This window comes from Paenibacillus sp. FSL H7-0331, from assembly GCF_001956045.1.
On sequence record NZ_MRTH01000001.1, the window covers coordinates 403,282 to 460,952 of the forward strand.

Consider the following 57,671-nt stretch of genomic DNA (forward strand, 5'->3'; position numbering starts at 1 on the left):
AACACCAGTTTATGAGATCGCCCAGCTGCACGGGGTCGGATGGGAACGAACAGTCAGCACGGACTACAACTGGGATGGGCTCAATCGCGGCGAAGAAGGGGCTTTTTTATTCCAATATACATTGTCTGGCTATGGCATGATGCATATAGAGGGGCAATCCTGCCTGCTCACTCCCGAAAAAGCATTTCTGGTATGGATTCCAAGCCAACATCGTTACTATTTCCCCCCGGAAAGTGATCACTGGGAGTATATGTTTATTATGATGCGGGGTGAGCGGCTTCGTCCCATCGTCGATGAGCTGATTTCCAAGCTCGGACATGTGTCCGACTTTTCCATAGATAGCCCTCCAATCCGGGCATTGAAAATGATATTCGAGAAAGCCAGACAGCGGCAAATTACAGATGGTTACCTAAACGCGCTATTTGCGTATCAATTTATTACTGAGCTTCACCGCAGCACGACCTTTGAAAAATCCATATCCGAGATCCCCGAAGCGATACAAAAAACCGTACATTTCATTGAGCTGCACTACGAGCAGCCCCTCAATCTGGACGAGATGGCCGAAAATGCGGGACTCTCCAAGTATCATTTTCTCAGACAATTCACGCGCTTTATCGGACTGACGCCACTGGAATATTTAAACAAGCTGCGCATCGAAAAGGCGGCCGAGCTGCTGCGAACGACCGAACAAACCCTGGACGAGGTTGCAAGTTCCGTCGGGTTTGCAGGGGGTAACTATTTCTCCAAGGTATTTCGGCATTGGGTAGGCATGTCACCAGGTAAATACCGTAACGAGCATGGCCTGGCTACAGACAATCTGTTTTTAAGATGAGGTGATGGTCAGCTCAGATGCATTCGTATACACTACCGTTTGATTACGTCCGTTATGCTTGGCTTGGTACAGCGCATCATCGGCGTTTTTAAATAATCTTTGTATGCTCAATACTTCGTTCGGATAGGACGCGATGCCAAGCGACAATGTAATTCTTTTCCCTGTCGGACAGTCCATACCTTCGATACAGGTTCGAATACGCTCAGCCAGCAAATAAGCCTGTTCTTCCGTGGCATCAGGCAGCAGCATGGTGAACTCCTCTCCGCCATACCGGCAGCAATAATCTTGCTCCCGCTTCTCGGACAACATGATGTCCGCTGTGAACTGGAGTACCTGGTCCCCCACCTGATGACCGTATGTATCATTGACCAATTTGAAATGATCCAGATCCAGCATGATTATACTGAAGCTTCTCGACTGCGCCTGCCACAGCCCAAGAATGGCATCCATAGTCCTTCTATTGGTCAGTCCTGTCAGCGGATCGGTTTGCGCTTCAAAAGAAAGCTCCTCGGTTCTTTTGTTCATGATATGAAAAGCCTTGGCAATGGCTGTATACAGTTCATTAGCTTCATAATTCCAGTGATCGATTTCAGGAATTTCCTTGCCCCTGCTGTCAACGTTATTCAGACTGGAGGCGATGTCCGCGAGCCTGCTCAGAGGTTGAGATAATTTATGTGACAGCCACAGCACCAAGGCAAGTACGATAATTAAAAAGGGTAACGAATACAAAGCCATCGATGTTATCAGTTTTTTTGTGCTTTGATCCACATATTGCTTAGGCGTCTGAGCCACAATGCCCCAGCCGGTTTCTGGGACGGTGGAATAACCGGCTAAATAACTAACACCCTTCGTATTGGTTACCTCGTCTTGACCGCTGCTTCCGGCTACAATTTTTTGTACGATAGGATTCGTATTCACATTTTCCCCAATACGTTCAGGGTCTGGATGATAGATGAGATTGCCTGCTGCATCGACGACATAATAATAGGAGCCGTTAGTGGCCGCCGATTGCTCACCCAGTATTTTTTTAAGCGAATTAGGCTCTTGCAGGTAAATGGTACCTGAGATAAATCCGTTGTAGCTTCCGTTTCCATCAAAAACGGGATGACTGACCAATAGGATCAGCCGGTTCGTTACTGCCTTGTACGGCTCTGACATTAAAGGTTTTTGCAATTCCAGCGCTTGTCTGGAAGCCTGTGATGTCAGCTTCTGTCCAATAATGTCCGAATTTCTTGGTGATATCGCACGTAACGACCCGGATTTATCTACCAACGCTACAGAATTAAACAAAGTATCGGTGCTCATTAAAAAATCCAGCTGCTCCTGGACTTCTTCATCCGAGCTGTGTTCTTTAGTAAAGTATTGTGCGGAAGCCCTCACGGTTTGTTTCATCGATAAAATAATCGTTTGGGCTGTTCGGCTCAGCTCGTCGGACCGTATTCGATTTAATTCCTGCGTCGTGCTGTATAAAGATGTTTTCTCAGCCTGGTAGCCTACGAACGAATTAATCAGCAGCGTCATGAGCACGGATAACAGGACCACACTGGATATGACAAATGAGATTTTAAACCCTTTTTTACTTGGCTTCATACTAGTTCCCCCATGGTCTAATTTCATAATGCAAGCATGTACTCACATCTGCGTTCACTCCTTTTTCTGAACATACATGCCTTGATGCTCCGACCATTCTACATACAGAGCATCCTGCAATCGTCCAATCCCGTTTTTCTTCAGCTCGTCCAGCAGCCACGGTTTCGTTCGACCCAATCTTGCTAATCGATCCGTTTGAATCCGTCCATTCTCGACAAGCACCATTGGAAGCGACATGGACTTCTCTGGAAGCTCCTGATCAGTCCTCGTGATACTGTCCACATCTGTTTTTTTCAAAACCGAGATATTCCCGTTCGTTTCAAATACAGCAAAAGCGACCTCACGTACTGTAAATATATTTTGCTCCCGCAGCAGCGTATGTAATTGGTCAAAATCAAGATTGTTGCGCTTCATCGCCCGAAAATCGATTTTTCCCTGGTTAATAATAATATCGGCGCGGCCATTCAAATATTTAGACAATCCTGGTATAAACTGCACCAGCTTTTCCAGAAACAATGACATCGCTGCCCACAGTATCAGCGCATAGAGCAGCTCACTTAGAGTAACGTCCTTGTCATAAAGCGTGTTGCCAACAATCTCGCTTAACATCAGAGAGGAGACAAAATCGAAGGCGGTCAGTTGTGAAATTTCTTTCTTGCCGAGCAGTTTTGTAATTAGCCACAGCCCAACCATGGCCGTAACCAGCTTAACCGTTATGTAATAGAAATTGTCCATCAGGAAACACCCTCTCTATGCATCTATACACATCTTACACCATCAGCAACACGGACGAAACCATCGGATGTCCATAGAGGGGTTCAAAAATATTTTATTATTGACAACATAAATGATAATGATTATCATTATTGATTATCTGATAACGTTTATCATTGTTGGTATTCGCTTAACATCAGTACGCAATTACACATAAAGGGAGCTGGGTATAGGAATGAGTAAAATTTTGATGGTCTTCACAAGCCTTACCGGAAATACACGGGATATGGCAGACGCCATTGCCGAGGGTATTAAATCCGAGCATGTAGAGCTGGATATAAAGGAAGTCATGTATGCATCAGGCGATGACCTGTTAAAATATGATGGTATCGCGCTGGGCGCCTACACTTGGGGAGACGGAGATTTGCCGGATGAGTTTCTCGATTTCTTTGATGAAATGTCGGAGGTGCAGCTGGATGGACAAAAAGCGATTGTGTTTGGCTCCTGCGATTCTTCTTATCCTGTATTTGGCGGGGCGGTCGATCAGCTCGTTGACAAGCTAAAGGAAATTGGTGCTGAGGTTGTAGAGGAAGGCTTGAAAATCGAAATGTCCCCCTCGCAGAGCGAGCTTAAACAATGCCAGGAATTCGGTGCCGCATTTGCTAAACGTTTAGTTGGTATCAAGCAGTAATCGACTGGGACCATCACGGTCCGTATCAATACCCATCGGAACCGTCTATGAGCTGCTATGCGTCCTCGTGAACCCGCCTGTCTCCGCAAGTTACCTTTAACAACATCAGGTCGGCGGGATCACGGGACCGCTATTCCACAAGTGTGACCTACTTGCGCAAGCACACTTTAAGTGACAATAACCGTAATGCCTTTGTCGCGAAGCTTATCGATTTCGGCGGCTGGTGTTTTCCCGTCCGTAATAACGGTATGGATCTGCTCCACAGTACAAATCCGAAAAAAAGCAACTTGATTGAATTTCGTATGATCGACCGCAACCACTACCTTTTGTGCATTCTCCATTACTTTTTTGACAACTCGGGCTTCTTCAATACTGGGAGTTGTCAAACCCTGTTCCAGGCTGAAGCCATTCACTCCGATAAAGGCCGTCTCGACATAAATGCCCTCCAACGACCTTTCCGCCATTTCTCCAACCAAGGCCAACGTATTCGGGCGAATATTGCCCCCTGTCAAAAATACACTCACCCCTGCCGCATGCATCAGCTCTGTCGCTATATTGACCGCATTCGTGACGATATTCAATCGTTGACGCTCCATAAGCAGCCGTGCCGTATGGCTTAATGTCGTTCCTGTCATGATCGCTACGGTCATTCCATCTGTAATGAGAGAAGCTGCAGCTTGAGCTATGGCTTGTTTTTCATCAATCCATTGATCCTCCTTCTCGGCAAAAGAAGGCTCGTACAGCAGCCGCTCTAGAAGAATCGCGCCGCCATGGCTTCTGGATAACAAGCCAGCCCGCTCCAGCCGCTCCAGATCCTTTCTCACGGTGACCTCCGATACCTTAAGAAGCGCGCTTAGCTGGGAGACCTCGGCGCTCTTGTTAGCTTTTAAATAATCCATGATCCGTTGATGCCGCTCCAGGCTTAACAATTTACGTGAATCTGCATGGGAAGCGTTAGTAGGGTCCTCACTCACACAGGCTCACTTCCCAAGGTCAGCAGTATTTTTCCTTTAACGGCACCTGGCTGCTTGTACAGCTCAAAGGCATCGTTGATTTGCTCCAGAGGCAATATTTTATCGATCATGTCCAGGAAATTGAATCTTTGCTTACTCAAAAAATGTGCTGTAAGCTCCCACTCATTCCCGGGAAACGGCGCACTGTAGGACATCCAGGAACCGGTTAAAGTAAATTCTTTTCGGTTCATCAGCTCAAACAGCTTGTAATCAAAGGTAAGCTCCTTGGTTGGGGTACCTACGAAGCAGACCTTTGCCTTATTCGCCGCCAGCTCAAAGCTAAGACGCATCGTCACATCCGATCCCGCTGTCTCCATCACGATACCGAAACCTTTGGCACCTACTATAGAAGTCGCCTGTTCCTTGAAGTCTTCGCTGCGTGTATCGATCACATAATCCGCACCCAGCTTGCGGGCAAGCTCCAGACGATCATGGTTGATATCGAATACCGTAACCGTTCGCGCTCCAAGCACCTTGGCCCACTGCAGGGTTAATAAGCCAATCGTGCCTCCGCCCAGAATGGCCACGTCCTCGCCGCCTTGAAAGCTGATATGACGCAGCGCATGGAGGGCAACAGCCGATGGCTCAAAGAAAGCCGCTTCCGCATAGCTGACCGTATCATCAATCCGAACCGCATTGATCTCAGGAATAATGACGTACTCGGCCCAGCTGCCGTTCACCCGTGAACCCACGAAGGAATAATATTGGCATTGGGCAAAGTCCCCTTTGAAGCAATCCACACATTGATGACAAGGGACCAACGGCGCTCCGGCAATCCGATCCCCGACACCGATCCGTGTTACACCTGTGCCGACCTTGGCAACGATCCCGGCGAATTCATGCCCGAGTACAATGGGATAATGATGCGCTTTGGTTCCCAGGACCCGGGGCACGTCGGAGCCGCAAATCCCTGTGGCCATTACTTTAACCAGAATTTCATGCGCCTGCGGCTGGGGAATGGCTATATCTTCAACACGAATATCATCTTGTCCATATAATACTGCTGCTTTCATGCGTCAAGACCTCGCTTTCATTTGTGGAAACCAATCCCTCAAGCTTGCATAAGCCGATAGGTACAGCTCGTAACCCTTTGTATACAGCTCCGCGTGTGCAGGATCAGGAGCATAAGCTCTTTGGAAACGGACCGTCCTTCGAACAGCCTCGGCAAAGTCCTTATACATACCTGTTCCAACCCCTGCCAGCATTGCGGCTCCGAGGGTGGTTGCCGTATCGGATGCTGCGATCCGCAGGGTTTTGCCTGTAATATCTGCTTTAATTTGTGACCATAGCTGACTATTCGCCGCACCGCCCATACTATACAGCTCACCGACACCTACCCCGCCATCGGCTGCCGTTACCAAATTGTGCTGCAGCGAATATGCACAGCCCTCCATAATGGCACGAGCCATATGACCACGCGTTGTTGCATAGGAAAGTCCCAGAAAAACACCCTTGGCATCGATATCCCAGATCGGGGAGCGCTCACCTGCCATATAGGGCAAGAAAATAAGGCCATCACTGCCCTCGCTAATTTGTGCCGCTTCCTCATTGATCTCTCTGAAGGGTTCGAACACAGGCTGGGGTACAGCGCTACCATTCTGCTCCGCTTCTGCAGCGTCTTCCAGCTTATCTGCTGTAACACCCTTCCCGAACAGCTCGCGTTGAAACCAGTTCAGGCTCCCGCCACCGACCGTACCGCCCTGCAGCAGCCATTTACCTGAAACGACATGGAAGCCCAGGATCAGCTTGTCATTCATGATAGGCTGGCTCATTACGATGCTCATTCCACCGGCCTGACCTCCCTGCTCCTGAGTTTCACCATCATGAATCGCGCCAACTCCCAAAGTGCCGCAGGCCGCATCCAAGCCTCCAGCAACAACCGGAGTCCCGATGAGCAGCCCGCTGCTCGCGGCAGCCTCCTCATTAACCGTCCCAACGATATCACTGCATCCGTACAGCTCAGGCAGCAAGTCCGGATCGATTCCCAGCTCACGACACAGCTCTATGTCCCAGGTTCCCGTTTGCATATCAAATGCATGAATACCATAACCCTGTGAAAGATCGTGCGAAACAATCCCGGTCAGCTTGAACACGATAAAGCTGTTGCACTGCAGCACCTTATGTGTCCTTGCGTACAGCTCAGGCTCATGCTCCTTCATCCAGAGGATTTTGCCAGTCGTATAAGAGGGTGACAGCGGATTGCCGGAAACTGCAAAAATTCGTTCCTCCCCTACGGAATGCTTCATCTGCTCACACTGACTGACTGCACGCCGGTCCATCCAGATCATACTGTTACGCAGCACCTGTCCAGTCACATCCACCGGAATCATCGACCAGCTTTGTCCGTCCACGCCGATACCTTTAACTTCATGCGGGTGGATAGCGGTTTGGGCAAACATTCGCTGCGTCCCGCGGCATACCGCCGCCCACCAATCGAGCGGATTCTGCTCCACACAATCCTTCGCCGGATACAACGTTTCATATTTTTCGGTGCATTGAAAGGCAACCTCGCCATCCGGTGTAAACGCAGCTATTTTACAGCCGGAGGTTCCAATATCGATACCAAGCAGATACTCGTTATGCATAAGGCAGTATCCCTTCCTTCTTTCTATAGCATTATGCGCGGCCTGCACTGCCGCAAAGATTGATTTTATCTATTGCCATACGCTTGACCGCTTCCTTGGCAGGTACCATATATTGACGTGGGTCCAGCTCCTCCGGATGCTCAGCAAAAAAGTGCTGAATGGCCAATGAAAATGCATTTTTTAATTCGGTAGCCACATTCATCTTGGCCATCCCCAATGCCACACATCGCTTGACCTGATCAGCAGGAATACCTGAGCCGCCATGCAGAACAAGAGGCACAGCGACTCGACTCGCGATTTGTTCAATACGCTTGAAATCTATATTCGGCTCTCCCTTGTAAATGCCATGTGCCGTACCGATGGCAGGAGCCAGTGTAGGAACACCGGTCAGCGCAAGGAATTGCTCACACTCCTCGGGAACCGCCAGCATTGCATCGGCATCACTCACAACAATATCGTCCTCAACACCGCCGATATTGCCCAATTCCGCTTCCACATTTACACCCCGTCGGCTTGCATAGGCGACGACTTCCTTCGTCCGCTCGACATTGTCCTCGAATTGCAGCTTGGAGGCATCGATCATGACGGAGGTATATCCAGCTTCTATACACTGTTGAATCAGCGTCAAATCCTGACAATGATCAAGATGAAGTGCAATCGGTACCGATGACCGGCGTGCCGCTACTTGAGCTGCTGCTACAATATAATCCATCCCCAAATGCTTTACGGTACCGACCGTGGTTTGAATAATAACCGGTGCCCTGCAGCTCTCGGCCGCTTCCACAACTGCCTGCAGCATTTCCAGTGTATGTACGTTAAAGGCGACGATTCCGTATCCTTGTGCTCTTGCTTCCACTAATAGCGGTGTAGATGAAACCAACCTTCGACTCATCATAAAGCCCTCTTTCGGTTTAAAGTGTGTTATTGTTTCGTTTTGTTATTTATATTTACGTTTTGCTTCGTTTATAAGTTATCATACTTATTTTCGCGGGTAACGTCAATCCCTGTTCGCTAACTCCCTAGCTCGTCAGAAATATTTTCCCCTGATTGCCTCCACCACTCTCTGCAGCTCTAACTGCTTCATGTATCGCTGTCAGATCGTAAAACAATTGTGGTTGCATCAGACTTAATCTCTTATCCTGAATGAGCGATATCAACTGGTTAAAGGTTTCATGCCAGGCTTGAACAGATACGCGCTGATTCCAATGACGCAAATGAAGCATTTTAATATGGACTTGAGCCTTGTTTGTGATCTCCGCCCAATTTACAGATGTTCCTGATAAAAGACCTATGGTTAATAATGAGCCATGAGGACGTACGCAATAAACTAATTCTGTACCAGGTAATCCCCCTACCGAATCAATTGCAGCATCGGCCCCCCGACCATTCGTCAATTCCATCACTGTTGGATGCAGTGGCATTTCTGATGTAGGGATAACATGGGAGGCACCCAGTCGAAGTAATTCTTGGGTATAGCTATGATTTCTCGTCACTGCAATCAATCGAAAACCTAAAATATTAGATAATTGGGCAAAGATGCGCCCCACCGAAGAGCCGCAAGCATTGACCAGTACAACATCGTCTGGCTGCAAATTCAAGATTTCCGTACAAGCAAGCCAGGCTGTTATCGGATTTATATATAATTGAGCTGCTATGTAATCTTCTATACCATCAGGTAATGGAACTACCCATTGTGCTGGCGCTTTAACAAATTGCTGCCAGGTGCCCTCCCCACGTAAAGGCAGTACACGTTTACCTATCAGCTCTTGAGAAACCGAAGGACCTACATCCTCCACAATGCCGATACCTTCATATCCAGGAATACACGGAAGTGAAATACGATGGGAATAGGCTCCCGTAATCGGGATCAGATCGGATGGGTTGATGGGTCGAACCCTCATTCGCACAAGAACTTCTCCACGATCAGGTCTCTCCACTTCTTTATTCTCAATCTTTAAAACATGCTGCGGATATCCGAACTCATACCATCTAATACATTTGTTTTCCACGATCATAGTCCTCCTGTCCTGTTAAATCATATCACAAACGGACAATCCGCCAACAATTCAAAAAGCCCTTTCACCTGCCTCCATTAAAGGAAGGCAACCAAAAGGGCACATTGTCAGCATCATTTCTTCGATACCACTATATTCTTGCCAAATACTTGATGATCTCCCCTAATCGATCCACTACGATATCCGGTGCGGTATGATCCAGCGGAATCGGCTGATGCCGGGCCAGTCCCTGCCGTACCCATATCGCCTGCATGCCCACACGCTTTGCAGGAATGACATCGTTATCGATCCGATCACCAATCATTACTGCATGCTCAGCCTTGCACTGCGCTTCTGTAAGGGCTCGTTCATATAAGCGTACATCCGGCTTCGATAACCCTTCCTCTGCCGAGGAGCAGACAACCGAGAGATATTTCAGCATTCCATACTGCTCCAGTCTCGCGGCCGTGCCTGCACTCTGATTGGCGATAATTCCAAGCTTGTAATGTCGGCTCAGCTGCTCCAGAATCCCGACAGCGTCCGGGAAAGGCTCATCCCAATCCTTGCGATAAGCCATACCCTTGCGTATCTCCAGACGATCCGTCTCGGACGGAACGAACTGCTCCATGACCTGCCGCATCGGAAACGTACTGAACAACCCATGATAATGTATGAGCGACTGCTCCACGATATGCGGCTCAATCTCATAACCGAGTCTCGCGGCGTTATTGACAAATTGCCTGATGCTCTCACGAATCGGCTTCGATTCGTCCACCAACGTTTCGCCTACATCAAAGAAAATCCAGCTGATTGCACGATTGTCCCACTTAGCCGCTACCATTAATTCAACTTCGAAATCCGGTCAACCTCGGCCAACTCCTCAGCCGTAAGTGGGTCACCGATAAACTGCAACGCATCCTTGATTTGCTCCGGCCTCGATACTCCAAGAATAGCGGAGGAAACATGTGGGTTGCTCAGCACCCATGCCAAAGCGAATTGCGCCAGTGTCCAGCCGCGGTTGGACGCCAGAGGCTTGAGCGATTCGATAATGTGGTAATTGCGTTCCACACCGAGCAGGGTATGTATTCTTCTTTCTCCAGCTGCGGCTCTCGAACCCTCAGGTGGCGCTTCCCCCTGCTTGTATTTCCCTGACAGCAGTCCACGACCCAAAGGGCTGTACACTACAACACCGACCTGCTCGGAGGCAACGAAAGGAATCAGCTCTTCCTCAATGCCTCGCGTAATAATACTGTACTCAGGCTGCACACTTTCAAAACGGTGGAGATGGTTCAGGGCACTGATCCCATGAGCCTTGGCAATTTGCCATGCAGCAAAGTTGGAGCAGCCAATATATCTTACCTTGCCCGATTTGACCAAATCATCGAGAGCGCTCAGCGTTTCCTCAAGCGGCGTCTCCGGATCAAAGCGATGTACCTGATACAAATCAATATAGTCGGTTTGAAGCCGCTTCAGGCTTGCATCCACCGCACGGAATATATGATAGCGGCTTTGTCCTGAATCATTAGGGCCTATCCCTACTTTGCCATGTACCTTGGTCGCCAGAATGATCTGATTTCGTCTGCCCTTCAGCACTCTGCCCAGTATATACTCCGACTCTCCGGACTCCAGAGGATTATCACGATCCATACCTTTTCCATATACGTCAGCTGTGTCAATCAATGTAATTCCTGCATCCAACGCGGCATCCAGAACCTGCTGGGACTGCGCTTCATCAATCCAACGCCCAAATGCCATCGTACCCAGACTTACCTCGGAAACTTTCAAACCGGTTCTTCCCAATTTTCTATGCTTCATTTGCTTGAACACTCGCTTTCTATAATAGGATATGAAAAAGAGACACACCATGGCATGTTGGCCTCCGGCTGTCCGGCAGAACCTAAATTAATTATTTATCCACATTGGTTTACTATGATATCATGCTAGCAAAGTGTCTTTTCACTGTCAACCCAAAGGTAAAAACTGCAGAGAAGCCTGTATAGCCTGCTCCAGCTGGGGCGTCGTTCCCTTAAATGGATGAACAGCTCCGAATGTATGGTTTCCACCAGCAATAGTGACTACGGAATGCTTGGCATCCCCCGCACGCATCTGTTGAAAGCCTTCCATCAGACGGGGTGAATCCTGATCCCCCTGAATCTGCTGTACAGGGATAGTGAGACCCGCTAATTGTTTCACAATGTCAAACCGTTCCTTGTTGTCCATCAGGTCCTCATAAAATACAGCCTTGATCGGCATTTCCTGCTTGGTGCGTACATTGGCCACGTAGGCGATCCCGTACTCCTCCAGCTGCTTTTTGAAAGTGTCGTCAAACAGATCCGTGAATCCGATTCCGTTCCATGTTAATACAGATTTAACCTGCGGATGCTCAGCAGCAAATATAATGGCGGTTCCTCCACCTTTACTGTGCCCCCACAAATGAATACTTTCCTTGTCCGCAGCATCAGCAAGTGGAAGCTTATTAGCAAGCAGCGCCTGAAGAATGACCTCCAGATCCTGCTGCTCTCTGGAAAACGTATTCACGGCGAAACGCTCCAGCTCATCAAAATCGGTTTCATTCACCCCGTTGCAGGAAAAATTAAAAGTGATTACATAATAGCCCTGCTCTGCAAAACGTGTGGCGATATATGGGAAAAACCCCCACTCCTTAAAGCTTTTAAAACCATGACAGATCAGCAGCACGGGACATGGGCCAGGTCGGTCCGGTACAACTCTAACTTCTCCGCGGATAAACAGTTTCTCTCCTGAGTCCAAGTATCCTGCTTCCAAGGTAAATGCTTCCTGAGTCGTAGAAGTTTCGCTCAAATCACTCACTCCTTAGCCTTCGAATTGTCTTCTTATATCTATTGTACAGCTTTACTCTCTTGTATGCACGACTCATTGAAGACGTTGAATCAAAGGTGAATAAAATCGTGTGAGATGGGTAATATTGTGTACGTCATAAATCCAAACGAGAGAAGGAAACCTACATGAGCAAAAAAAACATAGAGCAGGATACGCGCCCTACTCCCACACCTGACTTTATCATTACACCTGTCGATCAGCAGGATGCTGCCCCGACAGATATGGTGAGCGAGGCTGTCGAAGAAATCATGGATAGGGTTGAAGACACATTCGACGGTAAATCAGATGATGAGAAGCAACAAAGCAACAAATAGACATCGAACAAAGACACCCTTATCGGTGTCTTTGTTTGTTTCTTATTCTTTAACTGATCCCAACGTTATGCCATGAATGAAAAAGCGCTGCAACAGTGGGTAAACGATCAGTACAGGGATCATCGCGATAAAAATTTTGGCCGCATTCAGAGTCTGATTGGATAACTCACTCATTCTTTTTAACTGCTCGGTATTCAAGGTTGAAGCATCAATAATCACAACCAGCTGCTGAATGTACGTTTGCAGCGGATAATGGTCGGCTCTCGACATCAGCACCAATCCGTTAAAAAATTCATTCCAATGATACACAATACTGAACAAGGTTACTGTAGCAAGAACCGGAACCGCAAGAGGAATATACAGCTTAACCAGCATGTACCAAGGACCCGCACCATCAACCAACGCCGCTTCCTCCAGCTCTTTGGGTAAATTACGGAAATAATTAACGACCAGAATGACATTAAATACCGGAACGCTGTGTCCAAGCACAAGTCCCCAAATATTATTGATCAGGCCAAGCGCCTTGACCGTTTGATACCATGGAATCAGACCGCCGTTAAACAACATGGTGAACACCAATATCCACATCAGTATATTTCTGAGCCGAAAATCTTTTGTTGTTTTGGATAATGGATAAGCCATGAGAACCGTTACGACAAAGCTGACAACCGCGCCCAACACCACACGCTGAATCGAAATCCAGAACGAGTTGAAAAATTTGCTGTCATCCATAATCTCACGGTACGAGTTCAAATTAAATCCAACTGGCCACAATCTTACCTGCCCGGCTGCCGCTGCCGAATTCTCACTGAGCGAAACCGCCAGCGTATACCAGATCGGCAAAATACACAGGAGCGATACACCGACCAGCAGCACTATCAATACAATATCAAACACTTTGGACCCCAGTGTTGCTTCCTTAACCATAACCATCCTCCTTTCACCAACTGTTTCAACCCGTTCATCTATTAAAAAATACGATAATTTGCATATTTGGAAGCCATGAAATAAGAGCAAGTGATAAGAATAAAGCTGACAACCGACTTCAATAGCCCCGCTGCTGTCGCCAGTCCATACTGCAAATTCACTAATCCTGTCCGGTAAACCCAGGTATCGATAATATCGCCCGTGGAATATACGAGTGGATTATACAGATTGAAAATTTGATCAAAACCGGCATTCAAGACATTGCCCAGACTTAATACAGTGAGCAGAATCACTGTTGTCGCTATTCCCGGAACCGTGACATGGAATAGGCGCTGCAAACGGGTTGCACCATCCATCGCCGCTGCTTCATACAAGGAAGGATTGATTCCGGTTAAAGCTGCCAGAAAAATAATCGTATTAAATCCAAATTCCTTCCAAACGTCGCTTCCTACAATAATAAAAGGAAACAGGTCCGCCCTCGCAAAAAATAAAATCCGCTCTCCCCCGAGCGCCGACAGCATATCATTAATCGGGCCTTTGTAGGCAAAAATATCAAGAAGTATCCCCGAAAGAATGACCCACGACAGAAAGTGCGGTAAATAGACGATGGTCTGAATCCATCTTTTCAATATCATAATTCTTAATTCATTGAGCATTAAAGCAAAAACCAACGGAACCATCAGATTGGCGATAATTTTCATGACCGCAATAAAAATCGTATTCACGAAAATCGTTTTGCTATCTCCGAGCGAAAACATATAGCTGAAATTGTCCAGACCTACCCATTCCGAATGCAGCATGCCCAAACCCGGATTGTAATCCTGAAATGCGATGACGAAGCCGAACATCGGAACAATACTGAACAGGGTCAGCCAAATAAAACCCGGCAGGAGCATGATATAGTAGTGCTTGGCAAAACCTTTTGTTACCAATGCTTTTCACTCCTTAAGTGAAGTGCGGTGAAGAAGAGAAGAGAGCAGTTCCGGCTGCCATGTGGTTCCACCTCTTATTCACCGCACTTCCTAAACTCGCACAATATAAAGATGGTTCATGGCTTTGCGCCATTTTCCCATATAACCGCTTATCGATTACTGCTTGGCAGCCTCATCCACCTCGGCAGTGATTTGGTCCCCGCCTTGTTTTTTCCAATCCTGAACGAATTGGTCGAACGTCTCAAGCGGTGCGGCGCCCATAATAATTTTCAGGAATGTTTCCTTTTCCAGCTTGTCGAGGCTTGCCCATTTGCCTTCCATCGTTTTGGTTTGGGAATACGTCACACTGTAGGTTTTCTTGTACGGCTGTTGAAGTGCAGCCACACCTACGAATGTAGAATACATCCGCTTCCATACACCCAAGTCAGCATTCGGATTCCAATATTCGATATCTACCTTATCGTAGGGCTCCAGCTTCACCTTTTTCACGTTTTCGGCATCAGCCTTGAGCAATTTATAACCCGGGATGTCCAGCTCTTCCGGTTTCTTGGTGCCTGCTAGTACTTCCTTGAGCATCTTCAAGGTTACGTCCATTTCGTCCATCGGAGCGAATACCAGTCTTAATGGATAATTGTTAATAGCGACTTTCAGGTCGAATTTCGACTCATCACGCAGCAGCAGGTTGACCATCTTGATCGCGGCCTCCGGATGCTCATAGCCTTTGCGAACGACAACAAATTGGTTCGATGGTGTACCCATATGCGGGGTAAATTCACCCTTGGCGTCAAGTGGAACCGCATAAGCCTGCCAGTTGGCTTTCGGATCGTTTTTGATTGCATCTCCCAGAGGGCCATAGCCACCCCACCACATACCAAACCAAATACCTGATTTTCCCGCCTTGATCAATTCAGTAGCATCCTTACGTACGCTCATCTCTCGATCAATTAAGCCTTTGGCATACAGGTCACGCAGCTTGGCAAGCGCTTCCTTGGTCTCACGCGTGATTGAGCCGTAAACAGACTTGCCGTCAGATCCCTTGATCCAGAATCCAGGGTAAGCATGATACGCCGAGAAGATCGGGTCAAAGCCATAATTATTGTTATTCGGTACAATGAAGGTCGCATTCGTAAAGCCACCGGATTGAGGCCCGGTGATTCCTATCGTATCGGCCTTTCCGTTGCCGTCAGGGTCTTGCTCGACGAACGCTTTGGCCACCTTTTCCAGCTCATCGATCGTCTTGGGAACCTGCAAACCGAGCTTATCCAGCCAATCCTTACGAATCCACATCATATGAACCATGTCAGACTCCGTCGTGACATTTGGCAGCGCCATCAGCTTTCCGTTGAATGTTACATTTTTAGTGGCCAATCCCTTGGTCGTTTCAATAATGCTTTTAATCGCAGGTGAAGCAAATTTATTGTAAACTTCAGTTAAATCGGCGAGCTGTCCTGCCTTGACCATCTGTCTAAGCTGTGTATCGTTGACAATCATCGTGTCCGGCAGGTCGTTACTGGCTATGGATAAATTGACCTTCTGGTCATAATCTTTACCTTGAGCTGCCTGCCAAATCATTTTGGATTCAATATTCAGCTGCTCTTTGACATATTTGGTGTACTGGTTGCTTTCCGGCGTATCTCCTGGTGGCAGTGATTTATCAGAGGGATCGATGCTTTTTCCAATGTTAATCGTGATCGGTTTGTCATATTTGCCGAATGGATCTGCTGCTACAGCTGCTACTGCACCTGCGTTCGGTGTATTCGCTGCGGCTTTCGATTCCTCCTTGGTCGAATTCGTATTGCTGCATGCGGTTATCACAATTAACATAGCTGCGATTGAGATCTGGATGGATTTTTGGGTCTTACGCATGTTAACGCCCCCTTCTTTCCTGTACGAATGATCTTGCTGTATAAAAGTAACATATAAATACCGCTTCCCCGGATAGAAAGCGGTTACGGGTTCAGGTAGGTATATGCTCGACAATTTCTCTTCTTCCAAACAAGCCCTCTCGTTGACCGACCTCCTTCTTCCTATTTATCGGACATTTCCCTACCCTCGCGCATGGTTAGCCTAAATTCACTTGGCAAAATGCCGATTTGCTCGCGAAAGGAGCGACTGAAGTATTTCTCGTCCATATATCCGGTATTTTCTGCAATCCAGACAATCGTCTTATTCGTGTACAGCAAGTATTCCTTCGCCTTCTCCACGCGCAGCTGACGCAAATAATCATTAAATGTTTTACCTGCGATTTCCTTAAAGCATTGGCTAAAATAACTGCGGCTCATATTGACTCTCCTGGAAATGTCCGCTGCGGTAACCTGCTGGTGCAGTTCTTGATGCAGCATCTGAATCGCCTTCATTACACATTCGATCACCTCGGGGGAAAATGCCGGCTTCGCAAGCGCTTTGCGAATCAAATCACGCACCTGTACGAGCCATTTTTCAACCTCATGCCAGCTGTCAAAGGTAGGATTAAGCTCTAGCTTCACCAGGCCAAGAGGCACGAATAACCGATTCCACTCGTCTGTCAGCCCATATAAAAGCCCGATTAGCTTCACCTGCGACAGCCGCAGCAGCTTAAGCTCATATACAAGCTTGCTGAACACCAGATCGGTATGAATCCATTCATGGGAAGACCACTGACTCTTTAATACATAAGAGTTATCTTCAGAAGAATTCCGTTGGTGAGCTGTGGAATTGTTCATCGTCAAGTAGACAATTGCAGGTTGATCAGGATCATAATCATAAAAAAATTCCTTCTCCCTGTACTCCCGTAACCATCGATGTATCTCCTGCTGCTTGTGACCCTTTAAACCATTCAAGCCGAACAGCATCCAGCCATGCTGGCCAGCAAGACTGCTGATTAGCTGCTCCATGCGTAGCTGCGCAATCGGGTCTTCCGGTTGTACTGGATTCGACAGCCATAGATTGGGCTCGACCTCAATCCATTGAAGTTCATGAGAACCCAAGCCCTCCTGTTCACTCCAAGGCCTCATCCCTTTAAATCTTAATTCCTTGTTCAAGGCGATCCATACATAGGCACGATCCGAGCTGAAGCCAGCCTCATCCTGAATTACTGGCTTGTTTCCTTCCGCCAATAATCCTGCCTGCATAATCCGCTTGTGAATTCGCGCCAGAACTTCTTCAAAGCGTTCCTTCTCCAGCTGTACCTTGGCAATATAGTCAATAGCACCGAGACGCAGTGCCTCCTGCACATATTCAAAATCCTGATGAAGCGTTAGTACAACAATATGAATCTGCGGCAACTGCTGACGAACCAACCGCATAAGCTCAATTCCTGACATTACCGGCATGGCCAGATCGGTTAGCAGCAGATCGACAACGTTGGTTTGCAAAAATTCAAGCGCACGCTCTCCATTATTGGCCTCACCCACAACCTGCATATCAAATTCGTGCCAAGGCATTGCCGATATTAAGCCTTTGCGAACTAATTTATCGTCATCCACTACGAGTACTCTAATCATGGATACTTACCTCCTGAACAGGCAGACTTAAAAATATTGTCGTTCCTTCCCCAATCACACTGTCAATTCTAAGCTCCGCCCGCTTACCATACTGGGACTCGATCACACGTTTTACATAATTCATACCAATCCCCATGCCAACCTTTCGCGTTTCCACTTCCTGATTGTTTAATAAATGACGAATCGTTTCCTCCGACATGCCGGAGCCGTTATCGTGAATCGAAATCTCAATACATTCATTTAATCGGACATTAACCTGTATGTATCCGTCGTCGTTTAATCCATGATAAAGTGCGTTTTCAACAAGCGGCTGCAAAATAAATCGAGGAATCGGCATTTTCAGTACACTCTCATCCACATGAAGCTGAACATCAAATTTAAAATCGTATCGTATTTGCTGCAAGATCAAATACTGCTGGAGTGCGTCAATTTCCTCCTGCATCGTTGCCGCCTCACCCAGCTTGCCCAAGTTATAATACAACAGCTTGTTCAAGGACGAGACCAGACGGTCAATTTCGCTTTGACCATTCATGACAGCCAACCAATGCACCGTATCCAATGTGTTCATCAAAAAATGCGGATTAATCTGATACAGCAGCTTCTCCACCTCCAGATCAACCCTCCGCTTCTCCTTCTGCTCTACCTCACTGAACAGCTCCCAGATTTGCCGCTTCATTTGGCGAAATTGATTGAGTAAGTAATCAAACTCGGGAATTTGGGTCGAGGCGGGTTCATACTGCCTCTGGTTTTGCGCCAGCAGCTTGATTTCTTTATTAAAATGATTTAAAGGGCGATAGACCATTCTCCATAAAATCCAACCGAGCAGCAGGCTTACACCTATAAACAGCAAGGTAATCAGTAATATTTGCACAAACCAGCGGTTCATTTCTTTGTTATAATCAGCTTTCGGAATCAGCGAGATCACGCTCCAGCCCTGATTACTTGTCTCCACGAAACCATAATAGCCATTGTACTCACCCAATTTGCGACCGTCGGTAATCACCGAGAAGTAAGAATCACGCGGAAATATATCGGCCACCTCGCTGTAAGCGACTCTGTTGTTGTTGTCCACAATCAGATGGGATGGCCTGCCTCCAAAAGGATCATTATTCAAAATCGTCTGTGTCAGCCGAAACCCGCTTTCAATATACACATAGACATCATCACGATCCGGGAGATCCACCTTTCTCAGTGCCGACAATACGTATTGGTTGTCAAAGCGATTGTTGCTAATATGCGGTCCATAGTAGGAAATCCCATAATATTCAGCAAGCAGTGGCAGTGAGTTCAAGGAAAAGTTCTCTTTAACCCCCAGGTTCTCAAAATTGTATGTATCGTCCTGTTTGAAATAATACAGCGTAAGCCCGACCGACGGATTGGTAAACGAAATCAGACTCAGCTCTTGTTTGATTTCATCGGTCATTTGTGCCCTTTCGTAGGGCTGGCTGGCCGAGAGCAGCTGATCCAGCTTCTTGCCTACGGCCCCTTGAAAAGCTAGCTGCTGAGAAACATGATTCAGGTTGGTGATCGTATTTTCCAGTGAAAGCTCAACCTGCTTCAGATTGCTCTGGATACCGGTTTGAATTTTATTGGTGAGCAGCGAGTAGATCGTATAATAAGAAATAAGTCCGATACTGATAAAAGGAATCAGGGCCGTGAATGAAAAAATGATCATAATTCTACGTTTCAAGGTTAAGTAATCATATAAAAAAGAACGCCAACGCTTCATTGTCAACATACCGCTGTGCACATCCTCTTATCCATCTATACGTATAGAATGGCACTTTTGGTAAAATTACGCAATAGAAAGGATGCGTTCCAAGACTTGTATCTGAATTAAACAATTATCCACCTCCTGTATGGGTCAGAACCTAAAAACGGCCGCCTCCAGGCGACCGCGATCCATTCTGAAGCTTATGATGGATCATCCTTTTCCATTGGCAATCCCTCTGTCCTATAAGACGAAGTTTGATTTGAAGCCGCTTTTGTTATTTCCTCAAGTCGGATGGCGCCCTCAGAGGATAACCATTGAATCAGAGGCTCCTGCTTTGGATAGTGCTTTTGCCACTTCACCAAAGGGTTCGAAGCATAGGCCGATTGAAACAGGAAAAACATAGCGATTCGGGCCACAGCGACTGGGAGTATATGCTTCTCTTCATCCGTCAGTGGTCCATATCCCTCTATAAAAGTTCTGTCAAAGCTGTAGGCATACTCCGGCAGCAGCACATAGATAACCCATAACGCGTAGGCGACATCGTGAATCCTTGTTCCTTGCTGCATAAAATCAAAGTCCATCACACAGCTGACTTCATCCCCCGCATAACCCAGATTCCAAAAGTGCCAATCCCCATGAAGAACCGCTTTCGGAAGTGAAGCTTCAATCCGTCCCCATTTGTTCGACAAGTCTTCAAGGATGAGCTCCATACTGGAAAGCTCGGCTTGAGGAACCATATCAAGACTCTTTAGACGGTCGTTTGCGTGTTTGTAATAAACAGAGCTTCGATAAAAGGACCAGCCCGGTTTAGGACCCGGATGTACATGCTCCAGCGCCTGATGGTAAGCCCTTAAGCTCCGCGCGCTGGCATATACCTGGCTTTCCCGACATTGGAAAGGCTCAACCGCCACAAACGCGGACACCTGAAGCAATTTATCCTTACATCTTATAAAAGAGTCGCCATTCTTCGCCAAAAGAGGTGCCAATACCGGCAGCCCCTTCGCACTCAGCTCCGCAAGCATTTTTCCCACATATCGCAGATGCTTGATCGTATTATTTTCGTTCAATATTCGAACAACAAATTCACCTTCGCTGGTCTCCATTTTTACATTTGTATTAAATGCTCCACCCAGCTTTCCAAGAACCTTATGAAAACTGCCTATTTGAAATTGCTCGCATATGAGGTTCGGCTTAAAATAATCCTCATTCATCGAAAACTTGGAGTTTCCCATACCGTTCGCTCCTTGCCATCAAGTAATTCGCCCACATCTGATACAGCTCAGGGTCCAAGGCTTTAACATGCGTGAGAAAAGAATTTAAAACGTTAAGTTTGGACAACCCTTTGAACATAACCAACGGAATGTGGTATTGCTTTGTATAGCTATTGACTAGATCGATCACTTTGCCAGTTGGTTGGTCCTGATCAATAAAAATATGAAATACCGCGGCATCAATTCGCGTGAACCCAAGCCTTATCATTTCATGAATAATGAATAAAATACGCTCCGTATCGCTTCGAGTCATCGCACCCTTTTTTTTCAAATAACGATCCAGCGATGCTCCCTGTACAAGCTCCATGATCAAGTAATTCGGACCTGTTTCATACAGCTTAGGAATGACCGGTGAACCCTCTGCACGACAATACGACTTGTATTCCATTTGAGCATGCTGTTCGTCGCTATATATTTTGATACACCGATCGGAAGCAAGCTTATAGACCCTCCCCTGTTTTCCTTTCCCGATCAATACGGCCCCTTTAAGTAACTCCTGGATATCCAAGCGTTTCACTCCTTTGGTTATGAATCGTATTTTAATATATTCAGCTTGTGCTAATAAAACTTAGGACAATGCTCCGTATCCCGCGTATTTCAGCAAAATCCACGAATGTACATATCAACGAATCGCTAGATGACATATGCTTAGAAATAGATACAAGTAACTTGTTTGGGAGGTGAATGCATGCAGGCTAACAAGCGAGGAGTGTCTAAGAATCAAATCCTTTCCATCCCAACCCAACAATCTGCGGGCAGCTCCATTCAAATAAGTAAAAATCCGATCAGCCAACTGAGCCCTAACCATACGGAATCCGCTCTTTCCCCAAACCTTGCTACCCCTTTGCGGATTCTGATGGTTATTGATCAATTCAATATTGGCGGAACGGAAACTTACATCCTCTCCTTAACCCGCGAGCTTTTAAAAAAAGGGGCGGCTGTCATCATGGCTGGTAAAAAAGGAAAGCTGCTGGACCACTTTCTCGGGCTGGGATGCCTTTATTATGAAATCGATTTTGTTCTGGACACCTATGAGCCTGATTCGCAAAACAGGGAACTGTATATAAAATTCATTCAATCCATCATAGCTGCAGAACGAATTGATCTGGTTCATGGTCACCAAATACCCTCGGGAAGAATCGCTATCACCGCTGCGGATCGGATGAACATTCCTTTTGTGTTCACCGTACATGGCAACTATTATGACCCGGAATTCCTCCAATTGCTGCAACAATCCTCGACTGTTACTTGTGTTAGTCCTTCTATACAACGTTCACTGGCAGCGAAAGGTTTTGAGTCCATCCTGGTTCCCAATGGACTCGATGTCATGGAATATCAGCCTTATGCCCCCTTCTATCGGAGGTATCTGCGTCAAAAACTGGCTATTCCCCAGCATGCAAACGTAATTCTGTACGCAGGCCGCCTGTCGTGGGAGAAAGCGGATATTGGTGAGTACATGATTCATGTTACCACGGCCTTAAGATACACGGATGATCCGAATTTGCATCTGATTATTGCTGGCGGAGGCAACAAGCAAGAGAACATCATCAAACTGGTCAACAACCATCGCAAGCTCACAGATCATCCCTATCTTCATTACGTTGGCGAAGTTACCGACATGTGTGCTTACTACTGTATCAGCGATTATACGATCGGCACAGGACGAATAGCCCTTGAAGCTATGGCTTGCCAACGGCCCTTGTTAGCGGTAGGTACACTCGGAATATTGGGTTTGGTGAAGCCGGATCTATACGAGAAAGCATGGGAATCATGGTTTGGCGACCATGCTTGCCCACAAATACTATCCGGTGCCCTGCTCGCCAATCAAATAAAGAGTATGCTGCTTCTGGAACAACAACAAAAATCGGATATTGTCAAAGCCGGGAGAAAATTCGTGATGGATCGCTTTCATATTTCACAAACGACTGAAAAACAGCTGAACTTATACCATCAGGCCATCCAGTCAAAATCTGCACGGAACACTAATCTTTTATGAAGGAGTGATAGTTTTGGAGAACTATCTAATTGGGCCATGGGACCATCTCACGAATACGCTGCCGCCTGGGACCGTTCTGGAGCAATACGTTCCCCCCGAGCTCGAAAAAGTTGCATATCAGGTGATGGAGCAGTACGAAATGCTTGTGTTCGACATGCTGCTGATTACTTCCAAACCCGATAAAGGCGGAGCTATCTGGAGAATTAATACGGATCACGGCCCACGCAGCCTTAAAGTACTGCATAGAGATCCCAAGAGAAGCTTGTTCAGTATCGGTGCCCAGCAATATATGGTTGAGCAAGGTGCCAAGGTACCTGCCTTCATTCCCAATAAAGAAAACACGCTGTATGTTGAAGCCGGAGGCAAGCTATGGATCGTGACGGATTGGATTGAACCGCTGCAGCAAGTCTCAAAAATCGATCTGGAAGGTGCCGCCGCGCTTTGCTACGGACTTGGAGAATTTCATAAGCATTCCCAAGGATATGCCCCTCCATTCGGTGCGGCCAAATCGTCCCGGTTGTACGGCTGGACCAACTATTATGAGAAAATTATGGCCAAGATTGGATGGTTCGAGGATATTGCTACCGTCTATCGGGAAACACCATCAAGTGAGCGTTTGCTTTCTGTTATCGATGAGTTTAAAAAACAGGCCCAAGATATATTCGCTCGTTTCCAGACATCGCCCTATTTCAAAATGATAGGCAAAGGTGAGCAGCACTGGGGGCTTGCTCATCAGGACTACGGTTGGTCCAACGGTCAGATGGGACCCGGTGGGATATGGGTCATTGATCTGGATGGTGTCGCTTACGACCTACCCTTCCGTGATTTACGTAAATTGATAACGAGTACGATGGATGATATGGGTAACTGGGACTTGAACTGGATTCGCGGTATGATCGGTGCTTATCACGCGGCTAATCCGATTGATCAGGATATGTTTGAGCTCTTATGGATCGATATGGCGTTTCCTAACGAATTTTACAAGCATATCAAGGAGATCGTATTTGATCCGAATTTATTTTTGCAGCATGAGCTTGAGCCTATTCTGACAAGGGTGTTGGCAACAGAAAGCAGTAAATGGCAGGCCTTAACCGAGCTAGAACAGGACAAAGCCCTTTATCTACCTGCACAATACTCGACCGAGGAAATCGAATCCAAATGGGAAGTTGTCCGCACGGATCCTGTTCGACAAGGTATCAAACTTCCGGTGGGCATCGATATTCCACAAATGCCTTGGGCAGCTTCCGAGAAACAGGAGCAAGAGCTTACTCCCGTATTCGATGCTGATTTCGCTCACCAGCAGCAAGATGCCATTCCTGCTTTCGATACTGATGTCGCTCACCAGCAGCAAGATGCCATTCCTGTTTTCGATGCTGATGTCGTTCACCAGCAGCAAGATGCCATTCCTGTTTTCGACACTGATTTCGCTCATCAGCAGCAAAAAGCCATTCCTTTTTTTGATACTGATTTGGATTACCAGCAGCAAGATGCCATTCCTGTTTTTGACACTGATTTGGATTACCAGCAGCAAGAAGCCATTCCTGTTTTTGACACTGATTTGGATTACCAGCAGCAAGAAACCATTCCTGCTTTTGATACTGATTTGGATTACCAGCAGCAAGATGCCATTCCTGTTTTTGATACTGATTTGGATTACCAGCATGAAGCCATTCCTGTTTTCGACACTGATTTGGATTACCAGCCGTATACGCCATTGTCCAATCCGATCTACGTATCAGACTCTGATACTTCGACTACACCTGCTCAATCTGATCATTTTGGTCTGTTTACACATGCCCCACTTATTTATGAGCCAGCAGGAGTGCCTATCATGCATCCGCCAGCAGCCGTTGGGATTCAAGAGTTAGCTGCAAATACAGTCGCACAAGCTGACAACAGCGCAGCTGCACAGCCTCCTGCTAATGAGCCGGAACGGATCGTCATTCAAATTCCTAAATCTTCTAGATTGAAGAAAAAAGTCAAAAAAGTGGTTGTTAAGACCAAACGTAAAACACGCAAAAAACAGTTACAATCGCGGCCTGTATCCAAACTGAAAATCGTTAAAAAGCTTAAGAAAACGACGGTGAAAAAAGCTGGGCAACCATCCTCTGTAACCAAAAAGAAAATGGTAGGCAAGAAAAAACAAACGACTTCGCTTAAATCTTCCAATAAACCAATTTATAAACCAAAGACGCAGAAGACAGCCTGATTATGAAATAGATGCTTACGATGTAAGTTTTCTATTAAATTTAGGAGGATACGGCCTAATGAATATTTTAATGATTTGTACTGAAAAACTACCTGTTCCCAACATTAGGGGCGGTGCCATACAAACTTATATCTGTGGAGTTGCTTCGCTATTAAGCAAGCATCATAGAATTACGATCCTTGGAAGAACAGATCCTGATTTATTAAACGAAGAAGTCACTGATGGTATCCGCTATGTCCGTGTAGATTCAGATGGAGTTTTAGATCTTTATGTTCAAGGGGTGATCAGCTTCCTCTCGCAGAGTCAGGAGCACTATGATATCATTCATATTTTTAATCGTCCGAAGCTCGTTGCTGCCGTTCACGAGGCCGCACCGGACTCCAGAATTATATTAAGTATGCATAACGACATGTTTAATCCTTTGAAAATCAGCAAAGCCGAGGGCAGCGCTGCCATTGAGCAAACTGAACGGATCATTACCATTAGTAATTATATTGGCAGTGCGATAAGTGAATACTTCCCTCAAGCAGAGCCGAAGCTCAAAACGATTTACTCCGGGGTTGATTTAAGCAAGTTTGCCCCTTGGACCGAATCCCAGTATTCGTTGCAGGCCAGAGAAAGTATTAGAACGGAGCACAATCTTGCATCCAAAAAGATAATCCTGTTTGTAGGGAGATTGTCGCGTAACAAAGGTCCACACGTCCTTGTCCGCGCCATGTCTCATCTGCGGCATTCCGATGCCGCGCTTGTCATTGTAGGTGGTGCTTGGTACAGCGATAATACGATTAGTGACTATGTCGCTTATGTCCGCGCTCTAGCTGTGCGTTCCCCTATACCCGTAATCACAACCGGATACGTTCAAGCTCACGATGTTCATCGTTGGTTCTGTGCGAGTGATATTTTTGTTTGTACCTCCATCTGGCAGGAGCCGTTGGCAAGAGTCCACTACGAGGCAATGGCTGCAGGACTCCCTTTTCTCACCACCAATCGGGGAGGAAACCCGGAAATTGTAAGGGGTAATAATGGCATTCTAATAACGGATCCGGAAGATCCCATGGAATATGCGCATCATCTTAATTTGTTGTTATCTGATCTTCATAGTTCTCGTCAAATGGGTCTGAATGGCCGTCGTATGGTTGAGCAGCATTTCACTTGGCAGCGAGTTGCTGACGACATCTTGTCCGTCTGGGAACGCAGATAACGAACCCTTCAGACTCAGTTCCTAAGCTGGACTTCCTGACGACAGGAGTCCAGCGTTAGGGCTGATGCAGCAGCATTTTCTATCTCCATGTAAGCAGCTTGTACACTTACATAGATTTAATAACAATATCTTCCATGAACGATTGATCAACCCGGCAAGTGCCCGGGTTGATCACCGCTAAAGCTATTAAATTTACATGTCCTTCCTTAAACCTCTTCGTCGCTGTCTTCTTCTTCTTCTTCTTCTTCTTCTTCTTCTTCTTCTTCTTCTTCTTCTTCTTCGTCTTCGCTGTCCTCGTCTTCACTTTCTTCGTCTTCGCTTTCTTCGTCTTCGCTTTCTTCGTCTTCATCTTCTTCATCATCTGCTTCAGGGGCTTCCAATTCTCCAGTCTCTACATCCATCTCGACTTTGTCACCATTTTCCATTTCTACTTCAATTTGATCCACTTGAGCCCAATCCACTTCACTCAACAAACTGCTAATTACAGATTCTCTGGATAAGGAAGGCGCTCCGTCCTCTCCCTCTTCTTCCAGAGAATAATCCCGTGTCTCCCCGTTCAAATATTCCACTTGAATTTCTACAACCTCAGGATGGTTGTCAAGCATTAGCTTCACTTGATCTGCCAATGACACCACGATCATTCCCTTCGCTTCTAATTTTGAAACTTCTCAGGTTTCCCTGTATTCTATGATTTCCTAATCTAATTGTGTAGGCTTTTGATAGAGTAGAAAGGCGGAATTCAGTTGACCCCACTACACTTATTGATCAAAGCGCATATTTTTCTATGAACTGCTAATCGCCCTAACATATAGAAAATGATATTCATAAATTAATAATAAATTCATATTAGCAAGGAGCTCAAACCTTATGAAGGGATTAATTCTCTGTGCAGGCAAAGGCACCCGGCTCTACCCCTTTTCCGAAGCAACACCAAAAGTATTACTCCCGGTAGCGAACAAACCTATTCTCTATTACTGCATTGAACAGTTGATTAAATTACAAATACGTGAGATTGGAATTGTCATACGTCCCGAGCACCTCGCGCTTTTCATGAAAGAAATTGGCACAGGTGAGCAGTGGAATTTGGATATTACCTATATTCATCAATTGCAGCCCCTTGGGATTTCAAATGCAGTTCTTCAGGCCGAATCCTTTATTCTGGATGAACCCTTCATCTTATTATTAGGGGATAACCTGATTACAGAGTCCTTGGAGCCTTTGGCTCAAGCCATTCTTTATGATCACCATGAGGTCGCGATTATGCTGGGAAGCGTTGCAAACCCACAGGATTTTGGCATTGCGGAAATCGCCGGGAATCGAATAGTAGGACTTGAAGAAAAACCTGTATCACCCAAGTCTAACCTCGCCGTTCTGGGAGCTTATGCTTTTAGTGCAGACATATTCAAGGCCATACATGCAATAAGACCCTCTCCAAGAGGAGAATATGAAATCACGGATGCCATTTCGTGGATGATCGATCATGGCTATTCAGCAGTCTTCCACAAGACAGAACAAAACTATTCAGATGTGGGGACGATGGAACGATGGCTTGAAGCGAATCACTGGATGCTGGAACAGATGGATACCGATGGATTGCTGAATAATCGCAAACGTTTGGACGAATGCATAATCATTCCCCCTGTGCTCATTGACCCTACCGCCTTATTAAGGAACTGCATCATCGGTCCTTATGTAACCATTGGTCCGCAAGTTAAGCTGGACGGTTGCCATATGGAGAACTGCATCTTGCTGGAAGGACTTGAGCTGTTTGATACTGGAACTGCCCTAAGTCATGCCATTCTCGGTCCGCAATTAATGTACGTGCTGACCTACGGAGGAACCAACAAATGAATATTCTAATTATGGGAATGGGCTATGTCGGCGTGACTACAGCTTTGCTGCTTACAGAGCTTGGGTGGAATGTAACAGGATTGGACCCGAATGAGTCAAGGATTCGAATGTTGAGTCAAGGCGTACTCCCCTTTTATGAGCCTGGCTTGGACGATGCATTAAGAAAGCATTTGGCTTCCGGCAGGATCACGTTTACCTCAGAGGTGGACATGGCTGTCTGCGATAATGAAGTCATCTTCCTCTGTGTCGGGACACCCTCAGGAAGTGATGGCAGTGCGGATCTGAGGTTTGTTAAAGAAGCAGCGGAGAGTATCGGTAAAAACATGCCTGGATACAGACTAGTTGTTATCAAAAGCACGGTTCCTGTTGGAACCAACGAACAAGTAGTTCAATGGATTACCCAAGCCCAGCTTACAGCGATTTCTTTTGACGTGATATCTAATCCTGAATTTCTGAGAGAAGGCAGCGCATTACGAGATGCTCTTGAGCCTGATCGGATTATTATTGGCAGTGAAAATGACCAAGCCACAGAATGGCTTCGATCTTTATATGAGAAATTAAGCTGTCCTGTTGTGGTTACCAAGCCCAAAACAGCTGAGCTGATCAAATATGCTGCAAATGCCTTTTTGGCTACGAAAATCTCCTATATCAATGAATTGGCCAGACTGTGCACGAAATTAGGAGTGAATATTGCCGATGTTGCAGTCGGGATCGGGATGGATCATAGGATTGGAGCGCACTTTTTAAGAGCAGGTATCGGATATGGAGGCTCCTGCTTTCCCAAGGATATCCATGCGCTGCTGTTTACAGCTCAGGAGCATGACCTGAGCTTAACGATTCTAGAAAAAGTTGTGCAGGTCAATCAGTCGCAAGCTGTCTATTATTTGGACATTTGGGAGCAGCTGCTGGGCTCGTTCAACGGGAAAACAATCGCGGTATTAGGCATTTCCTTTAAACCGGATACCGATGATATCAGAGAAGCACCCGCAATCGGCATTATTGCAAAATTACTGAAAAGCTCTGCTGTGATCAGAGTCCACGATCCGATAGCCAAGCTTCCGGGCAGCATGTACTCCGAACAGCTGCAGCAGTTCGATTCCTTGGAGGAAACTATTCAGGATTGTGATGCTGTCATCCTATGCTCGGAATGGAAGCCGTATATCACGGCGGACTGGGGACAATTAAAAAGCCTCTTGAAGCAGCCTTTCCTGTTGGATGGCAGAAATATGCTGGATGGCGCGCAATTAACTTCACAGGGCTATCATTATTCTGGTATTGGCATGAACTGGACTCAGATGCACAAATAAGAAAAGCTTCTGATCGAAGCCTATTCGGTGAAGATACATTCGTGTCCAATAGGTTGCTTTTCTTGCAATATCAGAATATTCAGCTCTGCTGAAAACTTATAAATTCTGATATTATAAAATAAAGTCGACGTACCTAAATCAGCTAAAGGATGGTTGTTATGCAGATATTAGTCACTGGCGCTGCCGGATTTATAGGTTCACATCTATGCGAGCGATTGCTTCAGGATGAAAACAATCAGGTCATCGGACTGGATGCCTTTGTCCAATCGGCTACTCCCAATTGGATGAGGGAGCGCAATCTTCGAAAGCTGCTTCATCACCCGCGGTTTTCTTTTATTCAGCAGCATATTTTGAAGGTTTCATGGGAGAACCTGCTCCCACAGGTGGATATTGTCTATCATCTGGCGGCAATACCTGGTGTTCGCTCGAGCTTTGGCCCCGACTTTGAGACTTATGTGACGAACAATATTTTGGCTACGCAATGCTTGCTGGAGGGCTGCCGACAGTATCCGGTCCAGAAATTGATTTACGCTTCAACCTCTTCCGTATATGGAGAAAAGACGGGGCAAGTCAACGAGCTTACTCCAACAGATCCCTTATCTCCGTATGGAGTCAGCAAGCTTACCGGGGAACAGCTGTGTCACGTATACGCTCATAATGATGAGGTTCCTATCGTGATCCTTCGTTTCTTCACCGTGTATGGTCCGAGACAGCGACCGGATATGGCATTTCACCGTTTTATTAATCACATTATGCACAATAAACCGATACCCATATATGGTGATGGTCAGCAAACCCGAGACTTCACATTTGTAGAAGATTGTGTTCGAGCGGTTGCCCAGGTTGCCTATGCGGATCATGTCATCGGTGAAACCATCAATATCGGTGGTAAGGAACGCGCTTCGGTTCTGGAATGTATTTCTATATTGGAACGATTGGTTGGCAAAAAAGTGGACATTCAGTTTATCCGACCTACGTATGGGGAACCCAGGAATACTTGGGCAGATATTACTAAGGCCCAATCCTTACTGGGCTACGAGCCTAAGATGGATTTGTACCATGGACTTGAACAAGAAATACACGATATATATGAAATGACTACAATGATGCCTGCATCCGACCAGGATTCAAAATAGTAATAAGATTATTCATTTTCAAACAATGAAGCCTCCCGTTTCCACTTTAACCGTGGAGCGGAGGCTTCATTGTTTCTATAATGGGGCTGTACAAAATTTCTTAACGGGTACGAATCACAATTGCAGCAAAATCATTCAATTCCGGTATTTCAATCGACATCTCCTGTTCGGTTTGGACAAACACAGCTTGGGGTTGGGATGGTTCGGATAGATGAATAGCCTCACTGCATGCTTCTAATCCATGAAGCGTTACCTTCAAGTCATAGACAGGAAGTGGAGTTGTATACGATACACCGTTAAAGCCGGAAAGGTTCAGCACATGCAGGATATAATTGCCATCAGGCAACTTGTGAAAAAACACCTCCACATTCGTCGGCGCATTTGTCGCCAGAGTCAACGGTTGATCCAGAGTATGATGGAGCAAGTCCATAACCGCGTTTTTATGATCGGCATAGCCATGCTTGTAATAGAGCTCACCAGCCTGCCATGGGATATACACAGCCTTGTCGTTCCCATTCATATGGATGCCCGCTCCCCAATGCTGCTCGGAGATTCGATGACCGGAAGCACGCTCTGGCGGACCAAATGTGGATGGAATAACGTAAGGAAGCTGCTTATCCGTATTCGGTCCAAATTCAACGCGGTAAAAGCTGTCGGTCAGGAAGATCCAATCACGATCAGGAAAGCTAGCAAAAAGCTCCTTATTGTCAGTTAGCAGGTAAGCGGCCTCTTGCGTGTGTACGTGCACACTTTCCAACTTGACATCAAACCTGTGCTGGAGAAAAGACGCATTCTCAACGCCTTCGGTGAAGGACCCACCTGTACTGAACAAACAAACACCTTGTAGATAAAGAGCTTCCAGCGCCTGCAGCTCATCCTCGGAAAAGCTCGTAATATCCGGGATCATAATCACTTTATAGCGCTTGGGCGATCCTGCTTTCGTCGCGAGAACATTTTGATCCAGAACGTCGAACAGCACATGCTCCTCCTTCAGCATTTTGTAAAGCCCCAAATATTCCTTCATATTTTTCTGAACGGGCTTGCCTGGCTTGATCAGGGCGACATCGGACATTGAAATAAAATTCCCATAATATTGTTCATTGTTTTTGTGATACTCATAGATGGCCGCAACCGTCGGCAAATTCTCACGATCTGGATAATCCTCGAACACGCCGATAATGCAAAAATCGAGTCCCGATCCACTCGCCAAGCCTTCCTTCAAGCGAATATTAACCTCATGCTTGGATACGCCGGTAAACCGATGGACCAGATCAATCGCATTGATGCAGCAGTTGCTGACCAGCTTATCCTCCCAGGAATCCTCCAGCGACTGCACATTTTCCGAGGCTGAATACAACCAAACCGGATGGGGACGCTTGTTATCCGTATTCGATTCCTTGCGGACAATATCGACCTTATGCTCGTTATACGTCGAAATCGCGATATCCTTGTTTTTGCTTTTCACCAGTGCATGGATAAGATCCAGCATTTCCTTGGTGGTCGCATCCTGGAACAATTTATACTGGCGGTATACCGGATCATCCAAGCTTTCGGTTAACGGTAGATGCAAACCGCTAAATTCATGAAATTTGGCCTTGCAGCTATCGCAAAAGCAGATTCCGTAATGAGTGCCGCTATAATCACGCGTCTGATAACCGAACATGTTGAAGAAAATGCCATCCACACCGTAATTTGATATCACTTCGTCAATCATTTGCAGTGAATATTCTCTTTGATAGTAGCCGTTAATGCACGTATGCACGATCCCATGATAATTGACCTCTTTGCCCTCACGGGTTCTGTAAAACCATTCAGGCCGTTTGTCAAAAATCGATTCATGCGCTTTACTGAAATCAAAACGGGCGATAAATTTCATGCCATGAGCATGCGCTTTTTCGATAGCTTCCTTCAGCAAATCCTTCTGCTGGTTAGCAGCCCGGTATTGATACTCAAGCTTTGTCGGATAAAAGGCAACGATCCCACCTGCGTTCATCATCAGTACATTCGTGGATAATCGCTGCAAATCTTCAATCAGACGATCCACATTCAGATTAGCATCCGTTTCACGCAGGTTATTTTGAATTAATCGTAAATTGTTTGATTTCCACCAGCTCATAACTTTGCCTCCTAGCAAGATGAAAGTTGGGGGAATAAGAATCGCTGCGCGACCGAAGTGTTCTTACGATTGCTGTTGTTCATGGAAACTCTGATTGAATCAGACATTTAGCGGTAAGTTTACATGAACAAAGGCACCGCTCTGCTATCTCCAGAACACCACGGTCGCTCCACTCCTTATTCACCCAACTTAAAGATTTATTTTTCAAATTCTATGAACAAGCATTCCCAGATGTCCAGCCGTGGTATGGTGATGGCTAGTTTACCATCCGTTACGGTAGATGTCATCGCTTGACCGGAGATCAGCTGACGGATCTGTGTGACCTTGCGGTCAACCAGCTTCAGCCTGACTTCGATGTCGTGCAGCGGGATGTTCGTTGCCAGCGGGCGCTTTCCGACACCATTAACCAGATGAATGAGCATGGTATTGCTTTTTTCAAAAACGGTCATCTGCAGACCATGAATGTTGCTGATCTCAATTAGCTTATCGTCACCAAGAGCCATATCGATAACATTGGACAGCAGCTGATAATGCTCACCCAGCTTGAATTCATTAATCAAGTGACTGAGTGAAAAAGGCATGTACACAGCATGGCCTGTGCCGGTTCGATTCCGGATCACGAGCGGCAGATCCGTATGGCTGATCGGAAGCGACGCCCGCTCCGGGGGCGCTCCCACACTCTCAAGTGGTGAGAACGGCGGTACCAAGGTAGCAAGCACCTGCGTATCGCTGCCAATCGGCTTCACATACATCACCTTGCCTCGTTGTGCGATCAAGCCGGTATGCTCCATACCCTTTTGCAGTGGATTGTTATCTCCCTCAAAGCGCAGGTAAGATGCTGTCAGCGCCTCACTCGTGTATAGCTGGTTAGAGATGCCCAGTAATTCAAGCAGTTGCTCATTTTCAGGAACTGCACCTTCGACGACAATAGTTCCGCCACCTTTCACATATTGATGAAGGGTCGCAATAAACGCGTCACTAACTTTCATTCCCTCAGGGATAATGAGACCCTTGTAGCGTGACAATTTCTCAGAGGTTGCATGTACACTGAGGATGACATCAAATGGTATTTGCATGTTGATCAAGCCATCAGCCCAACCCTCTGCCGATGGGTCACCTGTCCACATCATCGCGATTTGCGCGACACCGACCGCATCCTCCATATAGCTCTCTACTTTTTCTACGCTGCGATTGAAATCACTCACTACGTCCAGAATCCGTTTGTCTTCGATCGTCTCCGGTATGCCTGTTAACGAATGCCAGATATTCCCGCCTTGAGCCGGAATTTGTGACAGCCAAAAACGGTATTCCGCTGGCGGAAGTCCTGTATGCCGCCAGTCCATACCTGGACTGGAATGAACGATCCCGCATGGTGTAGGCCGACCCGGCAATGATTTGCCCAGCTTCATACTGAGGGCAGGCTTCCAAAACTCAGGAATATGATGATGCCCAAGCGACAAAATATCCTGCGGCTCCGTGCAGTGCAGATCTGAGGTTTGCTCACTATCCAGCATATTAGCTGGGTACAGGTATAAAATCATCGGAAGTTCAGGATTTTTCTTTTTGATAAAATTGTACCAATGGCTCGCATTGTTACGGAAGCAGGTGGGTGCCCAGCTCGGATCAAATTGGCTTTTATCGGCTGGAAGCGGCTTTTGAAACAGCTTAAAGTATTTCTTCTTGCAAGCTTCACACCAGCAGGGTACGAAACGAGGCGCATTAAAAAAAATCCCGTCGATGTCATAATTGCTAATGACCTCATCCAGCACCGGAATAGCTACATCCTCATTGCGATAACCACCATTCAGGCAGGTCGACATCAACAAAGACCAATTTCCCGGTCGTCCTGCACCTATGATCTCGGGTTCGCCTGATGGCTGTCGGATGAACCATTGCGGCTTTTGCAAATAAAACTTGTCTTCCGTCTTGCTGAAGTCAAACCGTGCGATGAAGCGAATACCCTGCTCATGACAAGCTCTGATCACTTCCTTCAATAAATCGAAGTTGTGCGGTAAATATTCATTAATTGTATGGAAAGGCACCTTGGATGGATACCAGGCATAAATTCCCGCCACGTTAAAGACGATGGTATTGGCCCCCATCTGCTTCATTTGGGCAGCAAACCGATCCGGTTCGATCAGCGAGGTGTCTTTAATCTGCAAATTGGTTTGAACTACACGCAGCGGCTTTTGCCACCACGCTTTGGTATGGTTCTGCATGATTGACCCTCCTGTGAGCTTCCGTAGGAAGCTTTCTTCGTAAGCATCTACCATAGAAACGGTTACCAGAGGAAGCCCCCGGTAACCGCACTCCGTTCATTTCATTTTCACATTCAACGCGCTCTGTGCTTATTTCTTGTTAAATTCCTTGTAGGCCTCGGTGTTTTCCATATAAGCTTTTTTCATTTCAGGCAGGTTGTTTAATTTTTCAATATAGGCTTTGTACTCATCCATCGAGATTTGTCCTACGATCGCTTTGGTCATCATCGATTTCCATTCGCTTTCATATTTCGGCCAAGTGCTGTTGAAGGTCGCAGAGTACACATAGCGGAAAGGATCTACCTTGCCAATCGTGTCATAGGCTTCGACTTCTTTTTTCTTCGCATCGTTATAAGCTTTGTCTCCTGATGCGCTTTCCACCTTACCCCATTTGGCATAAGCCAGAACGCCCGCGCCTTTACTTGTGGTATTAACCTCTTTCACGCCCTGCTCAGTCAATACTTTTTGACCACCGACTACTTTATGATGCACGCCCTCCAGTCCATAATAACCAAAATCGGTCATTTCATCGGAAGCTGTGTAGTCGAAGTATTTCAGCAGTTCCTTAACCTTGGCTTCAGGAACCTTCTTGGAAATGTAATAGCCGCCGGATACACCTGTGGATAACACAATGGCGTCGCCCTTAGGTCCTTTCAGATTGAGGTTTATAATTTTGGAATTTGGCTGTGTTTTGTTGATGGAATCCTCCCACTCTTTGTCCCACCATACACTGCGGGCATAGGAAGCGGCTCTGCCAGTCTTGTACAGCTCTTCAGCTTGCGTTTTCTTCATAACCGCGAATTCCTTGGACAGCACACCATCGGTATACAAACCTCTGAACCAATTCACCATCTCGGTCCACTGCGGAGTCATTCTCTTGTCGATCATGCCGCCTTCTGCATTATAAGTAGGGTCCAGCGCACCGAAGCCGGCCGCAAACGCGTCGTCTCCATCATTAATAATGACACCGTGTCCGATAAGACCAAGCGTATCCTTCTTGCCATTGCCATCGGGATCGCTATCGACAATCTTCTTCAGGGCAGCTGCATATTCATCCAAAGTAGTCGGCACAGCAATATTCATCTTGTCGAGCCAGTCCTTACGGATTTTGATACCGTTATCAATTCGTGAACGGGAACGTGGAACCGCATAGATTTTGCCGTCAACCGACAAATACTTTTGCCAATCCGGGGCCATGTTCTTTTTCAGGTTCGGATACTGGCTCAGATCGCCAAGAAATGGAGTTAAATCCCAGAAGGCACCATTCTTGATCGCACTGCGCAGTGTCGGCCAGGTAGAATCAGGGGATGCCACGACTTCTGGAAGATCAGCTGATGCGAACAACAAATCTGCTTTCGTTTTCAAATCGCCATCGGGTACCCATTCGATATCCAGCTTGCTATTGGTTCTCTTTTGCCATTCAGTCCAATACGCATTTTTCATATCAGGCACTTCGTTGTACAATCCGGCAAAAATTTTAATTTCCAGCGGCTTCGCCGGAGCCTTGGTATCAGTCGCAGTTCCTGTTCCAGCTGCCGCAGGTGCAGCTTTCTCTGTAGTACCTCCTGAGCATCCAGCAGCTAAAGATAAAGCAACTACACATGAAATGCCTGCAGACCATTTTTGAAACGCTTTCATTAAATTGTCCCCCTTAAAAGTTTTTTATGAAGTCAAAACTAACTTCCAAGCCAAACTTCAGTTTGTTATGGCATTGGGCCGGGACTCCGTTCGTTGTCCGAACGTGAACCCCGATAACCCGATATTAAATGCCAAACAACCGGAATCATACAGACAATTCATGCTAAACGCTGCTTAAGTCAAAAACTGTCCGGGCAGCAAGATTGGTCTGCCTTCGTTTTACTCAAATTCGATCAGCAGACACTCCCATATATCCAACTTCGGAACGGAAACCGCTAATTTGTCCTGCTTGCTCTCAAATTCTAATGGCTGCCCGGAGATGAGCTGCTTCACAGCCTTCACGCTTTTACCATTCAACCTGATCGACACCTCGATCTGATGCAGCGGAATATTGGTAGATAGTGGACGTCTGCCAACTCCGTTAACAAGGTGGACAAGCAATGTCTTATCTTTTTCAAAAACAGTCATTTGCAATCCCTGGAAGTTGCTGACTTCAATAAATTTATGTTCAGCGAGTGCCATATCAATCACATTGGATAAGAACTGGTAGTGCTCACCCAATTTATATTCATTGATCAATTGGCTTAAGGAGAACGGTAGGTACAGCGCGTGGCCTTTTCCTGATGGATTCCAAACGGCGAGTGGTAAATCCGTATGGCTAACCGGCAGTGAAGCACGTTCCGGAGGTGCTCCCACACTTTCAAGTGGTGAGAATGGCGGCACCAATGTCGCCAGCACCTGTGTGTCTGCTCCCGTTGGTTTGACATAATTGACCTTGCCGCGATGAGCGATCAGCTCGGTATGCTCCAGTCCCTTTTGCAATGGATTGTTAGCACCCTCAAAACGCAGATACGAGGCCAGCAATGACTCGCTTGTGTACATATCCTCTGAAATACCAAGCAGCTTCAGCAGAGCCGGGTGATTCGGAATCGCTCCCTCGGCAAAAATATGACCGCCAGCCTGGACATAGTCGCTAATAATTGCAATAAACGAATCCGAATATTGCATGCCTTCCGGGATAACAAGACCACGATATTGTGAAAGCTTATCAGCTGTCGCCTGTGCCTCCAGCAGCACATCAAAAGGAATTTGCATATTGATCAAACCATCAGCCCAGCCCTCTGCCGAAGCATCTGCTGTCCACATCATGGCAATCTGCGCTACGGGAGCAGCCCCATCCATATAGTTCTCGACCTTCTCGACGCTGACGTTGAAATTTTTCACGACATCCAGAATTCTTTTGTCACCAATCGTATTCGGTATCCCTGTTAAGGAATGCCAGATGCTCCCGCCATGAGCCGGAATTTGCGACAGCCAGAAGCTGTACTCAGCCGGAGGAAGCCCCGTATGCCGCCAATCCATACCCGGACTTGAATGCACGATGCCAAAAGGAGTCGGACGATCCGGCAGGCTGCGGCCCATTTTCATACTTAAAGCAGGCTTCCAAAATTCCGGAATATGATGATGTCCGAGCGACAAAATATCCTGCGGCTCCGTGCATAACATGTCAGTCGTTTCCGCACGATCAAATAAATTATCATGGTACAGATTGTAGTAAAGGATCATCGGAATATCTTTGCCGGTTTGTTTGATCATTGTGTACAGGTTATCCATATTATCGCGCAGGCAGGTCGATTCCCAGGCCGGTTCGAAAGCTTTTCGTTCCGTCGGCATTTCCGTTCCGTACAGATTCGCATATTTGCGGCGGCAGGCTTCACAGTAGCAGAGGGTGTAATTAGGTGCATTGAAGAAAATCCCGTCAATGTCATAGTTATCGATAATTTCCTGAAGGACGGGAATCGCCACTGCCTCATTCCGGTAAGCGCTGTTAATGCAAGTAGACATCAGCAGTGACCAGTTGCCCGGCCGTTTGGCACCAATCGTAATCGGCTCACCTTGAAGATCTCTTGCAAACCAATCCGGCCGCTGCAAGTAGATGGAATCCTCAGCCTTACTGAAATCGACACGTGCAATAAACCGGATATCCTGCTGATGACACGCTTCGATGACTTCCTTTAAGAGATCAAAGCTTGTTGGCAAAAATTCATTCACCGTATGAAATTTGACCTTGGACGGATACCATCCATAAATGCCGCCGACATTAAAGACAATTGTATTGGCTCCCATATCTTTCATTTGAGCAGCCAGCTCCTGCGGATCGATTTGATCCGTGTCGCGGACCTGAAGATTCGGTTGAATAACACGCAGCGGCTTTTGCCACCAAGATTTGTTCGTTGTATCCATAGTTTCCTCCTGGAAACGGCTACCAGCTACGTGTGTGTGCCAATGGTCTGGAGGCTCCACACGGCTTGGTAACCGTTGAATGGTTGTTGTATTTGCTTACTTGCTCTTTCTTACTTACCGGTAAAAGATTTGTACGACTCGGTAAATTCCTTGTAAGCTTTTTTCATTTCCGGTGTATTGTTAATCTTGTCGACGTAGGCCTTGTATTCATCCAGCGTAATTTGACCAACGATCGCTTTAGTCACATTGGCTTTCCATTCATTCTCGTATTTAGGCCATGTGCTGTTCCAGGTATTCGACACCGTGTAGTTAAACGGATTGACTTTACCGACCTCATCGAAAATTTCCACTTCTTTTTTCTTCGCATCATTATAAGCTTTGCTGCCTGAAGCACTCTCTACCTTACCCCACTTGGAATAGGCAAGCACACCTGCGCCTTTGCTTGTGGTGTTGACTTCCTTGATGCCTTGATCATTCAGCACCTTCTGCCCGTCGACAAGCTTGTAGTGTACACCCTCGATACCGTAGTAAGCCAAATCCGTTAATTCATTGGAAGCGGTTTGGTCAAAATATTTCAGCAGCTCTTTCACCTTGGCCTCTGGAACCTTTTTGGAAATGTAGTAGCCGCCGGATACACCGGTTTGCAGCTCAATAGCGTCTCCCTTAGGTCCTTTTAAATGCAGGTTCAAAATTTGAGCGTCTGGCTGTACTTTCTTGATGGCGGTTTCCCACTCATTGTCCCACCACACACTGCGTCCATAGGAAGCGGCACGGCCGGTTTTATACAATTCCTCGGCTTGCGTTTTCTTCATTACCGCAAATTCCTTGGAAAGAATGCCATCATCAAAAAGCTTTTTGTAAAAAGCAACCGCGTCGCTATACTGCGGAGTCAAACGGCTCTCAATCATACCGCCTTCGGCATTATAAGTAGGATCCAAAGCACCGAAACCTGCGGCAAACGAAGGATCAGCATCCTTTACAATAATTTCGTTACCGATCAAGCCAAGCGTATCCTTCTTGCCGTTACCGTCAGGATCGCTTTCTACGATTTTTTTCAAGGCTGCCGCATATTCATCCAAGGTTTTCGGCACGGGAATACTCAGCTTGTCCAGCCAGTCCTTACGGATTTTGATTCCAGGATCAATTCGGGAACGGGAACGCGGAACCGCATAGATTTTACCATCAACCGTCAAATATTTGAGCGCGTCCTTGGCCAGATTGTTTTTCAGGTTCGGATATTCGCTCAGATCGCCAAGGAAAGGCGTCAAATCCCAAAATGCGCCGCTGCGGACAGCATTCAATAGTGTAGGACGCACCGCAGACGGCGCTGCCAGAACCTCGGGAAGATCCGCGGAGGCCAGCAATAGATCCAGCTTCGTATTCAAATCACCGTCCGGAACCCATTCGATGTCAAGCTTGGTGTTCGTTCTTTTTTGCCATTCGGTCCAAAACGCGTTTTTCATATCGGGAACTTCATTGTAAAGCCCGGCAAACATTTTAATTTCGAGCGGCTTGCTTGTACTGCCAGTGCCTGCTGCTGCACCCGGTGTCTGAGATTGACCTTCGTTGCCTCCGCAACCTGCTAGTAAAGATAGAGCTACCACGCCAGATACGCTGGCTGTCCATGTTTTTGATGATTTCATTTAATAAATCCTCCTGAATCGTATGGTTTCATAAAAATGCTCTCTTATTGGAAAGCTCTCTACTCCTATTCAATCTAAACCTGGATTGGACCGAGTGATACAGACAATTGATGTGCTGATTGGCTCAGGATAAAAATTGTCCGTCCAGCGGATCGACTAACCTTTTACTGAACCCAGCATAACACCTTTGGCGAAGTGTTTTTGCAAAAACGGGTAGATGACAAGAATTGGCGCCATCGACAGCATGATCGAAGCCATTCGAATCGTTTCCTGAGGAACCATCCGATCATCTCCGCCGGAACCCGCTTGACCTACACCGTTCGAATCGGAATCGATAACGAGTGTTTTGACCAGCACCTGCAGCGTCCATTTCTTCGAATCCGAAATATAGATCAATGCATTAAAATACGTATTCCAGTGCGCTACTGCAAAAAATAAGGTAAACGCCGCAATCGCAGGCATCGATAATGGAATCACGATACGCAGGAACACGCCAAGATCGGAGCAGCCGTCAATTTTGGCTGAATCCTCCAGCTCCGAGGGCAGCGATTCCAGAAAGCTTTTGATGACAATCAAGCTCCACGCATTGGTCAGCGCCGGCCAGATCAGAGCCCAGTATGAATTTAGCAAGCCCAGCTCTTTAATCAGCAGGTAATTCGGCACGATCCCCGCACTGAACACGAGCGTAAAAATAACAGCACCCATCATAATACCGCGGCCTGGCATTGTCTTTTTTGTTAAAGCATAGGCCAACGAGAACGAAACAATCACATTCATCACCGTACCGATGGTTGTAATAAATACGGTACTTTTCAAAGCATTCGCAAAGCTGTTGGTCGATAAAATATATTTATAAGCGGAGAGCGACCACTTTTCCGGAAACACATAAAATTTCAGCGGCACATACACCTGTGGATCGGTAAAAGAAACACTAAACACATACAGAAACGGGAACACACAGACGAATGATATGAGGGCCAGCAATGAATAATTGACCCAGTCGAAGGGCTCCAATTTTTTTTTCGATACAAAGCTCATCCGTTTTCTCCTCCTTTAATTAATAGATTCCTTCGTGTCCTAATTTTTTAACCACATAATTGGAAACCATGACCAAGATAAAGCCTACCACACCTTTAAACATACCGACCGTAACCCCGGTGCTGATCTGGCCTTTAAGAATACCTTGTGTGTAGGAATAGGTATCAAATACTTCGGCCAAGGACGAAACCAGCGGGTTCATCATTAACAAAATTTGCTCAAAGCCTACATCGGCCATATGTCCCAAACGAAGAATTAACAAAATGAAAATAGTAGGTCGAATCGCAGGCAAGGTAATATGCCAGATTTGCCGCCAACGGCTTGCACCGTCAACAACAGCCGCTTCATATCTTTGCGGATCGACGCCCGCCATCGCTGCGAGGAAGATGATCGTACCCCAGCCTACCTCTTTCCACATGCTTTGCAGCGTGATCATTCCCCAGAAATAATTAGGATTCGATAGAAAAGCGATGCTTTCCCCACCCGAGTCCGTTATTAATTTATTGATAATCCCGACATCTGTAGACAGTACAAAAAAAGTCATACTTGCTACAACAACCCATGATAAAAAATGCGGTAAATATACGATCGACTGATTAATCCGCTTGAACACCTCATGACGAACTTCGTTCAACATCAAGCCGAGTATAATCGGCAGCGGGAACATAAACACCAAGCCGAATATGTTAATGGCAAACGTATTGCGAAGCATGATGTAGAAATTTTTGTCCGTAAATAGTTCGGTGAAATGCTTGAACCCCACCCACTCACTGCCGGCAAATCCGCTGTACGGGTTATACTCCTTAAAAGCAAGCAGCAGCCCCCACATCGGTGCAAACTTAAATATCATGAAAAACAAAATTCCCGGTAAAGCCAGCAAATACATATATTTGTGCTGCACCATCCGATTCCATAGCCTGGACCAGTAGCCTGCGTTTCCGGTTGCTCTGGTGATCAACACGGCCTTGTTGGATTCTATCATTGTGTACGCCCTCTCTCCTCATTTGTTGTGGATTGCTTCCCTGTGAACCTAATACTAGACTGCTGGAGGAGGGCAGTATACAGACAATTCTTGAAATGCAATTAAGGTCCGGAGGGATGGACAGAAATTGTCTTTTGATATTCACCCGGAACCCTGAGGGACGCACCCTCCCAAACCCTCCCTATAGGGAGGGCCCCAAAGGGCCTAGCCCTCTGGACTCCCTAGTCGGATGCGCGGCTGTAGTGTTCTCGGGGCGCTTATCGTCCCTGCGGGACACGCTTGATTTCTTGTGGATGGATTGATTTGGCGCGGGGTTTTGGTGTTCTCGGGACGCTTATCGTCCCTGCGGGACACGCTTGATTTATTGTGGATGGGTTGATTGGGCGCTCACAGAACCCATTTATTTCATACAACCATTTTACCCACACATAGAAGTTCCATTAAGAATAAAAGTATTCATACACAAATCCGACTAATGGAAAGGATGAATGCAATTGAGATTGATAAGGAACAATCAAAAACTTAGTAAAGTTAAACTTTTTTTCAAATCCAAACCGGTACGTAAAGCAGCTGCTCAAGTAATCAATTTTACGATTATTGGTGATAGTCATGTCGGCTATGGTAATGGACTAAGCATTTATAAAAGCCTGTTATCTAAAGCAGTGAAAACGGGGAATAAAAAGTTTGTTATTTTTGGAGGGGATAATAAACACGGTTCGACGGGAACAGCCGCTGATGTGGATTATAAAGCATTCAAAGATGTCGCCAGAGGGATTTTGGGTCCCAAGAATATCCCCTTTAAGGCGTCTATAGGAAATTGGGAAGATAATACTAGAGTTTTATTCAAAAGGTATTTAGGAAATGTTCTCGGACAGATGAATTTCCCTGGGACGAATGGTAAAGTGAAGTATGTCTGGTTGGATAATGCACCTGGAAAATTCAGCTTTGCAAGCATAAATTTGCTTAAAAAATTAGATCCTAATTTTTACTATATTATCGATTGTCATTGGCCTTTAAAGGTAAAAGGAATTACAGTAGATCCTACGCATGTTTTGAGTCAGAATGAAACAGACCATTTTTTCAATGCGATTCCTTCCAATGTGAGAAATAACGTTATAGCTATTTTCACTCATCATGCACATACATTTTATGAAAAGCTGACAAATATTTACCCTGGATTTACCAAGACCAAATTTTATGTGTGCGGATGTTCGGGTGCGTACCAATGTAAATGTAATTCCTCTGGTTGTGGTAGAGGTTATTATGAAGCAGCCTTGACAATCAATAACAATCAATTCGACCTCACGGTCAAAGGAGTAAAATCCTAACGATTGTAAGAATCGGCGGTTTGTTCATGTATAACATTCGTTAAGATGCGTAAGGGATTCGCGATACTATTATCACGAATCCCTTACAATGATCTATAGTTTCACCTTCAATTTTAAAGCATCACACAGATTTACGAATTCAACTACCGATACGCCGTCCTGAACATCCCTGGAGTCATCTGAATATTGCGTTGAAACACGCGGGTCAGGTTACGTTCGGAGTAGCCAATGATCGCGGCAATTTCGCTGATACTTTGGTCTGTTTCCAGCAGCAGCCGCTTCGCCTCCTCGACCTTGCACTCCACGACAAATTCCAGGAAGTTGATCCCCATTTCCTTTTTGAACAATCGGCTTACATAAGAAGGGCTCATCCCCACCAGCTCGGCGCAGTACACCAAAGACAGATCCTCCGTGCAGTGCTCGCGAATATATTGGCACACCTGCCAAATCGCAGTCTGTCCTGTATCATTAAGCGAATCCTCGGTCAGCTTCTTGTGCAGCGGGAACAATACCTCCTTGAACCAGTCGATGATGTCGCGGGAGGTTTGCTTGCTTTCCAGTTGGCCGAACAGATTATGCTCCAGAATATCGAGAATGCTCCCTCCCTGTTTTTCCAGAGAAGTAATAATCGCAGATAGCAGTACCGAGTAGCTTTGGTGAATAAAATTAACCGATTGTGATGTTTGCAGCGCCTTGGTGAACCGTTCCAGCGATTGCTCTGCCTGCTTCAACTCGCCTTTGGATAACGAATCAACAATCGCTCCCTCCAAATCACGCGGGTAACGGAAGATGGCGCGGGTTTTCGAATTTTCCAGATCTTCAATATAGAGGACCGAAGCCGTGTCCTGATAAATACGATACTGCAGGGCCACCTCAGCTTCTTTGTATGAAACCGGAACGTCGGCAATATGCGAGTAGCAGCGGCCAATCCCTACAGATGCTTCGAAGGACAGGAAGTTTTTCAAAGAGTCGCAAACCGTCTGGGCAAATTCAATCGTCCTCTCTGGCAGCTTCGATTGCTCCACATCATGATCCCATTGCAGCAAAGCAATCCCCTTACCCTGATACGGAAATACATAACCCTTTAAATCCGAGTTTTTATCCATGAGCTCCTGAATCACATTGGCCACGGCGAAAGCAATAATCGGCTGATCGCCCGGCAAAAACCGCGTTTCCCTCAGCACATTTTCCACCTCGACGACCATGATCATATAGTTGGATTTAACTGTCAGACCGTACGTTTCACAGTCCTGAATCAGGGAATTGCTAAGCACGTAATCGCCATTAATGAGCTGCTGCAGACACCGTTCACGCAATGTCGGCTGGATCTTATCCATATAACTGCCAAGCTGCTGCGTCTCCTTGCTCAAATAATCCAGACAGGCGCGAATGTAGTCAAATTCATTTTCATTCGTCTGCACACGTCCGGCTCCAAGCGACTTACTGTGCTTAATAAGCTGATCAATCGGACTATAAGCACGTTTGGTGCTGAAATAGGTGAAAATGACGGCCAATATAATAAAAAAGGTCAAGGCCAATAACGTAATCACACGTATCCAGACTAATCGCTCCGTAATCAGCTCCTGAGGAATTACCGATACATAGGTGCGTCCAAACAAGCTTTTGACGTAGGAATAATGGGCTTCCTTGCCATCGGCACCCGTATAATAAAAGCTGTCGATACTGCTGCTCGCTTCGCTAATTTTTTTCAGGACCGGCATATCCTCCAGACTCATAGCGTTAGCCGCTGTTGTCTTCCCGGACTGAGCCAATTGGTGCGGATAGCTAACAAAAATCAATTCTTTTCCATTCATTAACAAATTCGTATCATCGGGGAAAAATCGCATAATCCCTTTGGCATCGATCTGAAAAGCCAGAATACCTTGTGAAGAAGCTGCAGCGGCTACCGGCAATCTTCGGAAAAATGTGATGATTCCACTTTGTTGACTGTCCGGCAAATACACCCATCTCAATGGATTTTTATCCGCCATCAACTGCACAACATCGTTTTTATATTTAAATTCATGAAGGTCGACGGCTCCATATTGATTCGTCAGAACCACATCTTCCTGCGTACTGAAAAAGTAGATTTCATTAATAAAATCGTTTGCATTTTTGGCCAATGTAATTTTATTCATCAGCTCCAAATGCCATACCAATGGCTTGTCTGTGATCCGATTCGAAAATACATCATTGATTACCGGTTCGGCTGCCAGTTGAAGGGACTCCTTTTCAATGCCTTGCAAAATACGCTCCGCCCGGTCTCTTGTCAGTGCCAGTGACGATTTGCTTTCATCTATAATAAGCTCCTTGGTCCGTTCCATAGCAAACTGATAATATAATAATCCGGCTACAAGGATGGGAATACATACCGAAAGACAACCTACCCAAATTAAACGATGTAAATATTTACCACTTCGCTCCACTTTCCCGGGAAATAATGCACGATACAAGTGGTTAATCCAGTTGGTCATAGCTGCCTCTGCCTCCATCTACTGCGGGAGGATTCCACGCAATGTCTAATATCCATTTCTGACTGTTTAATGAGCCCTGCTTTTATTGTACTACATGATTATAACCAGAAGGAAGGCGGCGTTGAACCGTCAATACTTGTCATGAGTGCTTTCTCAAGTACAGTTCCATGTCTGCCAACGCAAAAAGCCCTCAAGATTCAACAATCGGTCGGCATAGCCTCCCTAATGCTTATCTTGAAAGCCTTTTGAACATACCTTCTTACTCGCCCTTAACGTAAGGAATTGTCAAGGGACCCAGAGGCAGCACAGCAACACTCATAGATTCACCATATTTGTGCGCAAGCTGCTGCAGCGTATCATCGATATTAGCGGAAGGCTTCAGCATCGCTTGTTCTATTAGCCCGTCCGGCAGTGATGAGCGCACATACACATCCGCCCACACCTGCACAACAGCCTGCTTTTGTACCTGCCATTGATCAAATTGGGAAAACGAAGGATCGTTGATCAGCTCCAAAATCTCCTGCGGCGTTTTACGCAGCTGTAATATGCCTGCATAATTGCCATGATCCGGTATCCCATCCGAGCATTCGGAAGCAACAATAATCGTCCCGCCCTGCTTGACAATTTTGTGTGCCGCACTCATCCCTTTGACTGCCTGATACAGATTCTGATCCAGTGGATAGCCCGAATTGGAGGTAATGACTACATCAAAACGCTGCTCAACCGGAACCATCGCATGCTCCTTGGCAAAAGCACAGCCCTGCTTATGGGCTTCGAACAGCTCCCCGGCAAATACCTGCGTAATTTCCTTGTCTTTGTTCAGCGCTACATTCAGCATGAATTCAGGCTTGCACAAGCGATTAACCTCGCCAGCCATCTCCTGTAAAGGATTGTGCTCCATATTCCCCCAGGTTGCGAGCGGGTCCCCGATCATCCGCGCATTATGGAAGGTCAGAATCGTCTCGATTCCTGCTATTCCAGGCATAATCCCTTTGGGTCCACCGGAAAACCCGGCAAAAAAGTGCGGCTCGATAAATCCGGTGACAATTCGGAAATCCGCTTCCACGTACTCCTTGTTCAAATATGCGTCACAGCCGAACGAGATTCGCCCCAGGTTGACTAACTCATCCTTGTTGTGACAATGATGGTTGATAACTCTAACCTTATCGACGACTTCCTCGCCCAGCATCTGCACGAATTCTTCCCGCGTTTGATCCCGATGCGTGCCCGTCCCATTAATAATGACGAATTGCTCTGCCGGTACATGGGCCAGTTCCTCGATCAGCCAAGGAACCAGCTTATGATTCGGTGTAGGTCTTGTAATATCGCTGATTACGATAGCCACTTTATCCGTCGCTTTCACCATCTCACGCAGGGGAGGAACGCCGATCGGATGTTGTAATGCTTCCATGACGGCAGCCTTATCGTCCTGCAAGCCCTCCAGGTGCGAAGGTTCAATGACTTTGGAATGATCAGGTACATTAATCCGCAAAGCATCTTTTCCATATTGTAAAAAGGTTTCCATCCTTCATCACGCCTTTACACTCGTATAGGCCAAATAGAGCCGTGAACACAATCCAGCCTCGACCATTCAGCTTATGCTCGCTTATTCGTATATTTTGTACAAAGCCTGTGTACCGCTGTTTTCTTCTCCAAGCTTTTGCAGCTGTTCATACAACGATTTAGCCAGCTTGAGACCGTGTGTTTGCAGCCCCATCTCTTCAGCTGAATCAATAGCGATTCCCATATCTTTAATAAAGTGCTTTACGAAAAATCCAGGTTCAAAGTCACCTTTAATAATTCTCGGTCCCAGATTGCTCAGTGACCAGCTGCCCGCAGCACCTGATTCAATGCTCTTAAGCACAGTGGACGGATCAAGACCAGCCTTTTTCGAATAGATCAACGCTTCACAAACACCCATCATATTCGAAGCGATCGCAATTTGATTGGACATTTTTGTATGCTGACCTGCGCCTGCTTGTCCTTGATAGACAATATTTTTGCCCATCACTTCAAATACAGGCAAAACTGCGTCAAATACATCCTGCTCACCGCCAACCATGATCGACAATCTAGCTTCACGAGCACCCACATCACCACCGGAAACTGGAGCATCCAGGGAATAGCATTGTACTTTTTTCGCTTCCTGTTCGATCTTTTTGGCAAGTGAAGGACTGGAGGTCGTCATATCGATTAGGTAAGTGCCTGATTGTGCATGACGGAGAATACCCTGCTCACCCAAATATACTTCTTCAACATCGCTTGGAAAACCAACCATCGTGATCACAACGTCAACCTCACGGGCCAAAGCTCCCGGTGTTTCCTGCCATACAGCACCAGCTTCCACCAATTCATCAGTTTTCGATTTGGTTCTGCTGTATACATGCAGCTTATATCCTGCATTCATTAAATTTTTGACCATACTTTGACCCATGACACCCGTACCGATGAAGCCGATTGCAGCACCTTGTTTAATTGAACCCATATCCAAATTCCTCCTTTGTAACCTTCTTCTCTATTTTAATAGAAGTTGGCAGCAGATGGTAGCGACATTTATTGTTTTTGCCAAAAGTGCTACAGGATATCAAAAAATGTCTTGTTGTTATGGGTACTTCGAGCTAAATCCAACGCCAAGTATCAAAATGTGTCTAACTCCATATCGATTAATCGTTAAAGTCCTATCGACAAAATCCGCGTAATCACAAATATGAACAAAAAAAAGACGACCTGCACGGCCGTCCACATTATACATCAACTGCTGATTGCTCTCCCGCCAGCGCTTAATCTCTCGGCCAGCCAATCGAATGAACGTCGTCCACTAATCTCATGTCTGCCTTCGAATAAATCAGAAGTAAAGCGCTCCTGTACACCCATCGAAGCATAAATGCCGCTCACTCGCTCAATCGTCACTTCAGTCGCATCGATCGGGAATAACGGATCGCTAATACCGGACTCAATAAATAAGGCTCGCGGCGCGATCAATCCGATCAATTCCGGCATTTCCGCATGCAATAAAATACCAGGAATGTAATTATCCAGGCAATGCCGTCTTGATAAAATACTGCGCTTATACGTGTTGCTGTATCCGCAAATAACAGCAGCCTGAATCCGTTGATCCAATGCCGCAGACAACGAGGCAACCATACCACCACCCGATAAGCCCATACATCCGATTCTGGAGGCATCAACATCTGTCCGTGTTGTCAAATAATCCGCCGAACGGATGGCTTCATATCCTCTCAGTCCGGCAATCGTTTTGCCTGCCAGCAGCAGTGCAGCAGCAATCGGAAAGCATGAGTTCGGCGTGTCCGGGTTCTGCTCGGTATCCCAGGTCAGCTTACGGTCACCGAATCCGACAATTTCCGGTGCGATGACGATCATTCCTCTTCGGCACAACTCCAGAGCAAAATGACGATGAATCCCCAAGGCACCGGTATCCTCTGAGCCATCAGGCAGAAGTCCGACAACCTCCCGGCTGCCATAGCCATGTCCATGCCAGGCCAGAACCGCAGGGAAAGGCCCATTGCCATGCTTCGGGATCAGGACATAAGCCGGAACCCGAAGTCCATCAGCAGACGAGTACTCAACGCGTTCCCGGATAACATCACCCAGATCGGTGCTCTCCAGAAGTACAGGATCAAGCGCAGGCTGTGTGCCATCCAACGCTTCGAAGGAGCCAAGAGCTGTTTTCAGCTTATTGCGAAGCTGCTCCTGATCCTGAGAATCACTTCCATTCCTCTTGCGTATGACTTCCGTCTCCGCATACAGCTTTTCCAAATACAAATCAGGCTTCCAGATGAAAGACAACTCCTTCCATGACACACTACTTTCAGCGAGCCCAACATTCACTCCTAACGGATAGAAGCAGCTATTCTGGCTCCGTACTCATAGTGTATGATTTTCCTTCACCTATTCAGTATGCTAAAGAATTCCGTCCATTTCAACACATGTCAGCACAAATGCACCTACGCCATGCAGATCATTTTCACAAACAGGTCTTGTCATGTAATTCGTATAGTCTCCTGCTGAGGTTCCGATGCAAATATCCGGCATGACAAAACGTCCCTGCTCATCGAACTTCATCCGGTTAACCAAGCCCTGATAACCATGCTTAGCTGCCTTGGTCAAGCTTCCATCTGCATCTGCATAGCCATGTTTGATTGCTTTGACAATCGCATATACGAACAAGGCTGATCCTGATGTTTCCAACCAATTCTCAGGACGATCACCTTTATCTACAACCTGATACCATAATCCGCTGGCCTCATCCTGATAGCGGGCAAGTGCTGCAGCGAAATTACCCAACGATGTCGTCAATTGCTCGCGCGCCTCATGATCGGCAGGCAAAGCGTCAAGGAAATCAGCCAAAGCCAGTCCGTACCAGCCAAGCGATCTGCCCCAGAATTCCGGTGAGCAGCCTGTTTCCGGATTCGCCCAAGGCGTCTGCCGTTTTTCGTCCCATGCGTGATACAGCAGCCCCGTTGCGGGATCACTCATATACGTACGCATCAGCTTTTCTTGATGCAGAGTTTGTTCAATTAATCCGGCTTCACCGTACTCGACCTCATATTTGATCGCAAATACGCCGCCCATATATAAGCCATCCAGCCACATTTGGTAGGGATACTTGTCCTTATGCCAGAATCCTCCCTCAGCGGTACGATTCAAGGTACGGAACAGCTGTCGCAGCTTTTCCATCGCAATCCGATAACGGGGCTCCTTGAAATGCTTATCCAGCGTGAACAGCAGCAGGCCCGGTTGGATTGCATCCAACTCATCGCGGCTGAAATAGAAGTTGCCCTGCTCGTCGATCAGATGATCCACATACGCCTTGGGATACAACAAATACTTCGCGTCCTTCGTTTGCTCCCACAGAGCGAGCATACCTTGCAAAAACACGCCTTGGTGATAATGCCAGCGATTAGCTGGAGGAAGCTCTCCCGGCACAACGCTGGACACGAGCGAATCGCAAGCCGCTTTGGCCCAATCAATCGGTGTTGCTTCTGTACGGTTAAATGTAGTGTCGGTAGTGTTCATAATGAGCTCCCTTCGGGTAGTAAGTGAATAGTAAATAGAATTATAAGATCAGCCTTTAATCGAACCGAGTAATGCACCTTTGGCAAAATGCTTTTGCAGGAACGGATACACGATCAGCACAGGAATGGTTGCTACCACGATAACGGCCATCTTGATTGTCTGTTCCGGTGGTGCTGCATAACCGTCATCGAAGCCCGAAGAATCTGCACTGAGCCCGCTTGCCAAAATAACAATTTGCCGCAATATAATTTGTACCGGCCACTTCGCATTATCATTCAAATAGAGAATCGCCGATAAATACGTATTCCAATAGGTTACCGCATAAAATAGCGAAATCGTCGCAATGGCAGGCATCGACAGCGGAAGTACAATTCGGAACAAAATCCCCCAATCGCTGCAGCCATCCATTTTGGCTGACTCTTCCAGACCATCAGGAATATTTTGGAAAAAATTACGCATAATGATCAAGTTAAACGCATTAATAGCCGTAGGAATAATCAAAGCAAAGTAGGAATCAATTAAACCCATGTTTTTTACGGTAATAAAGGTTGGAATTAACCCGCCATGGAACAGCATAGTAAACACGACCATGAACATGATCACTTTTCGTCCATCCAGATCACGTCGAGTCAAGCCATACGCCATCAAGGCCGTTAAAAACATACTGATCACGGTGCCGACCGATGTAACTCCGATTGAAACCCCCAACGAACGCAGAATCGTATTCGTCGAGAAAATGTATTTGTAAGCATTCAACGAAAAGACGGTCGGAAAAATAACAAATTGTCTGGCCGCCATCTCCTCGGCAGTCGTGAATGATCCCGCTACCACGTGAATGAACGGTAGAATCATCACCAGAGCTATAATAGCCAAAAGTCCGTAATTCATCACATCAAACAAGCGACTGCTCATCGATTTATCTTGCTGCATAAGGCTCTGTCTCCTTTCCATGTTGACTTAATAAATGCCATCCTCGCCAGCTTTTTTGGCTAATTTGTTAGCGCTCATAACGAGAATCAGGCCGATAATCGATTTGAAGAATCCGACAGCGGTACTGAAGCTGTACTGTCCTTGCTTCAAGCCTGCGGTGTATACATACGTATCAAAAATTTCCGCCACTTCACGGTTAGCTGAGTTTAACAGCAAGTAGACCTGTTCAAATCCTAGCTCCAGCACATCACCGATTTTCAAAATGAGCAGCACGATAATAACTCCGCGTACTGAAGGAATCGTAATATGCCATATTTGACGCAGACGTCCGGCACCATCCATTTTGGCTGCTTCGTACAATCCAGGATCGATCGCCGCCATCGCCGCCAAATAAATAATCGTTCCCCAGCCCGCTTCGCGCCAGATTACCTGTAAAATATAAGTAGGCCGGAACCATGAGGCGTTAAGCAAAAAGTTAATTTTATCGTATCCGGCCGCAGCCAGCATTTCATTAATGATCCCCCGATCCATCGAAAGCATAACGAATGTAATCGACACGATAATGACCCAGGACATAAAATGCGGTATATAAACCAACGTTTGCACGGTCCGTTTAAATCCGCTGTGCCGCACTTCGTTAAGCATTAAGGCAAGTAAAATCGGCACCGGGAAAAAGAACAATAAATTCATCCCGAACAAGATTAAAGTATTGGCTAATATCCTAAAAAATGCCGGTTCCTCAAACAGTCTCTGGAAGTTGTCAAGTCCTACCCACTTGCTTCCCGTAATCCCCAAATATGGCTTATAATCCTGAAAAGCAATAATGAGTCCCCACATCGGGACGTACTTGAAAATGATAAAAAACAGGAACCCCGGTAAGATCATCAGGTAGATTGCTCTATTTTTGATAACTCGCTGCAAAAGGCTCGAGCTTGATTTCGGTTTGATTTGGACTTGATTGGAGACAATTGTGTCATTCATCGCAGGTTCCTCCTTTCCTTAAGTACAACAAGCACGGGAGCCATCCTCAGACCGGAAGGCCCCCAGCTTCATAGAGAATTAAAGTTTAAATTATTTCTTGGCTTTCTGATAAGCAGCTGTGTATTCCTCGATAATTTTGTCTCCGCCTTCTTTTTTCCATCGGTCTACTTCCTTTTGGAAGCCGGCTTCGTCAATCTTGCCAATAATAAAGTTATAGGTTGCATCCTTGATAATATCTTGCAGACGAACACCCTTCTCGGTGTAGGTTTTGGAATCCAGAGGTGCGGTTGGATCGTTAACAAGAATTTTGTTATTGTCGACAATCAAATCCTCAGCTTTTGCTTTGGCATCATAAGTAAAGTAACCCGTCAGCATGCCATTCGTGCTTTGTCCACCAATCATTGTTGCCTGATAAGGCTTCACATCGCGGTCTGTCATTTTGGAGTCTTCCGAGACCTGTGCTTTACCATCCTTCAACGTGTAATGCTTGCCTTCAATACCGTAGTAAATCAGGTTCGTCAATTCCGGACTCATCATTTTGTCATAGAACGTCAGGATGCCTTTGAGCTCGGCTTCTGTTTTTACAGCGGATTTCGGGAAGAATACGGCTGAGCCGTAGCCAGGGATGGACCAAATGCCGGTTTTGCCGTCAGGACCTGCCAGACGATTGGCCACATCAAGCTTAGAATCCTTATTTGCCATTTTTTGGTTCAGGGAAATAACATCAGCCATCGATCCAATATAAACGCCCGCTTTACCGGTCTGGAACAGATTTTGTTGATCAGTTTTACTTGTAACCGGGAAGTCCTGATTAATCAAGCCTTCTTTATGAAGCTTTAAAAAGTATTTCAGCGTGTCCATATAGGCAGGATACATAAATTCCGGTACGAGCTTGCCATCTTTCTCGCCCCAGTTGTTAGGTGTACCGAAGTAGGAGGATACCGTTTTGAAGGCTCCGTAGATCAGATCATTACGGTCAGTCAGACCGATCGTATCTTTTTTGCCGTTTTTGTCAGGATCATTTTCCGTGAATGCCTTTAGCATTTTGTAAAGATCATCCGTAGATTTGGGAGCAGCCAGACCGAGATTATCAGCCCAGTCCTTCCGATAAATAACACCTTGGCGTGACAATGGAGTTTCTTGATACAACGCATAAATTTTTCCGTCAACCGATGTATTATTCAGAATGGTCGGAAGCAATTTTTTCAAATTCGGATAGTCCTTAAGTAGTGGACCCACCTCCCAGAACTGATTGTTGCGGATGGCATCCTTCAACAAGATCAGCGAGGCTGGGTTTTTCAAGTACAATACCTGTGGCAGTGTGCCTGTCGCCATCGAAGCGTTCATCTTCTCATCGTAGCTGCCATCTGGAACCCATTGAATCTCAAGTTTTGTATTGGTTTTTTCTTCGACCAGCTTTTGGATTGTATCCGTTGGTACCTCTGGTATTTTAAGTGAAGCCATGATCGAAATTTTCGTAGGTCCTGCTGGAGTTGCTGCTGCATTCTTACCATCATTAGCTGCGGGCTGCGTTGAACTGGATGCACATCCAGCCGCTACGGTAAGTGATAATGCAGCTGCCATAACCATCGATACTCGTTTATTCATCATTTGTTCGGTCCCCCATTATCATTTGTAAGTGTGGTTGTCGCTGAACATTTCAAGCTGTTTATGACAATCTCAGACTATAATCTTTGATCCGTTACGTCTATAATCATTGGCTTTGCAGGCTTGCATAATGCTGGTATGACGCGGTAAAACCTGTTATCTACATACTGAATCTGATATAATGATTACTTCCGGCAAAATGATTATTGGAGATACGGCTTGTATTTGTTACTATTACATACAGCTACGATCGGGGTGCCTATTTCGATCACACAGCATTCCCGATTCACCGAACCTGCACAAATAATCTCTATATCACTTATACAACTTCTCATAAAGGAGTCGCCGATCTATGAACAAACAAAGCCTGCTGACGAAGCTGATCCTTTTTGGATGTGTCCTCTGCATTGTACCCGTGCTCTTGCTCGGTATGCTTTCCTATATGGAGTCCTCAAGCTCAATTCAGCATCAGGTTAATCAAAGTAATACGCTTATTATGAAGCAAATGAAAGGGAATATCGAACAAGTTTTGAAAACGCTTGATTATACACTCAATCATATGGCGGATTCGACCTTGATGCAGGACGCGCTATTCCGTCAAATGGATTATAACGACTTTCAACTCTATAATAGCCTCCGTCGTGAATTTGGGCATATTCAATCGTTCGATATGAAAGTAACGGATGTCCTCCTGCTTAATGCGGCTGATAAATGGTTGATTAACAACAACGGCTTATACGAGCTTAATAAATTTAAAGAAACGGAACACCTGCTGAGCTTTATGAATTTACCGAATAATTCAAGCTGGATCCTGCACGAGAACAGCAATCTGGGTTCGCCGGACACGCAAAGCAACAAATGCAGCCATACCGTGATTTTGGTCAAAAAGCTGCCCCTGCTGCTGTCCGACAAAAGAGGCATTCTTTTTGCGCCGATTCCGGTCTGCAGCCTTGCCAGCATGATGGAATCGGATTCGACAGCACGCCACTTTATGATTATGGACCAAAACCATACAATCATGGTTCATCCCGACGAAACCCTGATTGGTAAATCCATTATGGAAACCGGGTATATCAATGAGAACGAGCTTACCCATTTCGCCAATAATAGTGAACAATTTGAAACAAACACAACCACCGGTTCTTATTCAGTCACTTATGTCAAATCGGATTTGAACAATTGGATCTATGTATCGTTCACGGAAATGAGTCAGTTTACCAAGGAATCACGAGCCATTGGCTGGTTTACCTTGTATGCTTGCCTGCTCATTCTCGCCGTATGCGTGATCTTCGTCTGGTACGGAAGCCGAAACATGTATAATCCGATGCGGCGTATTCTTCAAGCGATTTCGGAGGGCCTACCGGAGTGGGATGCTGTCAAACGTAATGAGTTTCAGGTTATCCAGGAGCATATTCAGCAGCTGTTTGCTTCCAACTCGAATCTGAAAGTCGAAATCAACCGGCACTCCCAGCAGGTCCGCAGTTTTTTTCTCATTAATATGTATCAGGACAATGTCGTCAAAACTGAAATCGAAGATCGGCTCAGAGCTTATGGTTATGCGGAGCTGATTGATGGCTGGGATCAGATGATTGTATTGACGCTTCAGATCGATTCACTGGAGGAAACCCGTTTTACCGCTAATGATCTGGATCTCTTGATGTTTGCCATCAATAATATCGTTGAGGAAATCGTACCTGCGGAAAACCGATTGACGCCCGTGATTTTTGACCAGACTCAGGTCACCCTGATCGGCTTCAAGGGTTCACAGACGGGTTCTTTCAAGGACCGTGTTTACCAATTTACCGAATCCATTCAGCAAAATATTCGTACTTATCTCGGTTTATCGATCAGTATTGGCTTAAGTCTGCCTTTTGACAGTGCGAGCAAAAGTGCCCGCGCTTACCGCGAAGGCTTGGAGGCATTGATGCAGCGGCTCAAGCTGGGACAAGGTATCGTCGTTCCGTATGAAAATCTCAATTCGGGCAAGCACACCTTAATTTACACGTATCCCAAGCAGTTGGAAAATGAGCTGATCGAATCTATTAAGTTGGCCGATGAGGACAAATCGTATGCTCTGCTGAAGCAATGGCTTGTTCAAGTGCTGGGCAAGGATCAAACACCGCAATTATACCAAATTTCGTTGATCAGGCTGCTGAACGATTTGATGATCGTCTCACAGGAATCCGGTATTGCTTTGGTGCAAATTCATCATGAAGGACGTTCGATGCACGAGGAGCTGCTGCAGCTGTATATTAGCGGAGAAATCGAATCCTGGTTCCGCACCCGCATTTTGCAGCCGATGCTGCAAGTGTTCCGTGACCGCGGCGACTCGCAATACCATAATTTATCCGAGCAAATTATTAGCATGATTCACAGTGAATATGATACCGAGCTGACATTAGACGAATGCGCCCTGCGGCTGCATTATAATGCTTTTTATTTAAGCAGCGTGTTCAAAAAAGAAACCGATATGACGTTCAGCGACTATCTGTTAATGTATCGGTTTCAGATGGCACGCAAATGGTTGATCGAAACCGATATGCCGATCAAGGACATCGCGCAAAAACTGCAGTACAATAACCCTCAGAATTTCATTCGTTCCTTCCGCAAGCAGGAGGAAATGACTCCGGGGCAGTACCGAAGCAAGTACGGAAATATCAAAGGATAGGAAGCCAGATTTCATCAGCGTAGAAAAATAACAGGCACAAATGCGCAAAAAGTCCCTGCATCAGAACATCTGACAGGGACTTTTTGCTTGAAGCTGCAGCTGTATTAC

The 57,671-nt window shown here is 46.2% G+C and carries 44 protein-coding genes (1 of these 44 running past the window's edge); 11 read left to right on the forward strand and 33 right to left on the reverse strand.

The annotated features are described in order from the left end of the window. On the forward strand, positions 1 to 832 hold the 3' portion of the coding sequence (locus BK127_RS01900) for an AraC family transcriptional regulator (protein ID WP_076227989.1). It extends 56 nt beyond the left edge of the window; 832 of the gene's 888 nt are visible here — the last part of the coding sequence; its start codon lies beyond the left edge, outside the window; its stop codon occupies positions 830 to 832. Here BK127_RS01900 and BK127_RS01905 read toward each other — a convergent pair. Next, the gene (locus BK127_RS01905; protein ID WP_083688977.1) at positions 824 to 2,422 is read right to left on the reverse strand and encodes a sensor domain-containing diguanylate cyclase; all 1,599 of its coding nucleotides are present in this window, start codon (positions 2,420 to 2,422) and stop codon (positions 824 to 826) included. The genes BK127_RS01900 and BK127_RS01905 overlap by 9 nt on opposite strands. A gap of 54 nt (positions 2,423 to 2,476) precedes the next feature. Next, entirely contained in the window at positions 2,477 to 3,157 is a 681-nt protein-coding gene (locus BK127_RS01910; RefSeq protein WP_076227993.1) for a DUF421 domain-containing protein, read from the reverse strand. A gap of 214 nt (positions 3,158 to 3,371) precedes the next feature. Here BK127_RS01910 and BK127_RS01915 point away from each other — a divergent pair, with 214 nt between their 5' ends. Beyond that, positions 3,372 to 3,827, forward strand: coding sequence for a flavodoxin (locus BK127_RS01915; RefSeq protein ID WP_076227995.1), 456 nt, complete (start codon positions 3,372 to 3,374; stop codon positions 3,825 to 3,827). A 167-nt stretch (positions 3,828 to 3,994) separates the two neighbouring features. Here BK127_RS01915 and BK127_RS01920 read toward each other — a convergent pair whose 3' ends face one another. The 8 genes from BK127_RS01920 to BK127_RS01955 form a co-directional block, all read right to left on the reverse strand. After that, positions 3,995 to 4,801, reverse strand: coding sequence for a DeoR/GlpR family DNA-binding transcription regulator (locus tag BK127_RS01920; protein ID WP_083688978.1), 807 nt, complete (start codon positions 4,799 to 4,801; stop codon positions 3,995 to 3,997). After that, a complete protein-coding gene (locus BK127_RS01925) occupies positions 4,798 to 5,853 on the reverse strand; it encodes a galactitol-1-phosphate 5-dehydrogenase (protein ID WP_076227997.1) in 1,056 nt (351 codons plus the stop codon). The genes BK127_RS01920 and BK127_RS01925 overlap by 4 nt, the downstream gene beginning before the upstream one ends. 3 nt (positions 5,854 to 5,856) lie before the next feature. Then, entirely contained in the window at positions 5,857 to 7,425 is a 1,569-nt protein-coding gene (locus BK127_RS01930) for a xylulokinase (RefSeq protein ID WP_076227999.1), read from the reverse strand. Positions 7,426 to 7,456: 31 nt separating this feature from the next. Further along, a complete protein-coding gene (locus tag BK127_RS01935) occupies positions 7,457 to 8,317 on the reverse strand; it encodes a class II fructose-bisphosphate aldolase (protein ID WP_076228001.1) in 861 nt (286 codons plus the stop codon). 127 nt (positions 8,318 to 8,444) lie between these two features. After that, positions 8,445 to 9,434: a zinc-dependent alcohol dehydrogenase family protein gene (locus BK127_RS01940; protein ID WP_144026338.1), complete on the reverse strand. Its 990-nt coding sequence runs from the start codon at positions 9,432 to 9,434 to the stop codon at positions 8,445 to 8,447. 136 nt (positions 9,435 to 9,570) lie between these two features. Further along, positions 9,571 to 10,260, reverse strand: coding sequence for an HAD family hydrolase (locus tag BK127_RS01945; protein WP_076228005.1), 690 nt, complete (start codon positions 10,258 to 10,260; stop codon positions 9,571 to 9,573). Beyond that, positions 10,260 to 11,234 (reverse strand): aldo/keto reductase, encoded by a 975-nt coding sequence (locus BK127_RS01950; RefSeq protein WP_076228397.1) that lies wholly within the window; start codon positions 11,232 to 11,234, stop codon positions 10,260 to 10,262. Before BK127_RS01950 ends, BK127_RS01945 begins: the two co-directional genes overlap by 1 nt. Before the next feature lie 147 nt (positions 11,235 to 11,381). Then, entirely contained in the window at positions 11,382 to 12,239 is an 858-nt protein-coding gene (locus tag BK127_RS01955; protein WP_076228007.1) for an alpha/beta hydrolase, read from the reverse strand. 164 nt (positions 12,240 to 12,403) lie between these two features. On the opposite strand from BK127_RS01955, the gene BK127_RS01960 reads away from it, so the two are divergent. Next, a complete protein-coding gene (locus BK127_RS01960) occupies positions 12,404 to 12,592 on the forward strand; it encodes a hypothetical protein (protein WP_076228010.1) in 189 nt (62 codons plus the stop codon). Positions 12,593 to 12,634: 42 nt separating this feature from the next. Here the strand turns inward: BK127_RS01960 and BK127_RS01965 are convergent, their stop codons facing one another. The 7 genes from BK127_RS01965 to BK127_RS01995 form a co-directional block, all read right to left on the reverse strand. Then, entirely contained in the window at positions 12,635 to 13,519 is an 885-nt protein-coding gene (locus BK127_RS01965) for a carbohydrate ABC transporter permease (RefSeq protein WP_076228012.1), read from the reverse strand. A gap of 41 nt (positions 13,520 to 13,560) precedes the next feature. Beyond that, a complete protein-coding gene (locus BK127_RS01970) occupies positions 13,561 to 14,451 on the reverse strand; it encodes an ABC transporter permease (RefSeq protein WP_083688979.1) in 891 nt (296 codons plus the stop codon). 156 nt (positions 14,452 to 14,607) lie between these two features. Further along, positions 14,608 to 16,317, reverse strand: a complete 1,710-nt coding sequence (locus BK127_RS01975) for an extracellular solute-binding protein (RefSeq protein ID WP_076228015.1) — start codon at positions 16,315 to 16,317, stop codon at positions 14,608 to 14,610. Positions 16,318 to 16,478: 161 nt separating this feature from the next. Beyond that, entirely contained in the window at positions 16,479 to 17,933 is a 1,455-nt protein-coding gene (locus BK127_RS01980; protein ID WP_076228017.1) for a response regulator, read from the reverse strand. Continuing rightward, positions 17,926 to 19,662, reverse strand: a complete 1,737-nt coding sequence (locus BK127_RS01985) for a sensor histidine kinase (protein ID WP_372237339.1) — start codon at positions 19,660 to 19,662, stop codon at positions 17,926 to 17,928. The genes BK127_RS01980 and BK127_RS01985 overlap by 8 nt, the downstream gene beginning before the upstream one ends. Before the next feature lie 185 nt (positions 19,663 to 19,847). Then, positions 19,848 to 20,879 carry a phosphotransferase gene (locus BK127_RS01990; RefSeq protein WP_076228022.1) on the reverse strand — a complete coding sequence of 344 codons (1,032 nt, stop codon included), beginning with the start codon at positions 20,877 to 20,879 and terminating at the stop codon, positions 19,848 to 19,850. Next, entirely contained in the window at positions 20,851 to 21,426 is a 576-nt protein-coding gene (locus BK127_RS01995) for a hypothetical protein (protein WP_083688980.1), read from the reverse strand. Before BK127_RS01995 ends, BK127_RS01990 begins: the two co-directional genes overlap by 29 nt. A 180-nt stretch (positions 21,427 to 21,606) precedes the next feature. Between BK127_RS01995 and BK127_RS02000 the strand changes: the two genes are divergently transcribed. Genes BK127_RS02000 through BK127_RS02010 form a run of 3 tightly spaced genes read left to right on the forward strand, consistent with a single transcriptional unit; the run spans position 21,607 to position 26,324 of the window. Beyond that, positions 21,607 to 22,914 (forward strand): glycosyltransferase, encoded by a 1,308-nt coding sequence (locus tag BK127_RS02000; RefSeq protein WP_076228027.1) that lies wholly within the window; start codon positions 21,607 to 21,609, stop codon positions 22,912 to 22,914. Between the two features lie 13 nt (positions 22,915 to 22,927). Continuing rightward, positions 22,928 to 25,123: a CotS family spore coat protein gene (locus tag BK127_RS42370; RefSeq protein WP_083688981.1), complete on the forward strand. Its 2,196-nt coding sequence runs from the start codon at positions 22,928 to 22,930 to the stop codon at positions 25,121 to 25,123. 58 nt (positions 25,124 to 25,181) lie between these two features. After that, entirely contained in the window at positions 25,182 to 26,324 is a 1,143-nt protein-coding gene (locus BK127_RS02010) for a glycosyltransferase family 4 protein (RefSeq protein ID WP_076228030.1), read from the forward strand. A gap of 206 nt (positions 26,325 to 26,530) precedes the next feature. On the opposite strand, the gene BK127_RS42890 is transcribed toward BK127_RS02010, so the two are convergent. Beyond that, complete coding sequence (locus BK127_RS42890) at positions 26,531 to 26,950, reverse strand: hypothetical protein (RefSeq protein WP_179097353.1); 420 nt, start codon at positions 26,948 to 26,950, stop codon at positions 26,531 to 26,533. 241 nt (positions 26,951 to 27,191) lie between these two features. Between BK127_RS42890 and BK127_RS02020 the strand changes: the two genes are divergently transcribed. The 3 genes from BK127_RS02020 (at position 27,192) to BK127_RS02030 (ending at position 30,618) form a co-directional block, all read left to right on the forward strand. After that, complete coding sequence (locus BK127_RS02020) at positions 27,192 to 28,175, forward strand: sugar phosphate nucleotidyltransferase (RefSeq protein ID WP_076228032.1); 984 nt, start codon at positions 27,192 to 27,194, stop codon at positions 28,173 to 28,175. Continuing rightward, positions 28,172 to 29,482, forward strand: a complete 1,311-nt coding sequence (locus tag BK127_RS02025; RefSeq protein ID WP_076228035.1) for a UDP-glucose dehydrogenase family protein — start codon at positions 28,172 to 28,174, stop codon at positions 29,480 to 29,482. Before BK127_RS02020 ends, BK127_RS02025 begins: the two co-directional genes overlap by 4 nt. Positions 29,483 to 29,640: 158 nt before the next feature. Further along, entirely contained in the window at positions 29,641 to 30,618 is a 978-nt protein-coding gene (locus tag BK127_RS02030; protein WP_076228037.1) for an NAD-dependent epimerase/dehydratase family protein, read from the forward strand. Positions 30,619 to 30,718: 100 nt separating this feature from the next. Here the strand turns inward: BK127_RS02030 and BK127_RS02035 are convergent, their stop codons facing one another. The 7 genes from BK127_RS02035 to BK127_RS02065 all read right to left on the reverse strand — a co-directional run bounded on the left by BK127_RS02035 (position 30,719) and on the right by BK127_RS02065 (position 42,537). Then, positions 30,719 to 32,734 (reverse strand): alpha-amylase family protein, encoded by a 2,016-nt coding sequence (locus BK127_RS02035; RefSeq protein ID WP_076228039.1) that lies wholly within the window; start codon positions 32,732 to 32,734, stop codon positions 30,719 to 30,721. 197 nt (positions 32,735 to 32,931) lie between these two features. Then, entirely contained in the window at positions 32,932 to 34,953 is a 2,022-nt protein-coding gene (locus tag BK127_RS02040; protein WP_076228041.1) for an alpha-amylase family protein, read from the reverse strand. Positions 34,954 to 35,082: 129 nt separating this feature from the next. After that, complete coding sequence (locus BK127_RS02045; protein WP_076228043.1) at positions 35,083 to 36,630, reverse strand: type 2 periplasmic-binding domain-containing protein; 1,548 nt, start codon at positions 36,628 to 36,630, stop codon at positions 35,083 to 35,085. A gap of 219 nt (positions 36,631 to 36,849) precedes the next feature. Continuing rightward, complete coding sequence (locus tag BK127_RS02050) at positions 36,850 to 38,874, reverse strand: alpha-amylase family protein (protein ID WP_076228045.1); 2,025 nt, start codon at positions 38,872 to 38,874, stop codon at positions 36,850 to 36,852. 110 nt (positions 38,875 to 38,984) lie between these two features. After that, entirely contained in the window at positions 38,985 to 40,517 is a 1,533-nt protein-coding gene (locus tag BK127_RS02055; protein WP_076228048.1) for a type 2 periplasmic-binding domain-containing protein, read from the reverse strand. 156 nt (positions 40,518 to 40,673) lie between these two features. After that, a complete protein-coding gene (locus BK127_RS02060) occupies positions 40,674 to 41,555 on the reverse strand; it encodes a carbohydrate ABC transporter permease (protein WP_076228051.1) in 882 nt (293 codons plus the stop codon). Between the two features lie 19 nt (positions 41,556 to 41,574). Then, positions 41,575 to 42,537, reverse strand: a complete 963-nt coding sequence (locus BK127_RS02065; protein WP_256711137.1) for an ABC transporter permease — start codon at positions 42,535 to 42,537, stop codon at positions 41,575 to 41,577. Between the two features lie 488 nt (positions 42,538 to 43,025). On the opposite strand from BK127_RS02065, the gene BK127_RS02070 reads away from it, so the two are divergent. Then, on the forward strand, positions 43,026 to 43,865 hold the full coding sequence (locus BK127_RS02070) for a metallophosphoesterase (RefSeq protein ID WP_076228053.1): 840 nt from the start codon (positions 43,026 to 43,028) through the stop codon (positions 43,863 to 43,865). A 143-nt stretch (positions 43,866 to 44,008) separates the two neighbouring features. On the opposite strand, the gene BK127_RS02075 is transcribed toward BK127_RS02070, so the two are convergent. The 8 genes from BK127_RS02075 to BK127_RS02110 all read right to left on the reverse strand — a co-directional run bounded on the left by BK127_RS02075 (position 44,009) and on the right by BK127_RS02110 (position 54,898). Further along, complete coding sequence (locus tag BK127_RS02075) at positions 44,009 to 46,339, reverse strand: helix-turn-helix domain-containing protein (protein ID WP_076228056.1); 2,331 nt, start codon at positions 46,337 to 46,339, stop codon at positions 44,009 to 44,011. 259 nt (positions 46,340 to 46,598) lie between these two features. Beyond that, a complete protein-coding gene (larA, locus tag BK127_RS02080; protein ID WP_076228058.1) occupies positions 46,599 to 47,864 on the reverse strand; it encodes a nickel-dependent lactate racemase in 1,266 nt (421 codons plus the stop codon). Positions 47,865 to 47,945: 81 nt separating this feature from the next. After that, the gene (locus BK127_RS02085) at positions 47,946 to 48,824 is read right to left on the reverse strand and encodes an NAD(P)-dependent oxidoreductase (RefSeq protein WP_076228060.1); all 879 of its coding nucleotides are present in this window, start codon (positions 48,822 to 48,824) and stop codon (positions 47,946 to 47,948) included. A gap of 266 nt (positions 48,825 to 49,090) precedes the next feature. Next, the gene (locus tag BK127_RS02090; protein WP_256711139.1) at positions 49,091 to 50,161 is read right to left on the reverse strand and encodes an alpha/beta hydrolase family protein; all 1,071 of its coding nucleotides are present in this window, start codon (positions 50,159 to 50,161) and stop codon (positions 49,091 to 49,093) included. Between the two features lie 99 nt (positions 50,162 to 50,260). Beyond that, positions 50,261 to 51,376 carry a glycoside hydrolase family 88/105 protein gene (locus BK127_RS02095; protein ID WP_076228062.1) on the reverse strand — a complete coding sequence of 372 codons (1,116 nt, stop codon included), beginning with the start codon at positions 51,374 to 51,376 and terminating at the stop codon, positions 50,261 to 50,263. A 48-nt stretch (positions 51,377 to 51,424) separates the two neighbouring features. Beyond that, positions 51,425 to 52,306, reverse strand: a complete 882-nt coding sequence (locus BK127_RS02100; RefSeq protein WP_076228064.1) for a carbohydrate ABC transporter permease — start codon at positions 52,304 to 52,306, stop codon at positions 51,425 to 51,427. Positions 52,307 to 52,333: 27 nt separating this feature from the next. Then, entirely contained in the window at positions 52,334 to 53,287 is a 954-nt protein-coding gene (locus BK127_RS02105; protein WP_076228066.1) for an ABC transporter permease, read from the reverse strand. Between the two features lie 90 nt (positions 53,288 to 53,377). Continuing rightward, positions 53,378 to 54,898, reverse strand: a complete 1,521-nt coding sequence (locus BK127_RS02110; protein WP_076228069.1) for an extracellular solute-binding protein — start codon at positions 54,896 to 54,898, stop codon at positions 53,378 to 53,380. 349 nt (positions 54,899 to 55,247) lie between these two features. On the opposite strand from BK127_RS02110, the gene BK127_RS02115 reads away from it, so the two are divergent. Then, positions 55,248 to 57,563: a helix-turn-helix domain-containing protein gene (locus BK127_RS02115; RefSeq protein WP_076228071.1), complete on the forward strand. Its 2,316-nt coding sequence runs from the start codon at positions 55,248 to 55,250 to the stop codon at positions 57,561 to 57,563. Positions 57,564 to 57,671 lie beyond the last annotated feature (108 nt).

Bases quoted from the DNA above. Each gene is read 5' to 3' on its own strand.
- BK127_RS01905 (WP_083688977.1), bottom strand. From the start codon at position 2,422: ATGAAGCCAAGTAAAAAAGGGTTTAAAATCTCATTTGTCATATCCAGT.
- BK127_RS01910 (WP_076227993.1), bottom strand. From the start codon at position 3,157: ATGGACAATTTCTATTACATAACGGTTAAGCTGGTTACGGCCATGGTT.
- BK127_RS01915 (WP_076227995.1), top strand. From the start codon at position 3,372: ATGAGTAAAATTTTGATGGTCTTCACAAGCCTTACCGGAAATACACGG.
- BK127_RS01925 (WP_076227997.1), bottom strand. From the start codon at position 5,853: ATGAAAGCAGCAGTATTATATGGACAAGATGATATTCGTGTTGAAGAT.
- BK127_RS01930 (WP_076227999.1), bottom strand. From the start codon at position 7,425: ATGCATAACGAGTATCTGCTTGGTATCGATATTGGAACCTCCGGCTGT.
- BK127_RS01935 (WP_076228001.1), bottom strand. From the start codon at position 8,317: ATGAGTCGAAGGTTGGTTTCATCTACACCGCTATTAGTGGAAGCAAGA.
- BK127_RS01945 (WP_076228005.1), bottom strand. From the start codon at position 10,260: ATGGTAGCGGCTAAGTGGGACAATCGTGCAATCAGCTGGATTTTCTTT.
- BK127_RS01950 (WP_076228397.1), bottom strand. From the start codon at position 11,234: ATGAAGCATAGAAAATTGGGAAGAACCGGTTTGAAAGTTTCCGAGGTA.
- BK127_RS01960 (WP_076228010.1), top strand. From the start codon at position 12,404: ATGAGCAAAAAAAACATAGAGCAGGATACGCGCCCTACTCCCACACCT.
- BK127_RS01965 (WP_076228012.1), bottom strand. From the start codon at position 13,519: ATGGTTAAGGAAGCAACACTGGGGTCCAAAGTGTTTGATATTGTATTG.
- BK127_RS01975 (WP_076228015.1), bottom strand. From the start codon at position 16,317: ATGCGTAAGACCCAAAAATCCATCCAGATCTCAATCGCAGCTATGTTA.
- BK127_RS01980 (WP_076228017.1), bottom strand. From the start codon at position 17,933: ATGATTAGAGTACTCGTAGTGGATGACGATAAATTAGTTCGCAAAGGC.
- BK127_RS01985 (WP_372237339.1), bottom strand. From the start codon at position 19,662: ATGAAGCGTTGGCGTTCTTTTTTATATGATTACTTAACCTTGAAACGT.
- BK127_RS01990 (WP_076228022.1), bottom strand. From the start codon at position 20,879: ATGGGAAACTCCAAGTTTTCGATGAATGAGGATTATTTTAAGCCGAAC.
- BK127_RS02000 (WP_076228027.1), top strand. From the start codon at position 21,607: ATGCAGGCTAACAAGCGAGGAGTGTCTAAGAATCAAATCCTTTCCATC.
- BK127_RS02010 (WP_076228030.1), top strand. From the start codon at position 25,182: ATGAATATTTTAATGATTTGTACTGAAAAACTACCTGTTCCCAACATT.
- BK127_RS02020 (WP_076228032.1), top strand. From the start codon at position 27,192: ATGAAGGGATTAATTCTCTGTGCAGGCAAAGGCACCCGGCTCTACCCC.
- BK127_RS02025 (WP_076228035.1), top strand. From the start codon at position 28,172: ATGAATATTCTAATTATGGGAATGGGCTATGTCGGCGTGACTACAGCT.
- BK127_RS02030 (WP_076228037.1), top strand. From the start codon at position 29,641: ATGCAGATATTAGTCACTGGCGCTGCCGGATTTATAGGTTCACATCTA.
- BK127_RS02035 (WP_076228039.1), bottom strand. From the start codon at position 32,734: ATGAGCTGGTGGAAATCAAACAATTTACGATTAATTCAAAATAACCTG.
- BK127_RS02040 (WP_076228041.1), bottom strand. From the start codon at position 34,953: ATGCAGAACCATACCAAAGCGTGGTGGCAAAAGCCGCTGCGTGTAGTT.
- BK127_RS02045 (WP_076228043.1), bottom strand. From the start codon at position 36,630: ATGAAAGCGTTTCAAAAATGGTCTGCAGGCATTTCATGTGTAGTTGCT.
- BK127_RS02050 (WP_076228045.1), bottom strand. From the start codon at position 38,874: ATGGATACAACGAACAAATCTTGGTGGCAAAAGCCGCTGCGTGTTATT.
- BK127_RS02055 (WP_076228048.1), bottom strand. From the start codon at position 40,517: ATGAAATCATCAAAAACATGGACAGCCAGCGTATCTGGCGTGGTAGCT.
- BK127_RS02060 (WP_076228051.1), bottom strand. From the start codon at position 41,555: ATGAGCTTTGTATCGAAAAAAAAATTGGAGCCCTTCGACTGGGTCAAT.
- BK127_RS02065 (WP_256711137.1), bottom strand. From the start codon at position 42,537: ATGATAGAATCCAACAAGGCCGTGTTGATCACCAGAGCAACCGGAAAC.
- BK127_RS02070 (WP_076228053.1), top strand. From the start codon at position 43,026: ATGCAATTGAGATTGATAAGGAACAATCAAAAACTTAGTAAAGTTAAA.
- BK127_RS02075 (WP_076228056.1), bottom strand. From the start codon at position 46,339: ATGACCAACTGGATTAACCACTTGTATCGTGCATTATTTCCCGGGAAA.
- larA (WP_076228058.1), bottom strand. From the start codon at position 47,864: ATGGAAACCTTTTTACAATATGGAAAAGATGCTTTGCGGATTAATGTA.
- BK127_RS02085 (WP_076228060.1), bottom strand. From the start codon at position 48,824: ATGGGTTCAATTAAACAAGGTGCTGCAATCGGCTTCATCGGTACGGGT.
- BK127_RS02095 (WP_076228062.1), bottom strand. From the start codon at position 51,376: ATGAACACTACCGACACTACATTTAACCGTACAGAAGCAACACCGATT.
- BK127_RS02100 (WP_076228064.1), bottom strand. From the start codon at position 52,306: ATGCAGCAAGATAAATCGATGAGCAGTCGCTTGTTTGATGTGATGAAT.
- BK127_RS02105 (WP_076228066.1), bottom strand. From the start codon at position 53,287: ATGAATGACACAATTGTCTCCAATCAAGTCCAAATCAAACCGAAATCA.
- BK127_RS02110 (WP_076228069.1), bottom strand. From the start codon at position 54,898: ATGATGAATAAACGAGTATCGATGGTTATGGCAGCTGCATTATCACTT.
- BK127_RS02115 (WP_076228071.1), top strand. From the start codon at position 55,248: ATGAACAAACAAAGCCTGCTGACGAAGCTGATCCTTTTTGGATGTGTC.